Annotated in this window: 56 protein-coding genes (2 of these 56 cut by a window edge); 27 read left to right on the top strand and 29 right to left on the bottom strand. The window is 63.1% G+C overall.

Translation table 11 applies throughout. The features are described from left to right. Positions 1-551 carry the 5' portion of an alpha/beta fold hydrolase gene (locus AWB70_RS14480; protein ID WP_053571436.1) on the bottom strand. 334 nt of this gene lie to the left of the window's left edge, so only the first 551 of its 885 coding nucleotides appear in the window; its start codon is at positions 549-551; its stop codon lies off the left edge, out of view. A gap of 121 nt (positions 552-672) precedes the next feature. Here AWB70_RS14480 and AWB70_RS14475 point away from each other — a divergent pair, with 121 nt between their 5' ends. Further along, positions 673-1,035, top strand: coding sequence for an ArsR/SmtB family transcription factor (locus AWB70_RS14475; RefSeq protein WP_014252450.1), 363 nt, complete (start codon positions 673-675; stop codon positions 1,033-1,035). Beyond that, a complete protein-coding gene (locus AWB70_RS14470; RefSeq protein WP_053571437.1) occupies positions 1,022-1,534 on the top strand; it encodes an SRPBCC family protein in 513 nt (170 codons plus the stop codon). Before AWB70_RS14475 ends, AWB70_RS14470 begins: the two co-directional genes overlap by 14 nt. 33 nt (positions 1,535-1,567) lie before the next feature. Here the strand turns inward: AWB70_RS14470 and poxB are convergent, their stop codons facing one another. From poxB to AWB70_RS14440, 6 genes are all read right to left on the bottom strand, one after another. Then, on the bottom strand, positions 1,568-3,289 hold the full coding sequence (gene poxB, locus AWB70_RS14465) for a ubiquinone-dependent pyruvate dehydrogenase (RefSeq protein ID WP_053571438.1): 1,722 nt from the start codon (positions 3,287-3,289) through the stop codon (positions 1,568-1,570). A gap of 285 nt (positions 3,290-3,574) precedes the next feature. Beyond that, a complete protein-coding gene (locus AWB70_RS14460; RefSeq protein ID WP_014252453.1) occupies positions 3,575-4,372 on the bottom strand; it encodes a transporter substrate-binding domain-containing protein in 798 nt (265 codons plus the stop codon). Positions 4,373-4,410: 38 nt separating this feature from the next. Further along, positions 4,411-5,139, bottom strand: a complete 729-nt coding sequence (locus AWB70_RS14455) for an amino acid ABC transporter ATP-binding protein (protein ID WP_053571439.1) — start codon at positions 5,137-5,139, stop codon at positions 4,411-4,413. Then, positions 5,123-5,776: an amino acid ABC transporter permease gene (locus AWB70_RS14450; RefSeq protein WP_014252455.1), complete on the bottom strand. Its 654-nt coding sequence runs from the start codon at positions 5,774-5,776 to the stop codon at positions 5,123-5,125. The genes AWB70_RS14455 and AWB70_RS14450 overlap by 17 nt, the downstream gene beginning before the upstream one ends. Continuing rightward, a complete protein-coding gene (locus AWB70_RS14445; RefSeq protein WP_053571440.1) occupies positions 5,773-6,519 on the bottom strand; it encodes an amino acid ABC transporter permease in 747 nt (248 codons plus the stop codon). The genes AWB70_RS14450 and AWB70_RS14445 overlap by 4 nt, the downstream gene beginning before the upstream one ends. Before the next feature lie 91 nt (positions 6,520-6,610). After that, positions 6,611-7,453: an NAD-dependent epimerase/dehydratase family protein gene (locus AWB70_RS14440; protein WP_053571441.1), complete on the bottom strand. Its 843-nt coding sequence runs from the start codon at positions 7,451-7,453 to the stop codon at positions 6,611-6,613. Positions 7,454-7,598: 145 nt separating this feature from the next. On the opposite strand from AWB70_RS14440, the gene AWB70_RS14435 reads away from it, so the two are divergent. Beyond that, on the top strand, positions 7,599-8,387 hold the full coding sequence (locus AWB70_RS14435; RefSeq protein WP_082378197.1) for a FadR/GntR family transcriptional regulator: 789 nt from the start codon (positions 7,599-7,601) through the stop codon (positions 8,385-8,387). 54 nt (positions 8,388-8,441) lie between these two features. Here the strand turns inward: AWB70_RS14435 and AWB70_RS14430 are convergent, their stop codons facing one another. The 3 genes from AWB70_RS14430 to AWB70_RS14420 form a co-directional block, all read right to left on the bottom strand. Next, the gene (locus AWB70_RS14430; RefSeq protein WP_053571442.1) at positions 8,442-9,791 is read right to left on the bottom strand and encodes an MFS transporter; all 1,350 of its coding nucleotides are present in this window, start codon (positions 9,789-9,791) and stop codon (positions 8,442-8,444) included. Between the two features lie 232 nt (positions 9,792-10,023). Beyond that, positions 10,024-10,932 (bottom strand): SMP-30/gluconolactonase/LRE family protein, encoded by a 909-nt coding sequence (locus AWB70_RS14425; protein ID WP_053571443.1) that lies wholly within the window; start codon positions 10,930-10,932, stop codon positions 10,024-10,026. Further along, a complete protein-coding gene (locus AWB70_RS14420; RefSeq protein WP_045460967.1) occupies positions 10,929-11,759 on the bottom strand; it encodes an NAD-dependent epimerase/dehydratase family protein in 831 nt (276 codons plus the stop codon). Before AWB70_RS14420 ends, AWB70_RS14425 begins: the two co-directional genes overlap by 4 nt. A 209-nt stretch (positions 11,760-11,968) precedes the next feature. Between AWB70_RS14420 and AWB70_RS14415 the strand changes: the two genes are divergently transcribed. Continuing rightward, a complete protein-coding gene (locus tag AWB70_RS14415; protein ID WP_014252462.1) occupies positions 11,969-12,958 on the top strand; it encodes a LacI family DNA-binding transcriptional regulator in 990 nt (329 codons plus the stop codon). Positions 12,959-13,027: 69 nt separating this feature from the next. Here AWB70_RS14415 and AWB70_RS14410 read toward each other — a convergent pair whose 3' ends face one another. Next, the gene (locus AWB70_RS14410) at positions 13,028-14,317 is read right to left on the bottom strand and encodes an MFS transporter (protein ID WP_053571444.1); all 1,290 of its coding nucleotides are present in this window, start codon (positions 14,315-14,317) and stop codon (positions 13,028-13,030) included. A 357-nt stretch (positions 14,318-14,674) separates the two neighbouring features. On the opposite strand from AWB70_RS14410, the gene AWB70_RS14405 reads away from it, so the two are divergent. Both AWB70_RS14405 and AWB70_RS14400 read left to right on the top strand, forming a co-directional pair. Beyond that, entirely contained in the window at positions 14,675-15,547 is an 873-nt protein-coding gene (locus AWB70_RS14405) for a DMT family transporter (RefSeq protein ID WP_053571445.1), read from the top strand. 85 nt (positions 15,548-15,632) lie between these two features. Then, positions 15,633-17,588 carry a methyl-accepting chemotaxis protein gene (locus AWB70_RS14400; protein WP_053571446.1) on the top strand — a complete coding sequence of 652 codons (1,956 nt, stop codon included), beginning with the start codon at positions 15,633-15,635 and terminating at the stop codon, positions 17,586-17,588. Between the two features lie 16 nt (positions 17,589-17,604). Here the strand turns inward: AWB70_RS14400 and AWB70_RS14395 are convergent, their stop codons facing one another. Together AWB70_RS14395 and AWB70_RS14390 are read right to left on the bottom strand one after the other, a co-directional pair. Further along, positions 17,605-17,913, bottom strand: coding sequence for a non-heme iron oxygenase ferredoxin subunit (locus tag AWB70_RS14395; RefSeq protein ID WP_014252466.1), 309 nt, complete (start codon positions 17,911-17,913; stop codon positions 17,605-17,607). A gap of 10 nt (positions 17,914-17,923) precedes the next feature. After that, positions 17,924-19,003 carry a fatty acid desaturase family protein gene (locus AWB70_RS14390; RefSeq protein WP_053571447.1) on the bottom strand — a complete coding sequence of 360 codons (1,080 nt, stop codon included), beginning with the start codon at positions 19,001-19,003 and terminating at the stop codon, positions 17,924-17,926. Positions 19,004-19,148: 145 nt separating this feature from the next. On the opposite strand from AWB70_RS14390, the gene AWB70_RS14385 reads away from it, so the two are divergent. The 3 genes from AWB70_RS14385 (at position 19,149) to AWB70_RS14375 (ending at position 21,868) form a co-directional block, all read left to right on the top strand. Then, complete coding sequence (locus AWB70_RS14385) at positions 19,149-20,201, top strand: LacI family DNA-binding transcriptional regulator (protein WP_053571448.1); 1,053 nt, start codon at positions 19,149-19,151, stop codon at positions 20,199-20,201. 83 nt (positions 20,202-20,284) lie between these two features. Next, on the top strand, positions 20,285-20,509 hold the full coding sequence (locus tag AWB70_RS14380; RefSeq protein ID WP_053571449.1) for a hypothetical protein: 225 nt from the start codon (positions 20,285-20,287) through the stop codon (positions 20,507-20,509). 276 nt (positions 20,510-20,785) lie between these two features. Beyond that, positions 20,786-21,868, top strand: coding sequence for a glycosyltransferase family 2 protein (locus AWB70_RS14375; RefSeq protein ID WP_053571450.1), 1,083 nt, complete (start codon positions 20,786-20,788; stop codon positions 21,866-21,868). 13 nt (positions 21,869-21,881) lie between these two features. Here the strand turns inward: AWB70_RS14375 and AWB70_RS14370 are convergent, their stop codons facing one another. Next, on the bottom strand, positions 21,882-22,517 hold the full coding sequence (locus AWB70_RS14370; protein WP_041733414.1) for a TetR/AcrR family transcriptional regulator: 636 nt from the start codon (positions 22,515-22,517) through the stop codon (positions 21,882-21,884). Between the two features lie 112 nt (positions 22,518-22,629). Between AWB70_RS14370 and AWB70_RS14365 the strand changes: the two genes are divergently transcribed. Then, positions 22,630-23,469: an NAD(P)H-binding protein gene (locus AWB70_RS14365; RefSeq protein ID WP_053571451.1), complete on the top strand. Its 840-nt coding sequence runs from the start codon at positions 22,630-22,632 to the stop codon at positions 23,467-23,469. 41 nt (positions 23,470-23,510) lie between these two features. Then, entirely contained in the window at positions 23,511-23,768 is a 258-nt protein-coding gene (locus AWB70_RS14360; protein WP_014252472.1) for a hypothetical protein, read from the top strand. Between the two features lie 15 nt (positions 23,769-23,783). Here AWB70_RS14360 and AWB70_RS14355 read toward each other — a convergent pair whose 3' ends face one another. Further along, positions 23,784-25,157 (bottom strand): HdeD family acid-resistance protein, encoded by a 1,374-nt coding sequence (locus AWB70_RS14355; protein ID WP_053571452.1) that lies wholly within the window; start codon positions 25,155-25,157, stop codon positions 23,784-23,786. A 123-nt stretch (positions 25,158-25,280) separates the two neighbouring features. On the opposite strand from AWB70_RS14355, the gene AWB70_RS14350 reads away from it, so the two are divergent. Beyond that, positions 25,281-25,865, top strand: a complete 585-nt coding sequence (locus AWB70_RS14350) for a DUF1349 domain-containing protein (protein ID WP_053571453.1) — start codon at positions 25,281-25,283, stop codon at positions 25,863-25,865. Between the two features lie 114 nt (positions 25,866-25,979). On the opposite strand, the gene AWB70_RS14345 is transcribed toward AWB70_RS14350, so the two are convergent. Further along, complete coding sequence (locus AWB70_RS14345; RefSeq protein ID WP_053571454.1) at positions 25,980-26,768, bottom strand: aldolase; 789 nt, start codon at positions 26,766-26,768, stop codon at positions 25,980-25,982. 248 nt (positions 26,769-27,016) lie between these two features. Here AWB70_RS14345 and AWB70_RS14340 point away from each other — a divergent pair, with 248 nt between their 5' ends. Beyond that, the gene (locus tag AWB70_RS14340) at positions 27,017-27,220 is read left to right on the top strand and encodes a cold-shock protein (protein ID WP_008347993.1); all 204 of its coding nucleotides are present in this window, start codon (positions 27,017-27,019) and stop codon (positions 27,218-27,220) included. Positions 27,221-27,565: 345 nt separating this feature from the next. Further along, complete coding sequence (locus tag AWB70_RS14335) at positions 27,566-27,916, top strand: hypothetical protein (protein WP_233390058.1); 351 nt, start codon at positions 27,566-27,568, stop codon at positions 27,914-27,916. Positions 27,917-28,123: 207 nt separating this feature from the next. On the opposite strand, the gene AWB70_RS14330 is transcribed toward AWB70_RS14335, so the two are convergent. Further along, positions 28,124-28,891, bottom strand: a complete 768-nt coding sequence (locus AWB70_RS14330; RefSeq protein ID WP_053571456.1) for a sulfite exporter TauE/SafE family protein — start codon at positions 28,889-28,891, stop codon at positions 28,124-28,126. Positions 28,892-28,973: 82 nt separating this feature from the next. On the opposite strand from AWB70_RS14330, the gene AWB70_RS14325 reads away from it, so the two are divergent. Next, positions 28,974-29,864 carry a LysR substrate-binding domain-containing protein gene (locus AWB70_RS14325; protein ID WP_045461008.1) on the top strand — a complete coding sequence of 297 codons (891 nt, stop codon included), beginning with the start codon at positions 28,974-28,976 and terminating at the stop codon, positions 29,862-29,864. Here AWB70_RS14325 and ppk2 read toward each other — a convergent pair. Both ppk2 and AWB70_RS14315 read right to left on the bottom strand, forming a co-directional pair. Further along, positions 29,861-30,952: a polyphosphate kinase 2 gene (gene ppk2 / locus AWB70_RS14320; RefSeq protein ID WP_053571457.1), complete on the bottom strand. Its 1,092-nt coding sequence runs from the start codon at positions 30,950-30,952 to the stop codon at positions 29,861-29,863. The genes AWB70_RS14325 and ppk2 overlap by 4 nt on opposite strands. Before the next feature lie 49 nt (positions 30,953-31,001). Then, complete coding sequence (locus AWB70_RS14315; RefSeq protein ID WP_045461011.1) at positions 31,002-31,223, bottom strand: HP1242/YdcH family protein; 222 nt, start codon at positions 31,221-31,223, stop codon at positions 31,002-31,004. A gap of 222 nt (positions 31,224-31,445) precedes the next feature. Here AWB70_RS14315 and AWB70_RS14310 point away from each other — a divergent pair, with 222 nt between their 5' ends. Further along, the gene (locus AWB70_RS14310; protein ID WP_053571458.1) at positions 31,446-31,808 is read left to right on the top strand and encodes a hypothetical protein; all 363 of its coding nucleotides are present in this window, start codon (positions 31,446-31,448) and stop codon (positions 31,806-31,808) included. Positions 31,809-31,975: 167 nt separating this feature from the next. Further along, complete coding sequence (locus AWB70_RS14305) at positions 31,976-32,623, top strand: VC0807 family protein (protein ID WP_041733419.1); 648 nt, start codon at positions 31,976-31,978, stop codon at positions 32,621-32,623. Here AWB70_RS14305 and AWB70_RS14300 read toward each other — a convergent pair. Then, complete coding sequence (locus tag AWB70_RS14300; RefSeq protein ID WP_053571459.1) at positions 32,612-33,445, bottom strand: alpha/beta fold hydrolase; 834 nt, start codon at positions 33,443-33,445, stop codon at positions 32,612-32,614. The genes AWB70_RS14305 and AWB70_RS14300 overlap by 12 nt on opposite strands. Before the next feature lie 23 nt (positions 33,446-33,468). Then, the gene (locus tag AWB70_RS14295) at positions 33,469-33,642 is read right to left on the bottom strand and encodes a DUF3563 family protein (protein ID WP_075644308.1); all 174 of its coding nucleotides are present in this window, start codon (positions 33,640-33,642) and stop codon (positions 33,469-33,471) included. Positions 33,643-34,085: 443 nt separating this feature from the next. On the opposite strand from AWB70_RS14295, the gene AWB70_RS14290 reads away from it, so the two are divergent. Further along, complete coding sequence (locus tag AWB70_RS14290) at positions 34,086-38,051, top strand: response regulator (protein ID WP_235024246.1); 3,966 nt, start codon at positions 34,086-34,088, stop codon at positions 38,049-38,051. 14 nt (positions 38,052-38,065) lie between these two features. Here the strand turns inward: AWB70_RS14290 and AWB70_RS14285 are convergent, their stop codons facing one another. Further along, a complete protein-coding gene (locus AWB70_RS14285; protein WP_053571460.1) occupies positions 38,066-38,977 on the bottom strand; it encodes a response regulator in 912 nt (303 codons plus the stop codon). A gap of 404 nt (positions 38,978-39,381) precedes the next feature. On the opposite strand from AWB70_RS14285, the gene AWB70_RS14280 reads away from it, so the two are divergent. Together AWB70_RS14280 and AWB70_RS14275 are read left to right on the top strand one after the other, a co-directional pair. After that, the gene (locus tag AWB70_RS14280; protein WP_014252486.1) at positions 39,382-40,755 is read left to right on the top strand and encodes a sigma-54 dependent transcriptional regulator; all 1,374 of its coding nucleotides are present in this window, start codon (positions 39,382-39,384) and stop codon (positions 40,753-40,755) included. Positions 40,756-41,165: 410 nt separating this feature from the next. Then, positions 41,166-42,467, top strand: coding sequence for an MATE family efflux transporter (locus AWB70_RS14275; RefSeq protein ID WP_235024245.1), 1,302 nt, complete (start codon positions 41,166-41,168; stop codon positions 42,465-42,467). Positions 42,468-42,469: 2 nt separating this feature from the next. On the opposite strand, the gene AWB70_RS14270 is transcribed toward AWB70_RS14275, so the two are convergent. The 3 genes from AWB70_RS14270 to AWB70_RS14260 all read right to left on the bottom strand — a co-directional run bounded on the left by AWB70_RS14270 (position 42,470) and on the right by AWB70_RS14260 (position 45,901). After that, positions 42,470-43,663 carry an acyltransferase family protein gene (locus AWB70_RS14270; protein WP_053571462.1) on the bottom strand — a complete coding sequence of 398 codons (1,194 nt, stop codon included), beginning with the start codon at positions 43,661-43,663 and terminating at the stop codon, positions 42,470-42,472. Positions 43,664-43,808: 145 nt separating this feature from the next. Next, the gene (locus AWB70_RS14265) at positions 43,809-44,978 is read right to left on the bottom strand and encodes an alpha/beta hydrolase (protein ID WP_053571463.1); all 1,170 of its coding nucleotides are present in this window, start codon (positions 44,976-44,978) and stop codon (positions 43,809-43,811) included. Positions 44,979-45,019: 41 nt separating this feature from the next. Then, on the bottom strand, positions 45,020-45,901 hold the full coding sequence (locus AWB70_RS14260) for a LysR family transcriptional regulator (protein ID WP_014252490.1): 882 nt from the start codon (positions 45,899-45,901) through the stop codon (positions 45,020-45,022). Between the two features lie 127 nt (positions 45,902-46,028). Between AWB70_RS14260 and AWB70_RS14255 the strand changes: the two genes are divergently transcribed. From AWB70_RS14255 to AWB70_RS14245, 3 genes are all read left to right on the top strand, one after another. Then, a complete protein-coding gene (locus AWB70_RS14255) occupies positions 46,029-47,318 on the top strand; it encodes an MFS transporter (RefSeq protein ID WP_053571464.1) in 1,290 nt (429 codons plus the stop codon). A gap of 3 nt (positions 47,319-47,321) precedes the next feature. After that, a complete protein-coding gene (locus tag AWB70_RS14250; protein ID WP_053571465.1) occupies positions 47,322-48,218 on the top strand; it encodes an amidohydrolase family protein in 897 nt (298 codons plus the stop codon). Between the two features lie 106 nt (positions 48,219-48,324). Then, positions 48,325-49,206 carry an isocitrate lyase/PEP mutase family protein gene (locus AWB70_RS14245; RefSeq protein WP_045462304.1) on the top strand — a complete coding sequence of 294 codons (882 nt, stop codon included), beginning with the start codon at positions 48,325-48,327 and terminating at the stop codon, positions 49,204-49,206. A gap of 7 nt (positions 49,207-49,213) precedes the next feature. Here the strand turns inward: AWB70_RS14245 and AWB70_RS14240 are convergent, their stop codons facing one another. After that, complete coding sequence (locus AWB70_RS14240) at positions 49,214-49,513, bottom strand: DUF4148 domain-containing protein (RefSeq protein ID WP_053571466.1); 300 nt, start codon at positions 49,511-49,513, stop codon at positions 49,214-49,216. A gap of 224 nt (positions 49,514-49,737) precedes the next feature. On the opposite strand from AWB70_RS14240, the gene AWB70_RS14235 reads away from it, so the two are divergent. Continuing rightward, a complete protein-coding gene (locus AWB70_RS14235) occupies positions 49,738-50,031 on the top strand; it encodes a DUF1330 domain-containing protein (RefSeq protein ID WP_014252495.1) in 294 nt (97 codons plus the stop codon). A gap of 28 nt (positions 50,032-50,059) precedes the next feature. On the opposite strand, the gene AWB70_RS14230 is transcribed toward AWB70_RS14235, so the two are convergent. After that, positions 50,060-50,782: a haloacid dehalogenase type II gene (locus AWB70_RS14230; RefSeq protein ID WP_053571467.1), complete on the bottom strand. Its 723-nt coding sequence runs from the start codon at positions 50,780-50,782 to the stop codon at positions 50,060-50,062. 193 nt (positions 50,783-50,975) lie between these two features. On the opposite strand from AWB70_RS14230, the gene AWB70_RS14225 reads away from it, so the two are divergent. Then, positions 50,976-51,686, top strand: coding sequence for an SDR family NAD(P)-dependent oxidoreductase (locus AWB70_RS14225; protein ID WP_053571468.1), 711 nt, complete (start codon positions 50,976-50,978; stop codon positions 51,684-51,686). 71 nt (positions 51,687-51,757) lie between these two features. Continuing rightward, positions 51,758-51,994 carry a tautomerase family protein gene (locus tag AWB70_RS14220; RefSeq protein ID WP_014252498.1) on the top strand — a complete coding sequence of 79 codons (237 nt, stop codon included), beginning with the start codon at positions 51,758-51,760 and terminating at the stop codon, positions 51,992-51,994. 54 nt (positions 51,995-52,048) lie between these two features. Here AWB70_RS14220 and treA read toward each other — a convergent pair whose 3' ends face one another. Both treA and AWB70_RS14210 read right to left on the bottom strand, forming a co-directional pair. Beyond that, positions 52,049-53,698: an alpha,alpha-trehalase TreA gene (treA, locus tag AWB70_RS14215; RefSeq protein ID WP_053571469.1), complete on the bottom strand. Its 1,650-nt coding sequence runs from the start codon at positions 53,696-53,698 to the stop codon at positions 52,049-52,051. A 132-nt stretch (positions 53,699-53,830) separates the two neighbouring features. Then, positions 53,831-54,724 (bottom strand): helix-turn-helix domain-containing protein, encoded by an 894-nt coding sequence (locus tag AWB70_RS14210; protein ID WP_053571470.1) that lies wholly within the window; start codon positions 54,722-54,724, stop codon positions 53,831-53,833. Between the two features lie 136 nt (positions 54,725-54,860). Here AWB70_RS14210 and AWB70_RS14205 point away from each other — a divergent pair, with 136 nt between their 5' ends. Then, positions 54,861-55,178 carry the start of an SDR family NAD(P)-dependent oxidoreductase gene (locus AWB70_RS14205; protein ID WP_053571471.1) on the top strand. The gene runs 522 nt beyond the window's last position, so the window shows 318 of its 840 coding nt (coding positions 1-318); the start codon lies at positions 54,861-54,863; its stop codon lies beyond the right edge, outside the window.

The following is a 55,178-nucleotide window of genomic DNA, read 5'->3' as shown; positions in this document are numbered from 1 at the left end:
TCCGGCAGACTGCGATGCGCCGCGCCTTGCAGATAAACGTCGAGCATCGCGCGATGCATGGCCGGCGGCACGCCCGCGAACGCCGCTTCATGTTGCCGTACGTGGCGCACGAAAGGCGATCCCCACGGCGCGACGGCGACCGGATCGACGAGCATCAACGAACGGTACGCGCAGCCGTTCAAAAGCGCCGCTCGAAGCGATGTCGCGCCGCCGAAATCGTGCGCGAGCACATCGGGCAACGCGCCGTGCCAGCCGCTGCGCCAGTGTTCCAGCAGCGCGGCCAGCACGCGATTCTGCACGCCGAGCGACACGTCCTGTCCGTCGCGCATCTCGGACGCGCCATAGCCGAGCAAATCGAAATAGTGAACGCGGCGCGAACGTGCCGCGATCGGTGCGATGCGCCGCCATACCTGCGATGAAAACGGCGTGCCATGCACCATGACGAGCGGCGCGCCCTCGCCGATCGCGCCGTAGCGCACGGCTTGTCCTTCGAAGTCGAAAACGTGATCGAGCGGCAATGCGTCGCCCGATGGCCGATTCGTTTCGCTCATGATGCCTCCTCGGAACTCGAACCATGAGCATAGAGCACACTTCGGGATGGCGTACTTGACGGCGGCGGTATCCGTTTATATATTCCTCATTAGCTATATAACCGGACGGCCATAGAAACGCATGCGCGAAGCGGACTTGAATCAGGTTTTCGCGGCCCTCGCCGATCCCACGCGCCGCGCGATCGTCGCGCGTCTGGCGAACGGTGAGGCCACGGTGAATGAACTCGCCGAGCCGTTCGAGATGACGCAGCCTTCCATTTCCAAGCATCTCAAGGTGCTGGAGCGCGCGGGGCTGATCTCGCGCTCGCGCGCCGCGCAGACGCGCCCTTGCCGTCTCGAACCTGCCGCGCTCGGTGAAGCCGCGAGCTGGATCGACGCGTACCGGTCGCTTTGGGAAGACAGCTTCGACAAGCTCGACGCGTTCCTCAAAACGAAGCCGAAAAAATCATCGACATCGAAAGGAAAGAAACATGCCGCAAAGTAACGACACCGCCGTCCAAAGCACGGCCTTCGAAATGAACCGCGTATTCGACGCGCCGCGCGAACGTGTCTGGCAGGCATGGAGCAGCGCGGAGCAGATCGCGCGCTGGTGGGGGCCGAAGGGATGCACGCTGGACTTGCGCCGCTTCGAGTTCCGTCCGGGCGGCTTCTTCCATTACGCGATGAACTTCGCGAATGCGCCCGCGATGTGGGGCCGCTTCAACTATCGCGAGATCGTGGAGCGCGAGCGTATCGTCTGGCTCAACTCGTTCGCGAATGAAAACTGCGGCATTGCGCGCGCGCCGTTCAGCGACGATTGCCCGCTTGAAATAGAAAACGTCGTGACCTTCAGCGATGTCGACGGCAAGACGCGGGTGGCGCTGCGCGCGAAGCCGTTCGGCGCGATCGAGCAGGAACAGCGCTATTTCGACGCCTTGCGGCCTTCGCTCGAACAAGGTTATGGCGGCACGCTGGATCAACTGGCCGACTTCCTGCGCGGGTAAAAAAAGCGCGGCCCTGAAGGCCGCGCTTCACACTCAACGCAGGTTCGTGCGCGCGAGTTCGACGATCTCGTCGCCGCGCCCGCTCAGGATGGCTCGCAGCATATAGAGGCTGAAGCCCTTCGCCTGCGCCAGCTCGATGGTCGGCGGCATGGCGAGTTCATGCTTGGACGTGACCACATCCACGACCGCCGGGCCCTTGTGCGCGAACGCTTCACGCAACGCGCTCTCGAGTTGCTCGGACTCTTCCACGCGCACCGACCAGATGCCCGCGCCCTTCGCGATCTGGGCGAAGTCCGTCTTGCTCAGATCGACGTTCGTGTCGACCAGGCCCGCGGCCTTCAGTTCCATCGAAACGAAGCCGAGCAGACTGTTGTTGAACACGACGACCTTGATCGGCAGATCGAGCTGCACGGCCGAAAGCAGATCGCCGAGCAGCATCGACAAGCCGCCATCGCCCGATAACGACACCACCTGACGCTGCGGATGCGCGGCCTGCGCGCCGAGCGCTTGCGGCATCGCGTTGGCCATCGAGCCGTGATTGAACGAGCCGTGCAACTGGCGCTTGCCGTTCATCGTCAGATAGCGCGCGGCCCAGAGTGTCGGCGTGCCGACGTCCGCGGTGAAGATCGCGTCCTCGGCGGCGATGTCATCGACGAGCTTCGCCAGATATTGCGGATGAATCGGACGTCCCGGCGCGGACGGCGTCGCGAGGTCGTCGAGCCCCTTGCGCGCGCTCGCATAGTGCTTGAGGGCATTGTCCAGGAAACGGCGGTCGTCCTTGCGCTGCAGCTTCGGCAAGAGCGCGGCGACGGTCTCCTTGACCGTGCCGACGAGGCCCATTTCCAGGGGCGCGCGTCGCCCGAGTTGCGAGCCGCGCCAGTCGACCTGCACGATCTTCGCTTTCGGCGGATAGAACGGTCGATACGGAAAATCGCAGCCGAGCAACAGCAGCGTGTCGCACGACATCATCGCGTGATAGCCCGAACTGAAGCCGATGAGTCCGGTCATGCCGACATCGAACGGATTGTCGTACTCGATGTGCGGCTTGCCGCGCAGCGCATGCACGATGGGCGCGCCGAGCGTGTCGGCGAGCGCGACCACTTCGTCGTGCGCGCCCGCGACGCCGCTGCCGCACATGATCGTCACCGCTTCGCAACCGTTCAAGAGGCCCGCGAGTTTGTCGAGTTCGGTTTGCGCCGGCAGGATCGCGCTCGGCACGCTCTCGGTCCAGCGCGCCACGAGGTCCGGGCCTTCGCTCAGGGCGACATCGCCCGGCAGCACGATCACCGCCACGCCGCGCTGCTCGATCGCCGCGCGCATCGCGCGTTCGAGCACGCGCGGAAACTGCGACGCATTCATGACGAGCTCGACGAAGTGGCTGCATTCCTTGAACAATTCGGTGGGATGCGTTTCCTGAAAATAGCCGAGGCCGATTTCCGTCGACGGGATATGCGCGGCGATCGCAAGCACCGGCTGATGATTGCGATGGCAATCGAAGAGGCCATTGATCAGATGCAGGTTGCCCGGCCCGCAACTGCCCGCGCATACGGCGAGCTGGCCTGTCGCCGCGGCATCCGCGCCGGCCGCGAACGCGGCAGCTTCTTCGTGACGCGTGTGCATCCAGCGAATCGAGCCTACACGGTCGAGGCTGTATGCGAGTCCGTTCAGGCTGTCGCCCGTCACGCCCCAGATACGTTCCACGCCCGCTGCGGCAAGTGTCTGCGCCAGATAGTCGGCAACCGTGTGTTTGGCCATGATGGTTCCTGTAAAGGGATTCCTGTGAATGGCGGATGCTCGCGCGGCGTGCGGCGCGCGAGGCATGCTTGATGGTTCAATGCATGCAGAATTCAAAACGCAGGGGCAGTGTACGACGGAGAAGCGTGAATTGTCCCGAACGGTGCCCGAAGCCGCGCGGCCGGGCGATTTGGCGCGTACGGACGACGCACCAGGAAGAATGTTGTATGCGAAATGCATGGCGCACTCGGAACAGCGTGTTCCGAGTGCGCACGAAGGTGAAGCCGATTCCTGCGATGCTAGCGCTTACGCGCCCTTGCGCACGCTGTCCGGCAGATCGCGTCCGTGATACTTCTTGTAGATCGTGTTCAGATTACCGTTCTTCTGATTCGTATTGACCCAGTTGTTCACCCATTCCTTCAGGCGCGGCTGATCCTTGTTCATCGCGATGCCGAGGTCGAAGTTCTTCTGCTCGAACTTCATCTCGATGTTGCGTTGCGGCGCGCGATGCTGCATTTCCTGAAGGTTCGACGGCGTGCTCGAGAAGACATCGATCTGGCCCGTGACCATCGAGGTGATGAGCGTCGCATCGTCCTCATAGCGCTGAATCTGCGCGCCCTTTGCCTGCTGCGTCGTGAGCGTGTCGTTCACCGTTGCGCGCGTGAGGCCGATGGTCTTGCCGTCGAGGTCCGCATAGTCCTTCACCTTGATCGTCTTCAGACCGCCGACGATGATCGTGATCACCGCATACGGCATGGAGAAATCGACCACTTTCGCGCGCTCGGGCGTGATCGACAGATCGGCGATCACGAGGTCCGCGCGCTTGGCCTGCAGCGTCGGAATGCGCGCGGCGTTCGTGATCTGCACGAGTTCGAGCTTCACGCCGAGGTCTTTCGCGAGCGCGGCGGCCGTATCCACGTCGGAGCCGGCGGGCTTGAGGTTTTCATCGGCATAGCTGAAAAGCGGCGTGCCCATTGCGATCGCGACGCGCACGACGCCCGCTTTCTTGATGTCGTCGAGTTGATCGGCCATCGCGCTGTGCATCGCGCCTGCCATCATCAGGGTTGCGAGAGCTGCGCGTGCAATGATTGTCTTTGCTTTCAAGTCGAGTCTCCGTTGTTATCGATGTTGCGTTAATTAAATCAAAGTCCGTTATCCAGAAATGCCCGTAGCTCGGGCGTGCGCGGCGCATCGAGCATGCTGCCGTCGCCCACTTCCCACACCTTGCCCTGATGCATGTAGATGATGCGATCCGCCACGCGCTTCGCGAAGGCCATTTCGTGCGTGACGAGCAGCATGGTCATGCCGTCCGCCGCGAGGTCTTCCATCACACGCAGCACTTCGCCCGTGAGTTGCGGGTCGAGCGCGGACGTCACTTCGTCGAACAGCATCACTTTCGGCGACATGGCGAGCGAGCGCGCGATCGCCACGCGCTGCTGCTGTCCGCCCGACAATTGTTCGGGATAGGCATCGGCCTTCTGGCCGAGACCGACCTGCTCCAGCACGTTCATCGCAATGCGTTTCGCTTCGTCGCGCGGCATCTTTTTCACATACCGCAGCGCGAGCATGATGTTCTCTTCCACCGTCAGATGCGGAAAGAGGTTATAGCTCTGAAACACGATGCCCACTTCGCGGCGCAACAGATGCAGATCGACTTTGGGATCGTCGACGCGAATGCCGCACACTTCGATTTCGCCCTTGTCGATGGTTTCGAGCCGGTCGATACAGCGCAGCGCCGTGCTCTTGCCCGAACCGCTCGCGCCGATCACGGCGATCATCTCGCCCTTGTTGACTTCGAAGGACACGCCCTTCAGAACGTGATTGGAGCCGAAGCTCTTGTGAATCTCGCCGACCTTAACGATTGCTGACATTGAGCTTGTTCTCCATCGATTGGCTCCAGCGCGAAAGCGGATAGCACAGGACGAAATAGAAAGCGCCGACCAGTCCGAAGATGAGGAACGGCTGGAAGATCGAGTTGTTGATGATCTGGCCCGCGCGCGTCAGTTCGATGAAGCCGATCACCGAAGCGAGCGACGTCATCTTGATGAGCTGCACGAGAAAGCCGACCGTCGGCGGCAGCGCGAGCCGCATCGCCTGCGGGATGATCACGAGGCGCAAGGTCTGCCAGCGCGTGAGCGAGAGGCATTCCGACGCTTCCCACTGCGGCTTGGGCATCGCTTCGATACACCCGCGCCAGATATCGCCGAGATAGGCGCTCGAATAGACCATCAGCGCAAGGCCCGCCGCAACGAGCGCGGGCACCTGATAGCCGTACACCGACAAGCCGAAGTACACGATGAACAGCAGGATCAGCAGCGGAATGCCCTGAATCGCCTCGATATACACGAGCGCGGCGCGCGCAAGCCATGCGCGCGGCGAGATGCGCGCGAGCATCACACCGAAGCCGCCGATGCCGCCGAGCACGAACGCGAGCACGGAGAGGACCAGCGTCCAGCCGATCGATTGCACCAGATAGACGAAGTGCGAAGCCGTGAATCCGCCGCTCATGCCGCACCTCCGGGAATGACCGTATCGATGCGCTGCGAGTCGGGCGGCGTCTTGCCCGCACGCTTCGCGGCAAGGCGGATCGCGCGGCGGCGCTTGAACAGATGCTCGCCGACCTGCCACGCAACAAGCTTGATGATCAGCGACAAGACGAGATACAGCGCCGCCACGACGATGTACGTTTCGAGCGAGCGGAACGTATCGGACTGCACGGTGTTGGCGACCGCGGTGAGTTCTTCCGCGGAGATCTGCGAGGCGATCGCGGAAGCCTGCATCATCAGCAGGAACTGGCTCGTCAATGCGGGATAGACCTTCTCGATCGACGGCTGCAGCATCACATGCCAGCCGATGCGCCACTTCGACAGCCCCAGGCATTCGGCGGCTTCGATCTGACCGCGTGGCACCGATTCCAGCCCGGCGCGAATGATCTCGGCCGCATAGGCGCCGATGTTGATCGTCATCGCGAGCGCGGCGGCCGCGAAGGTCGGCATGCGCAAGCCGATGCTGGCGAGACCGAAGTACAGCAGAAAGATCTGCACGAGGAACGGCGTGTTTCGCACCGTCTCGATGTAGATGATGCACATGCGCGTGAGCACCGGCACCTTTGCACGCTTGGCGAACGCGACCAGCATGCCGAGGATCAGGCCGAAGAACACGGCCACGCACGTCATCTTGAGCGTGAGCCATGCGCCTAGCAGGAACGTCGGCCAGTACGGCAGGAGCGGTGAGAAATCTAGAGAAAACATGGCGGCGAATGTCCCTGTGATGTTTCAATGCGGCCGGCGCTGGATGTATGACGACATACTACGAATGCCGTGATTCTGCATGTTGCATGCATTAAACCGGATCGAACGGGCCGGTCACGGTGAACGCGCCGCCTTGCAGCACGGCCACCGGATCGGTCGGCGCGGGCGGCGGCGTCGCTTCGACCTTGTCGCGGAATGGCTCGGACGAGTCGCGCGGCACGAAACCCAGATGCGCGGCGCAGCGGTTGTCCCACCACGTATGCGCGTTCGCGGACATGCCGAAAACGATCGTGTGCCCCACGTCCGGCGTGAAGAGGCTGCGGCGCAACAGATCGTGGAAGTCGTCGTAGCTCATCCAGCTCGCCATCATGCGGCGGTCCTTCGGCTCCGGAAACACCGAGCCGATGCGGATGCTCACTGTCTCGATGCCATAGCGGTCGAAATAAAGCTGCGCCGTGTCCTCGCCGAAGGACTTGGACAAGCCGTAATAGCCATCGGGACGCTTGCGCGCGGTGGCGTCGATTCGTTCGTCCTGCCGATAGAAACCCGTGACGTGATTCGAGCTCGCGAACACGATGCGCTTCACGCCCTGACGGCGCGCCGCTTCGTAGAGGTTGAACACGCCCTTGATATTGGCTTCGAGAATCTCTTCGAAGGGGCGCTCCACCGACACGCCGCCGAGATGAACGATCGCATCGCAATGGCTGGCGAGCGCATCGACGGCCTGGCGGTCGGCCAGATCGCACGGCACGATTTCTTCGTGAGGCGCCGCATCGCCCGGCAGCACGCCGGGCAGATCGGAGATACGCACCTGCCGCGCGAATTCCGCGACACGGTGCCGGATCGCCCGCCCGATGCCGCCCGCGGCGCCCGTCAGCAGCAAACGGTCGAATTGCGCGGCGTTCGCGGAGGGCGTGCCTTGTTGTTGTTCCATCGCGTTGTGTCTCCGTCGAAGTGGTCGTGCTAGGGATTAACCCTGCACGCAACTTCTTGTACGTTGTCATATCACTGCATGACGCATATCATCATTTGCCGAACGATTTGTCAATGTGTGTAAAACCCATTCCAACGAGAACGCCGTGACGCTATCGCCCGACTTTCATGCCGACACGCTGTCCACCTCTTCCGCCGCTGCTTCAGCCGACGCATCCGCCGCATCGCCCGGCACGCGGCGCAGCCTCACCGCGCAACTGGTGGATGCGCTGCGTGCGCAGATCGATTCGAAGGAAATGAAGCCCGGCAGCCGCCTCGCGACCGAAGCGGAAATGGTGCAGCGCTTCGGCGTGAGCCGCACGGTGGTGCGCGAGGCGCTCTCGCGCCTGCAGGCGGCCGGATTCGTGGAGACGCGCCATGGCATCGGCACGTTCGTCAGCGAAGCGGGCGCGTCGCCGCTCTTGAAGCTCGATCCCGCCGATGTCGCCGGCTCGATCGATGCGCTCGCGATTCTCGAACTGCGCATCAGCCTGGAGACCGAATGCGCGGGACTGGCCGCCATGCGTTGCGATGCGGCGCGCCTTGCGACGATGCGATCGGCCCTCGCCGATTTCGCGCAAAGCGTGGGCAAGGCGAAGGATACGATCGCGCCGGATCTGCGCTTTCACATGGAGATCGCGCATGCGACGAACAATCGCTATTTCGTCGAGATCATGGAGCATCTCGGCACGCGCATGATTCCGCGCACGCGCCTCACCGCGACGCCCATTCCGCACGATCAGTACGCGGACTATCTGATGCGCGTGAACCGCGAGCACGAGCAGATAGCGGACGCCATCGAACGAGGCGACGCCGATTCGGCGCGCACCGCGATGCGTCTGCATCTGATCAATAGCCGGGAGAGATTGCGCAGGGCGCAGGCTTCGGCGGAGTGAAGGTGAATGGCAGCAGCGCCAAGGACCGTGCAACCTTGGCGCCGTTGCAACGCGTCAGCGGGCCGCCATGTTCGGCTCGCCATCCTCGATGTCATGCGGATGCGCTATCGTCTCCAGCGCCGAATCATGATGCAGCAGCAACACCGCCGCGACGCCGACCATGCCCGCGCCCGCGAGACACAACAGACCCGCGCCGAAGCCGCCCGTGCTGTCCTTGATCCAGCCCATCGCATACGGACCGAAGAAGCCCGCGAGATTGCCGAGCGAGTTGATCGCGGCGATGCCCCCCGCCGCCGCCGCGCCCGAGAGGAACGACGCCGGCAGCGTCCAGATCACCGGCAGACAGCCGAAGATGCCGAAGCCCGCAATCGACAGCGCCACCATCTTCAGGACCGGATTGTCGAGTCCCGCCGAAGCGGCGATGCCGCCCGCCGCCACCATCAGCGCAATCGCGACGTGCCAGCGGCGCTCCAGCTTGCGATCCGAATGACGTCCCCACAGCACCATGCTGATCACGCCGACCACATAGGGCAGCGACGTGACGAAGCCGGTCTGCAGATTCGTCAGGCCGAACGCCTTCACGATCTGCGGCAGGAAGAAGCTCAGGCCATAGTTGGTCGCGTTCGCGCCGAAGTAGATCAACGCGATGGCGAGCACGCGCGGATTGAAGATCGCTTCCTTCACGCTGAACGAATGCACGGCCTCGCGATGCGCCCGCTCGTGCGCCTGCCGGTCGACGAGCCAGTCGCGCTCTTCCTTGGCGAGCCAGTGCGCATCGGAGGGCTTGTCGGTCAGATAGAAGTACACGACGAAGGCAAGCAAGAGCGCGGGAATGGCTTCGATCAGATAGAGCCATTGCCAGCCCGCCATGCCGTTGATGCCGTCCATCTGCAGCAGCGCGCCGGAGATCGGCCCGCCGATCACGGTGGACAGCGGAATGGCCGCCATGAAGTAGCCGACGACGCGCCCGCGATACTTCGCGGGAAACCACAAGGTCAGCAGAAAGATGATGCCGGGAAAGAAGCCCGCTTCAGCGATGCCGAGCAGAATGCGCAGGCCATAGAAGACATACGCGTTCGACAGACCCGTCGCCTGCGCGATATGCGGAATGTAGGCCATCGCCGCCGCGAGAATGCCCCACGTGAACATGATGCGCGCGATCCAGCGGCGCGCGCCGAATCGTTCGAGCAGCAGATTCGACGGCACTTCGAAAAAGAAATACGCGATAAAGAAAATGCCGGCGCCGAAGCCGAACATGCTCGCGGTGAAACCGAGCGCCTTGTTCATCTGCAACGCCGCAAAGCCGACGTTGACACGGTCCAGATAGGCAATGAAATAACACAAGATCAGGAACGGCACGAGGCGAACCATCACGCGCTTCATGGTGCGGGCTTCAAGGTCCATCTATGTCTCCTCCGGATAGAAGAATCAGTCGATCGCTGGTGCTCGATGCACCTGCGGGAGACTACTCTTTAAGGAGGAACTACAGCATTGGTGTTTGACCTTGGTATCGGTTCCGAAGCGGGACGTAGGCCACATTTCGCTGCGCGCCAATGCGGTGCGCCAACTGCCTCGCATCCCAAAGTATGCGAAAAAATTGCGGAACGGGACGGCCTCGCGCCCCGCCATTCGCAAATTATGCGACCGGTAACACACCCGCGTAATCCGGCTCCGGTAAGCCTTGCACGCCGGGGTTCAATGCGAACACATAGCCGTCGTCTTCAGTGGCATTCGTTGCCGGACGAATCGTCGTCACGAAGAGCGTCTTCAGGTCGCTGCCGCCGAATGCGCACATCGACGGCTTGCTCGCCGGCAAGGCGATTTCGCGATCCAGTTCGCCTCGCGGCGTGAAGCGCAGCAGGCGGCCCGCATCGTTGGCGCAGGTCCAGTAGCAGCCATCCGCATCGACGGCCGCGCCATCGGGACGTCCCGCGTAATCGTGAAGATCCGCGAACACGCGTTGCGCGCCCGGCGTACCGGTGTCGGGGTCGAAGTCGAAAGCCCAGACGAGGCGGCGTTGCGGGTGCGAATCGGACAGATACATCGTCCGGCCATCGGGCGACCAGGCGAGACCGTTCTGCGTAATCAATCCCTCGACGACGGGTGCGGACAACGCGCCCTTCTCGTCGAACCGGAAGAGCGCGCCCGCGGTGCTTGCGAGCGACATGTCCTGCACCATCGTGCCGGCCCAGAAGCGCCCTTGCCGGTCGCAGCGGCCATCGTTGAAGCGCATGCCGGACGCGGGGAACACCGGCGCGGCGAGCTTGCGGGCGCGACCTTCGTGCGCATCGGCAAGCGTCACGCTGAAGATGCCGCTTTCCATGCCCGCGACGACATGCCCGGCCGCATCGAATGCGAAGCACGCGACCTGCTCGTCGAACGCCCATTCCGTGCGGCGCCCGCTGCCGACGTCGAGCCGGACGATACGCCGCGCCGGAATATCGACCCAGTACAGCGCGTTGTCTTCCCCGCGCCATACCGGACATTCGCCGACCGTCGCGCGGCCGCCCGCGTCGAGCCGCTCCACGCGCGCCGTCGCGCTCATCGCTTGCGCTCCATCGGTTCGCCGAGCACGAACGGGCCGCCCTGGAAACGCTGCGCGGGATCGTCGCGCTCGGCGCTCGGCGCGGCTGCGGGAAAGAGCCCGTTGAACTGCGCCGAACTGTCTTGCGGATTGAAGCCGATGAAGCCCGCCTTCGCGTTGTCCCACCACTTCACCGGATTGTCCGACGCGCCATAGACGACCGCGTGACCGACGCGGTTGGTGAACAGCGAGCAGCGCACGAGCTCGATGAAATCGCGGTAGCTCAGATACGTGACCAGCATGCGCGGATTCTTCGGTTCCTCGAAGGACGAGCCGATGCGCAGGCACACCGTCTCGATGCCGAAGCGGTCGAAGTAATAGCGCGACAGCGATTCGCCGAAGCACTTGGTCACGCCATAGAGGCTGTCCGGGCGCAGCGGCGAATCCGCGTCGAGCACCTCGGTGACGGGATGAAAGCCGATTGCATGGTTCGAGCTCGCAAACACGACGCGCTTCACGCCATGACGGCGCGCCGCTTCATAGAGGTTGTACGTGCCGCGAATGTTCGCTTCGATCAGATCGTCGAACGGTGCGTCGATCGAGATGCCGCCGAGATGCACGATCGCATCGACGCCTTCGACCAGTTGCATCACCTTGTCGCGATCCGCGAGATCGACGGCGCTCACTTCTTCGTGAGCCGCCGCGTCGTCGAGCGGTGCGATATCGGAGAGCCGCACGACGTCGGCCCATTGCGCGAGCGCGCCGCGCAACTGGCGGCCCAGATTGCCGGCCGCGCCGGTCAGAAGCAGGCGCTTGAACGGCTTGCCGGCTGCGTTTGGCTGATTCATCGAGACTCCTGTCGAATATGTGGTGTTGCGTTGAAAGCAAAAAGGAAGAAAACGTTTTCGGGACTATAGCGATCCGCCGGGCGCACCGTCAATCGGCATCTGGCATGCAAAAAACCAGTACGGTTCGCATGCATAATGCAAGATGCGATGTCATCGTTTCCAGAATTTCTGCGACAATCCGTAAACACTGCGAAAACGTTACCCTCGGAATGAAAAAAATTTCCCCGACCATTCGCGACGTCGCCGCCGCAGCGGGCGTGTCGGTCGCGACCGTGTCCAAGTACATCAATGGCGCGCAGCGCTTCTCCGCGCCCGTCGAGGCCAAGCTCAAGGAAGCGATCGAATCGCTCGGCTATCGCTCGAACCCGCTCGCGCGCTCGATGATCACGGGCAAGACGCGCACCATCGGCATCACGATCCTCGACATCAGCAATCCGCACTTCACGCATGTCGTGAAGGGCGCGAACCGCATCGCGCTCAGGCACGACTACACGCTGCTGCTCGTCGATATCGACGAGAACCAGGCGCGCGAGCGTCCGCTCATCGAAGCGCTCGCGCAGCGCGTGGACGGCCTGCTCGTCAGCTCGCGCCTCGCCGACGAAAACGCGCAATGGATGCTCGATCTCGACAAGCCCGTCGTGCTGTTGCGCAACGCCGAACTGCCGATTCCGAGCGTCGGCATCAACAGCCGTCTCGCGACTTACATGCTCGCGCGGCATCTGCTCGATCTCGGGCATCGTCGCATTGCGTACCTCGGTTTCGAGCATGCGCGCATCAACGATGAACGGATTCGCGGGGCGCGCGACTGTCTCGCCGAAGCCGGGCTCGAACTCGATATCTACGAAGCGCATGCGCCCACTTCGCTTGCCGGCGAACAGGCCTGCTCGCGCGTGATGCTCGGCCCGAAGCGCCCGCAGGCGGTCATCTGCTACAACGACCTGATCGCGCTCGGCTTCATGAAGGAAGCCGCGTCGCTCGGCATTCGCGTGCCGCAGGACGTCTCGGTGACGGGCATCGACAACGTGCCTTACGGCGCGTACGCCGCGCCCGGCCTGACGACCGTCGACATCCAGAGCGAGAAGATGGGCGAACTGGCGATGCAGAAACTCATCGACGCCCTCGCCGGTCATCCCGATCCCGGCAACTCCATGTTCGAGCCGCGGCTCATCGTGCGCGAATCGACTGCCGCGGCCGCATGACGCGCGTCGCGCCGCCTGCGTAGTGCGGATGCGGGCGGCGCGGCGCACGTCTCGACGCATGATGGGCGATTACGCCGAGAGCTTCGCCGGCTTCATCTTCGGCGTGAGCAGGTGCATGATCCCGAAGGCGATGAGATACGCCGACGCGCCGATCGCGAACAGCACCCAGTAATGCCCCGTGCGTTGCAGCACCTGGCCGATCACTTCCGAGAACAGCACGCCGCCGATCGAGCCGGCCATGCCGCCGATACCGACCACCGCGCCCACCGCACGGCGCGGGAACAGGTCCGATGCCGTCGTGAAGAGGTTCGCCGACCAGCCCTGATGCGCGGCCGCCGCGAGACCGACGATCGCCACCGCGACCCACAGATTCTCGGCTTGCGAGACAAAGGCGATCGGCAGCACGGCGCAGGCGCAGATCAGCATCGCGGTCTTGCGCGCCGCATTCACGGTCCAGCCCGCACGCAGCAGCGCCGACGAAATCCAGCCGCCGCCGATGCTGCCGATAGTGGTGATCGCGTAGATCACGACGAGCGGCAGACCGATGTGCTGCATGTCCATGCCGCGCGATTCGTTGAGCCACTTCGGCAGCCAGAAGAGATAGAACCACCACACCGGGTCCGTCAGGAACTTGCCGACGATGAACGCCCACGTCTCGCGCTTCTTGATGAGTTCCTTGAAGCCCGGCGCGCGCGCCTTTACGTTGGCGGCATCGGCGGCATTGGTTTCGTCGCCTTCGTCGGCGATTTCGTCGTCATGCGCGCGGCCGTCCGGCTGGCGATACATCACGAACCACACCACGAGCCACACGAGCCCGATCGCGCCGACCATCACGAACGCCGCGCGCCAGCCAAAGGCCACCGCGAGCGCCGGAATGAGCGCGGGCGCAAACACCGCGCCGATGTTCGCGCCGGAGTTGAAGATGCCGGTCGCGAGCGCGCGTTCGCGGCGCGGGAACCATTCGGCGGTGGTCTTGATGGCCGCCGGGAAGTTGCCGCCCTCGCCGATGCCGAGCAGCGCGCGAACCATCGCGAAGCCCATCACGGAGCCGACGGCCGCATGCAGCATCGCGGCGATGCTCCAGATGAACATCGCGAGCGCGTAGGAAATCCGCGTGCCGAGCCAGTCGACGATGCGCCCGAAGCACAACAGGCCGATCGCATAGAACGCCGAAAACGCGATCACGATGCGGCCGTACTGAACCTGCGTCCAGCCGATGTCGTGCTGCAGCATCGGCGCGAGCAGACCGAGGATCTGCCGGTCCATGTAGTTGATGACTGTGGCGAAAAAGAGCAGCGCGCACACGGTCCAGCGATAACGGCTGGCGGTTCGCGCGACGCCGGCAACGACAGTGTTCATTAAAGTCTCCGGACGCGGCGGCGCTCGTCGTGCCGCGTTCTTTGTTGCGTGGAACGGCGACGAGCGCCGTGGACGGTGGGCTTCGCGCGGACGATGACGCCGCGCTGGCCGGTCTGTCTTGGAAAACGTTTTTTCGAAGAATAGTGCGTTTGCCGCCGACTGGCTATCCTAGTGTTTGCCCTAATTCTGCCGCCAAGGCCGCCAGATAGTGCCTGTAGCGGCGAACCCGAACGTGCGTTTTTGAGATGTTTTGAGTTAATCGTTTTTCTCTCGGCCCGGGCGGCTTCGAACCGAACGGGCGCGCCTGTATGATCACAACCCGCCGGACGACAACAACGAACAACAAGCCCGCCTCCCATGCCTGATCGCTTCAAAGGCTTCATCTATCTGCTCGTCACCGCCACCGGCTGGGCGCTGAACTGGCCCGCCATGAAAGTGCTGCTGCGCGAGTGGCCGCCCCTTTTCTCGCGAGGCGTTGCGGGCATCGCGGCCGCCGTGCTGCTCGGGCTGATAGCGAAACTGGCCGGCGAAAACCCGCGCGTGCCCGCCGCGCTCGTGCCGCGGCTCGTGCTGGCATCGGCGATCAACGTCTTCGCGTGGATGGGCTTCTCCACGCTCTCGATGAAATGGCTGTCGGTCGGCGAAGGCGCGCTGCTCGTCTATACGATGCCCATCTGGGCGATGCTGCTCGCGTGGCCGATCGCGAAGCGCAAGCCTTCGATTGCGGGCTTTTGCGCGCTCGCGCTCGGTCTCGCGGGCGTCGTCGTGCTGCTTTCCGCGCACGGGCTCTCCTTCGATGGCGGCAAGCTCGCAGGCGTCGCGTTCGCGCTCTCGGCGGCCGTGTTGTTCGCGCTCGGCACGGTGATCTCGCGCGCGCCGCTGCCTATCGCGCCGATCTCCCTGGTCGCGTGGCAGGTCGGCATCGGCTGCGTGCCGATGACCGTGCTCGGCCTTCTGATCGAGCATCCCGTGATGTCGGCGCTCCGGCTCGACGGCTGGGCCGTGCTCGTCTACATGAGCCTCGTGCCGATGGCCGTGTGCTACCTCGCGTGGTTCGCGACGCTGCGTCACCTGAGCGCCGATGTCGCCTCCATCGGCATGCTGCTCGTGCCGATCATGGGGATCGTCGCGGCGGCGCTCGCGCTCGGCGAGCCGCTCGGCACGCGCGAAGCGATCGCGATGGCGCTGACGCTTTCGGGCGTCGCGCTGGCGATGAGGCAACGCCGATAGCATCGAGAAGAGAAAAAATTAAAGGGCGACACAATTTCTGCCGATAAGAGCCGAGACAACTACTCTTATCGTTCAGTCATTCCCCATGCCTCGTAATACTCTGGCCCGCATGAACGTCGGGACCAAATTCGCCGTGCTCGCGTGCGCGCTCACGGCCGTCGTCGTCGCCTTTTTCACCGTCGCCGTCACGCAGAGCGCGGGCGAGCAAGTCGACGCGCATGCACTCGCGCGCGTCGAAAGCGAGAATCGCTCGATCGCGACGATGATCGGTTTATTCGACAAGGCGGTCAGCGCCGAAGTCACGCGCTTCACGACGATCTTCGCGCATCGCCTGCCCTCGACCTTCACGCTCGACGAGACGCGCACCGTCGACGTCGGCGGCGTGGCGGCGCCGATCTTCGTCGCCGGCGACAAGCCGCTGAACAACGACTTCGCGATTCCGGATGCGTTTCTCGAAGAGAGCGGCGCGATCGCGACGATCTTCGCCCGCACCGGCGACGACTTCGTGCGCGTAACGACCTCGCTCAAGAAGCAAGACGGCACGCGCGCCATCGGCACGCTGCTCGATCGCAAGGGCCCCGCCTATGCACCGATGATGGCCGGCAAGTCGTATATCGGCATCGCGGCGCTCTTCGGCAAGCAGTACATCACCGAGTACCGCCCCGTCACGGATGCATCGGGCCGCGTGATCGGTGCGCTTTTCGTGGGCGTGGACGTGGGTTCCGAACTCGCCGCGCTGCAAGACGGCATCGCGAAGCTCGTGATCGGCGCGAGCGGCTATCACTTCGTCGTCGATGCATCGAACGGCGCGAATCGCGGCAAGCTGCTGGTGCATCCGGGCTCGAAAGGCGAGCTCGCCGACGAACGCGTCGCGCCCTTCAAACAGATGCTCGACTCGCGTGAAGGCAAGCTCGCGTTCGACGGCGCGGATATCGCGGGCGCCGATGCGCGCGTGCACGGCGGCATGAAGGAAATCGTCTATATGTCGGTGCCGCAGTGGCAATGGATGATCGGCGGCATCGCGTATCGCGACGAACTGCTCGCCGACGTCCACGCGAGCCGCAACCGCTTTCTGATGCTCGGGCTCGCGGTCGTGGCGCTGCTCGTCGGCGTGCTGCTGTATGCGGTGACGAAGCTCGTCGGCCGTCCGATCGATGACATCACGCGCGCTTCCGAACGCATCGCCGCGGGCGATCTCACCGTGCGCATCGACAGCGCGCGCGAAGACGATATCGGCCGCCTGATGCGTGCGATCGACGGCATCGCGCGCGGGCTCGCGCAGATCGTCGCGCAAGTGCGCAGCGCCTCGGCCGACATGAACGAAGGCACCGCGCGCATCGCATCGGGCAGCAGCGATATCGCGACGCGCATCGCCACGCAGGCGGCGAGCGTCGAGGAAACCGCCGCGAGCATGGAGGAAATCACGTCCACCGTGCAGCAAAACGCGGCGAATACGGCGCAGGCGGGCACGCTCGTCGCGTCGGCATCGACTGCGGCGCGCGCGGGTGGCGAGGCCGTGGAACGCGTGGTCGAAACGATGGGCGAGATCGATAAATCGGCGCGGCGTATTGCCGACATCACCGCGACCATCGAAGGCATCGCGTTCCAGACCAACATTCTCGCGTTGAACGCGGCGGTGGAAGCGGCGCGCGCCGGCGAGCACGGCAAGGGCTTCGCCGTGGTCGCATCGGAAGTGCGCGCGCTCGCGCAACGCAGCGCGGCGGCCGTCAAGGAAATCGAGGCATTGATCGCGGAATCGGCGTCGAAAGTCTCGCACGGCGACAAGATCGCCGAGCAAGCGAGCGGCACGATGAACGGCATCGTCGAGCGCGTCTCGCGCGTGAATGCGATCGTCGATGAAATCGGCGTCGCGTCGCGCGAACAGGCGAGCGGCATCGAGCAGGTGAACAGCGCGGTCATGCTGATCGGTGAGGCGACGCAACAGAACGCGGCGCTCGTCGGTGAAGCGGAACATGCCACGGCCGAGTTGCGCGATCAGGCCGAGCGTCTCGCGCGCGCCGTCAGCATCTTCCGCGTATGACGCATCGATCGCGCTTTCAGACCTCGATGAAGATGCGCCCGCCCTCCACTTTCGCCGGATAAGTCCGCAACTTTTCGCAGACGGGCGCGCATAGCGGGCGGCCGTCGCGAATATCGAAGCGTCCGTTGTGCTTCGGGCATTCGATCACGTAGTCCATCACGAAGCCTTCGCTCAAGTGAACGTGCTCGTGCGTGCACAGGCCGTCGCTCGCATACACGGCATCGTTCATCCGGTAGATCGCGAACGTGCGGCCATCGTGATCGAAGCGCATCACGTCCTCGTCTTCGATATCGTTCAATGCGGCTGCGTCGATCCATTGCGTCATGGCATTCCCTTCAGGCTTGCGTCGCGGCGGGCATGGGCCGCTCGACGTGATACGACGGATCGCGCGTCTGCCGCACGAGCGCCGGAACGATCTCCGCATACGCCGCGATCGTGCTCGCATAGGGCGGCGGCATGTCGTCCTTCACCGCTTCATGCAGACGGGGCAGCGCGTGATAAGGCACCATCGGAAACATGTGATGCTCGACGTGATAGTTCATGTTCAGATAGAGAAACCTGAACACGGGATTCATCATCACGGTGCGGCAGTTCTTGCGGTGATCGAGCACGTTTTCGGGCATGCCCGCATGCTGCGTGAGGCCGAAGAATAGATAGAGCCACGCGCCGTACAAGCTCGGCAAGCCGACATAGAGCAGTGGCAAAATCGAACGGAATACGATGCAGGCGGCGATCACGACTGCATAGATCGCAAGCCAGACGCGCGCTTCCAGAATAACTTTCGGCCATTCCGACTCGGGCACATACGTCTTTTCCTCTTCACCGATATGGCCGAACGCCGATGAAACGATCTTCGGCGCTTCACCCGCCGCATGCTTGAGCGCAAAGACGTTCAGCGCGATGCTCAGCCAGTCCGTGGGCAGCGGCACGGCGATTTCCCTGTCACGCCCGACCACGAGCGTGTCCGTATGATGGCGCGCGTGACTCCAGCGCCAGATGGTCGGGCGGCGAAACACCTGAAACGACGCGACCTGATACAGCGACTTGTTCATCCACGATGTTTTGAACGCCGTGCCGTGCCCGCTCTCGTGCCAGCGTGAATCGGCGGGGCCGCAGTACAGCGTGCCGTAAAGCAGAAATGCGGGCACCGCCCAGAGCGATTGCGCCCGCCATGCGAACCACGCCAGCACGCCCGCCGCGACGATTGCCGCGTACCAGAGCAGCGTGTCGCGCATGGCGCGTGCGTCGCTTCGTTGCATCAGGCTCTTCATGACGGGACGCGGCACCGCGCACTTGTACCACTGCGCGTTCACGAGACCAGCCGCTTTCGCGCGTTCTCCCGCGCCGCCGATCAGCCCGTAATCGCGATGCCGATCTCTCGCGCCGACGCCTTCGCCTTGCCCGGATTCCATCATTGCACCTCATTCGATGATGGGAATACATCATTGCCTGTCGATGGAACGATGATAGGAGCAAGCGCTTCGATGAGGCAACGATCGCCTGCATTTGCTATCTTTAAGCATCATCGCGCGCTTTGAAAAACCATCATTTACATCAAACATGAGCAAGCGTCCCACACTTCAGTCCGTGGCCGAGGCCGCGGGCGTCAGCCCCGCAACGGTGGACCGCGTGTTCAACGGGCGCATCAGCGTGCGTGAAGGCACCGCGCTGCGGGTGATCGAAGCGGCGGAACGCATCGGCTATCACGGCGCGGCATTGATGCGGGAACGCCTGCGCGCACAACGCGGCGAGCGCCACGAGCGATATAACCTGGGCTTTTGCTTGCAAAAGCGCGCCGATCCGTTCTATCAGACCTTCGCGCGCATTCTCACGGACGCGGCCGCGCGTCACGAACCCGAGCATTGCACCGCCGTCATCGAGTACATGGACGAACTCGATCCGGCGTCCATCGCGCGCACGCTGCTCACGCTCGGCGAAGAAGCCGACGCGCTCGGCGTGGTCGCGGTCGATCATCCGCATGTGACGGCCGCGATCGAAACGCTTCATGTCCAGGGAAAACCGACGGTCACGCTGCTGTCGGACCTCAGCGCGCCGTTGCGAGCGGGCTATATCGGCGTGGACCCGCGCAAGAGCGGACGCACGGCGGCGTGGGCCGTGAGCCGTCTCACGCATCGCAACGAGGGCACGGTGGGCGTGTTTGTCGGCACCCCCCGCTATCTCGGTCAGGAAAGCTGCGAGATCAGCTTTCGTTCGTATCTGCGCGAGCATGCGCCCGGACTTCGTGTGCTCGACACGCAAATCAACCTCGAGGACAAACAGCTCGCCTATGAAGCGACCCTCGCGATGCTCGCGCGGCATGCGGATCTGGCCGGGCTCTATATTCCCGGCGGCGGCGTGGGCGGCGTCATTCGCGCGTTGCGCGAGGAAGCCGCGGGACGGCGCATCGTCACCGTATGCAGCGATCTCATGCCCGACCGGTACGAGGCGCTCGTCGAAGGCGTCATCGATCTGGTGATCGACACACCGCTTCAGCGCATCGCCGAAACGGCGATTCAGGCGATGCTGCGCGCCCTGCAGGCGCTGCCGGGCGAAAGCGCGCAGGCGAGCCAGTATCCGCTGCCGGCGCAACTCTATACGCCGGAGAACGTGTGAGCGCCGCAAAAGGCTAACGATCGTCTAATTCTTCGGGCCTAGTCTCCTTATCAAGTTCCACGCTCGTTCAAAGGAGAACCATCATGAAGAAGCTCATTGCCAGCCTGCTTGCCGCAGCCGTCATGTTGCCGATGCTGTCCTACGCGCAGCCTGACCCGAACAATGCTTCACAACCCTCCGGAAGCCGCGCGTACGACCGCGTGTACGATCGCGACTACGGCGCAAGCGGCGAAGGTTCGGTGCAAAGCGGCTGGACGACACAACCTTCTCCCCAGGCGCTGGGGCAATCGCTGTACAAGCACCATTGAACAAGCGTTCATCGGGTGTGGCACCCTGTGTCATCGGCGCGTTTTTTTGAGGCGCTAAGATAGAGGCGCTGGGAACCCCCGCCGCGAAATCGGCTCTTAGCGTTGATCCACCATCGACATGCAGGTCAGGCCGGACGACCGGGACCGGCCCTATGACTGGCATGCTCCAACAATAAGCGGGCGATCGAGCCTGCACATCCATCAGACCAATTGCATGACGACTCTTCGCCGTCAGTGTGCGAAGAGAGACCCAATCATCCGACCGGAGCGTCATCCATGCCGTTTGAGAGTGACTCCTTGAGAGACACGAGCCCGCTACTCAGCATCGTCGTGGCGGCGTACAACATCGAGGGATACATCGAGGAAGCGCTCGAATCCCTGCTTTCGCAGCCTCATATCGACGCGATCAAGATCATCGTGGTCGATGACGGCTCGCGCGACCAGACCTATGCCGCCGCGCGCGCGATCGTCGAACGCGACCGGGGCGTGCATATCGAGTTGCTGCACCAGGAAAACGCGGGCCTGAGCGCCGCGCGCAATACGGGTCTTGCCGCCGTGCGCACGCCTTATGTCGGGTTTCTCGACGGCGACGACATCTATCTGAACGGTTTCACCGAAGCGGTCGTGCCCGTGCTCGCCGAGGGCAAGTGGGATCTGGTCGAATACAACGTCAGGATCATCGACGACGACGGGCGCGAGCTCGAAGAAATCGCGCTCGTCGAACAGGGCGAACGCGGCGGGCATGCCATGAATCGCGCAACGCTGCAGCAATTCGCCGACAAGTTCCATACCTTCGCGTGGGCGCGCGTGTATCGCACCAGCCTCTTCGATGCCGCTTCGTTTCCCGTGGGACGGCATTACGAAGACGCCGCCGTGGTGCCCTCGATCTACCTTCGCGCGAGCAGTATCCATCGCATTCCAACGCCATTGATCGGTTATCGCAGGCGCTTTGGCAGCATCACGCAGACGGCGTCGCTGCGCGACGTTCGCGATCTGCGCGCAAACGGCCAGGAAGCGCTCGCGCGCTGCGAAGGCAACGAGATGGACGAGTTCTGGCTCACCGTCTTCGACAAGACATTCCGGCGGGCATGTCATGTCTGCGCGCGCGTGGATCGGGCGTCCTTCAAACAGGCATCCGAGACGCTCGAAGGAATGGCCCTCGATCATCGGCAGACGCGCGAGAAGCTCGCCGGGCGCGGCGGGCGCGAAGTCGTCGCACTCGCGCCGTTCGATCTGAACGTGCGCGCGGACCGCTCGATCCACTTCCTCAAAGGCCTCGTCAAAAAGATGTTGCGGCGCAGTCTGGATCATCATCAGCGCGAGCGGCGCACGAGCGCGTCGAATCAGTTGAGCGGCTGAGCACGCGCGCTTTTCAGGCCTCTTCGATAGCCCGCAAGCTCATTCGCTTGTAGGCGTCGACGAGAAGCGCGCCCTCGCCTCGCTTGTGCGCGACGGCGAGGCGCATCGTTTCCTCCCCCATCTGCCAGATCAGGAACGCGAGCGCATTGACGCGCTTGCTGTCCGCGCCCGGCGTCACGCGCCGGATCGCCGCCGCGAGCAGCGCGCCGCATGCCTTGCTCTCGGCAATCTCGATACTCGTCAGTTCCTTGTCCGACCGCAGGGCCGAAGAAATATCGCGCATCACGGGCTTGTCCAGCACGATCTCGTAGTACTGGTCGACGAGCGACGCGAAGGCGTCGAGCAATTGCGCCCTGTTCTGCACGGCTTCGAGCGCTTCGCGCACGCAACGGCGGCTCTCGGCCGCGTATAACCCGGCGAGCGTCCGCACGATCGCGCGCTTGTCGGGGAAATACTGATAGAGCGAGCCGATCGATATCTCCGCGAGTTCAGCGATCTCGCTCATCCTGACGTGCTCGCTGCCCTTCTCCGCAATCAATTGCTGCGCAACCTCCAGGATGCGATCGAGACGTTCGCGGCTGCGCTGCTGCGCAGGCTGCCTGCGCACCACGCTCTTTTCTCCCTTCCCGGACGGCGGCTTTTCTTGCATATCGATTCCTTTGTGCCCTGAAAGCACGCTCAAAAAACTTGACAGTCAAATGTGAGTATCTATCATGTTTAAAACGTGAGCAACTCTCACGTTTTAAACTTTGGAGACGGACATGACTCGATCGGATTTCGACAAGGCGCCCATTCTCGTTCTCGGCGCAAACGGCAAGACGGGGCGGCGCGTGGCCCAGCGGCTCGATGCAGCAGGATTTAGCGTGCGTGCGTGTGCGCGCTCGACGCAACCGCGCTTCGACTGGAACGAACGCTCGACATGGGAGGCGGCGCTCGCGGGCGTGCAGCGCGTCTATGTCACCTATCAGCCGGATCTCGCGATTCCCGGCGCGCTCGATACGGTCAGCGCATTTTTCGACACGGCGCTTGCAAACGGCACGGAGCGAATCGTGCTGCTCTCGGGACGCGGTGAAGAAGAGGCACAAGCCGCCGAAAACGCATTGCAGCGCTCGGGCGCGACGTGGACCATCCTGCGTTGCAGCTGGTTCATGCAAAACTTCAGCGAGAGCTTCCTGCTCGCCCCCATTCGCGAAGGCACGCTTGCCTTGCCCGTCGGCGATATCGCGGAGCCGTTCGTCGACGCGGAAGACATCGCCGATGCAGCCGTCGCGGCACTCACGCAACCGGGTCATGAAAACAGGCTGTACGAGCTCACGGGCCCTCGCGCGATCTCGTTCGCCGAAGCGCTCGCGTGCATCGCACACGAATCGCGGCGCGATCTGCGTCTTGCACCCGTGCCCGCCGATGCGTTTCGCGCGGGTCTGATCGAAGCGGGCGTGTCGAAGCCGGAAACCGATCTGATTCTTTACCTGTTCACGACCGTACTCGACGGCCGCAACGAAAAGCCCGCCGATGGCGTGCGTCTCGCCCTGCATCGCGAAGCGCGCTCGTTCGAGGACTATGCGCGGCGAACCGCGCAAAGCGGCGTCTGGAACGCTTGATGCAGGCGAGCGCCGCCATCGTTTCGCGGTAGACTCTGGGAATGGAACAATGTCCCTACTGTGATCGAATCCGTGACGAATGGGATTGTCACGGTCAGGAATGCCGCACCCACATCGCCCGCGCGCTGCGCAGACAGCGCATGGGACTGCCGATGGTGCCGAAGGTCATTCGCAATGAGATTCCGCCGGGCGCATCGACCGGCGAAGTGATCGCCCAGCTATCGCGCCAGCGATTGCGCGCGCGCCGCGCTAACGAAGAACGCCGCGCACGCAAGGCCGAAGACGAGCTCGATCTATAACTTCCGCAGGCCGCTTCAGACGCGCGCGGGCGGATCGGCATTCGACTCCTCGCGCCATGCGCGCCGCGATTCGCGCATCTTCGCGAGCGCCATGCGCGTCACCTTCAACCAGCCATAAGGCCGCGGGTCGGCGACCATGCTGAGCGAGCGCGCATAGTCGAGCGTGAGGCCGGGCGTCCATGCCATCGTCACGGCGCGTTTGCGCACTTGCGCGGCGACCCATAACTCCGGTGTCGCGATCATTCGAAAGAGCGCGCCCCAGCCCGCGCGCGCGCCATACAAGCGGCCCGCCGCGCCTTCGAGCGCCGCATCGAGCGCGCGCGACACGCTGCTCGAACAATTGCGGTGCGTGAGGTTATACGTCGTGTCCTCGCGATAGCTGCGCCAGAAGCTATCCAGACGAACGGGATCGTAATTGCGGATGCGCACGCGCGTCGTCGACGGGCACCACGCCTTCGATTCGATCGCATAGCTCGGTTGAAACATGCCGGGCACGTCGTTCTCGCGCGTGGCGCGCAAGAGGCGCGCGAAGTCGTCCGGTGAGCGGTCGATCTCGACTGCCGGATAAAGGCTCAAGTAAATGCCTTCCGGCGATTCGAGTGCGGCGTGTCCCGTCGAGATCACGCCATTGCGATCGACGGCCGCGATATAGCGATCGACGATCGGATGCCATTGCGTCTCCGCCTTCGACGATCCCACCGGCGTCCATACATGCACGGTCAACGCGGGTTCATCGTCGGCGGGCGGGCCGTCCCATTCGCGCGTGCGCGGTTCCAGATGCGCGCCTGTTTCGCTCGCGGCTTCCGCGCTTCTGTCGCCCCATACGGCCGGATTGCTCGTCAGCTTGCGCACGCGCGTTGCGATCAGCATCAGGTTCCATCCGGCGAAGATGAAGAATGCGCCGATGCAATAAGGCACCGTGCCTTTGTAATGCGTCGGATACGGCTGGATCATGAAGATGCCGATGAGCATTTCGAAGATGGCAAAGCCGAGCGCCACGCGATAGCGCCGGTATCGCACGACGAGCGCCGAGGTTGCCTGCAAGAGACCGTCGAACAGAAACGCGAGGCCGATCAGTATCGAAAGAACGAAGTGGCCGTGATGATTCCCTTCGAAGATCAGCGCCGCCGTGAGCACGAACGCGATGCCTTTCGCGTAGCGCAGCCTGCGCTGCCCGCCGACGCCGGCCCACGCGACGGCAAGCGTGAGCGCGCCCTCGATCAGCAGCAGCCAGCCGACGAAGGCGATCGGAAAGCCGAGCGCGCCGTCGAGCGCATCCGCAAACACGCCGATGCCGACGACCAGAAGCAGGCAGCCCGCCACCATGAGGCTGCGCCAGCGATTGCGCAAGTAGTCCACGCCCAGCAGGATCATCATCAGCTTGACCATCGTGCTTCCTCTTCGCGAAAGGACGATACATGGTAGTGCAGCGGCGCATCGAGATTTTCGTACGATCATACGCATGAACGCGCTATGACATACTTGCCCTGCCCCTCACGCGACGAAGACGCCATGTTCGATCAATGCCAGTGGATCAACGAGCCCGCGCAATGGCGCGTCGAACATGACACGCTCTTCGTCGCCACCGGCGCGAACACGGACTTCTGGCGCAAGACACACTACGGCTTCGTGCGCGACAGCGGACACGTCTTCGCGGCGAGCGTGAATGGCGATTTCACCGCCGAAGTGACGGTCGATGGCGATTTCTCCGCGCTCTACGATCAGGCCGGCCTGATGGTGCGTGAAAGCGAAGCACGCTGGGTCAAGGCCGGCGCCGAATACAACGATGGCGCGCTGACCTTCAGCACCGTCCTGACAAACGAACTCTCCGACTGGTCGCTCGGATCGCGTGCCGGCGCGAACCGCTTTCGCGTGCGCATGACGATCGCGGAGGGCGTGCTGAAAGTGCAATGCAGCGCCGATGAACACACCTGGACGCTCATGCGCCTCGCGCCATTCGCCGCAAGCCGCGCCGACGCGCGCTGGCTCGTCGGCCCGATGTGCTGCACGCCCGAGCGCGGCGGCCTCGACGTGCGCTTCTCGGACTTCAGGATCGGACCGCCCATCGTCAGGGACTTGCACGATATCTCGATGTAAGGCGGCGCGTCCGGGTCGATCTGGCGTATTTTTATTCGGCTTCCTTATCAATACTTGCAGCAGACGGATATGGGAAAGCGAGGGTGGATCAGGCGCATCCTCCCCCGCAAGTAATCACGCTTCAAAATCGATTCCCCGCGCGCGCAACTGGCGCATCCCGCTCTCCAGATGCGCCCGCGCGCTTTCGGCATCGCCCGCGCGCATCTGTTCATAGGTCCGCTGCGCGATTTCGTGCGGCACCGGCTTGAGCGGCCGGTTCGCGCTCATCGCGCGCAATTGCACTTCCGCCGCGCGCTCCAGATAGTAGAGATCGTCCCATGCTTCGGCGATGCTCCCGCCCGCGACCATCACGCCGTGATTCTTGAGGAAGAGAATATCGGCGTCGCCCATCGCGCTGGCGATGCGGTCGCCTTCGGCGTCGTCGAGCGCCAGGCCGTTGTATTGCTCGTCCACCGCCGTTCGGCCATAAAACTTCAATGCGGTCTGCCCGAGCCACAAGAGCGGCGGACCTTCGAAGAGGCATAGCGCGGTCGCGTTCGGCATATGCGTGTGAAAAGCCGCCTTTACGCGAGGCATCAGCTTGTGCAGGCGCGCGTGAATATAGAACGCGGTCGCTTCGGGCTTGCCTTCGCCCTCGATGACATTGCCGTCGAAATCGCAGATCAAAAGACGCGACGCCGTCATCTCGCTGAACGCATAACCATAGGGATTCACGAGAAAGAGATCGTCATGGCCCGGCACCACGGCCGAGAAATGATTGCAGACGCCCTCCTCGTAACCGTAAAGCGACGCGAGCCGAAAACAGGCCGCAAGTTCGCGGCGCGTTTGCGCGATCTCCGGCGTGTCGAGCCGCACGGGTTCGGATGTCATGCGTTGCCGGGCGCTGGAAAGCGTATGTGCCATGTTAGGATGCCTTTTGTCGTTTGGCTGACTGATTTGTCGAGGATAATCGATCGGCCAGGCGAAGTAAGTCCGATCAAAAAACATTCCGCGCGGTCGGGCATTCGAGCTCGCGAGTATGACGTGCTTATGTCTCGTCTCTTAGCAAAAACGCTTATTTGAACTCGGCGTTCTGGCATGGTAAAACTCTATGCCGCTCGACAATTCGAAGCGCAACTTCAACGAAATTCGGCTCAAAGGGTTTGGAAAAAATGGCAACAGGTACGGTCAAGTGGTTCAACGATGCAAAGGGTTTTGGTTTCATCACGCCGGACGACGGCGGTGAAGACCTGTTTGCACATTTCTCCGAAATCCAGTCCAAGGGTTTCAAGTCGCTCCAGGAGAACCAGAAGGTGAGCTTCGAAGTCAAGCAAGGCCCGAAGGGCAAGCAAGCTTCGACGATCCAGCCGCTGTAAGTCAGGCGCACTCGCCTATGGCACGAAACGGCCCGAATGGGCCGTTTTGCATTGCTGCGATAAAAAGGCAAAACGTGAATTCGTTTTTCCGATAGCTTTTTTGCTGCGGATCGGCGTTTTAAGTAATCGATACACTCCAGAGCTTATTCAATGCCGCTCTGTTTGCGCACGCAAATATTTCCTCTTATTCGTGTGAACCCGGCTAGCAATCGGAAAAAATGCCGCGCATTGGTCCGGCAAAAAACAAAAGCATTGCTCGTCTCGCTCTGGTTTCTCGGTTGCGAGGCGCATGCGCAATCGTTTGCGGTCAACACCAAAGCGGCGCGCTTCGTCACCGACGTCGTCATGAACGACTTTCACACGGCGCAGGCGGGTGGAGGTTATGTCTTTTCCTACGACAGCCACGAAACCGAAGCGTCCCTCTCGAACAAGCTCGGCCGCTGGTTTTCGGGCACCGATCCGCAGGCGCTCGTCATGGAAGCCGCCGAGAAACAGGTGCTCTTCGGCTTTTACTGGGCGGCGAGCATGATGCCCGCCAGTTCGCCGTGCTTCCACGACATCGGCGATCCGGCTTGCGGCGAAGATCTGTCGAAGTGGATGGCGCGCGAGATCGACGACGACCCGCGCTTCATCCGTGCTTACGAGTCCGCGCGAAAGCCGCTCGGCCTGCCGCCGCTCGAACGCACCGCGCACTGAACGCCGCGCGCACGCGACGCTCGCGATGCACGCATCGGCGAAAACACGCCACGCGCCCGGGCGCGACAGGCGCCTCCTCCGCGCCAGTCTCGTGCGGCTCGCGCAACAGCATGATCTTCGCCACGACGCTCGCGAGCAGCGACAGCGCGCCAAGGGTTTCGAGCAAGGCCGGAAACATGAGGGTCTCCCTGAACGTCGATACGCGCGTCATCGATGCGACAGCATCGGCCCGTAAGTCTTCACGAAAAAAGCGACCGTAATGCCGGCGCTGACAACCAACGTGCCCGCGCGTATCCACTGCGGCGGCGCGCGCCGGCCGATTTGCGCCCCGCCATATCCACCCGCGATGGCCGCGACGAGCATCGCGATCGTTTCCGGCCAGCGCACCGCCTGCGCCGCCGCGAAGGTCAGCACCGCGACCGAGTTGGCCGCGCTCACGAGCAGCGTGCGTGGCGCGTTCAGGCTTTTCAGGTCGCGCGCGTCGAGCAGGCCCCAGACGGCCATCATCATGATGCCCACCGCGCCGCCGAAGTAGCCGCCGTACACCCCGAGCGCGAACTGGATCGACAGGACGGCTCCCGCGCCGATACGCCAGCGCCGCCGCAGCGCCTCGCCCAGTTTGCGGCCGAATGCAAGGGTGAAACTCGCGCACAGCAGCAGCCACGGCAGCACGAAGGAAAATGTTTTCGACGAGGTAGACAGCAAGAGCGCCGCGCCGACGAACCCGCCGACGAGCGTCGTAACGAGCATCTTGCGGATCGACACGGAGCCGACCGGACCGAGCCCGTCGCGATACGCCCACGCGCTCACCACGCCGCCGGGAAACAGCGCGACGGTGCTCGAAGCGTTCGCCTGAACCGGTGGCAAGCCGGCGGCGATCATCGCGGGCAGGCTCACGAACGAGCCGCCGCCCGCCAGCGCGTTCATCGCGCCCGCGAGAAATCCCGCGCCTGTGACCAGAATAAGGGGTTCCATGCGACAGATGCTAACGACGCGGCCTGCCGCTTACAATCTGGCATTTCCAATGCGAGGCTTCGGGAAAACCGAAAGAAGCGGCATGCGATTCGATCTCACCGACATGCGCCTCTTCCTGACCGTGGTCGAGCGCGGCAGCATCACGGCGGGCGCGCAGGCGATGCATCTCGCGCTGGCCTCCGCGAGCGAACGCATTGCGGGGATGGAAGCCGCGCTCGGCGCGCCCCTCCTGGAGCGCAACCGGCGCGGCGTGCAGGCGACCGCCGCGGGCGACGCCTTCGTGCGCCACGCGCGCGCGATACTCGGCCAGGTCGAGCAGATGCGCGGCGAACTGCGCTCCTTCGCGACCGGCCTCAAAGGCCGCATCCGGCTGATGTCGAACACGGCCGCGCTCGCCGCTTTTCTGCCGCCGAGACTCACGCAATTTCTCGCGGCTTTTCCGGATCTTTCGATCGATCTCGACGAGCGCCCGAGCGTGGAGATCGTGCAGGCGATCGCCGAGGGCCGCGCGGATCTGGGCGTGGTGTCGGACACGGCGGACCTCGGACGGCTTCAGACGCATCTGCTCGCCCAGGATCAGCTCGTGGTCGTGGCGAACCGCGCCCATCGGATCGCGGGGCAAAGCGCGGTAGCGTTCGCGGATATTCTGGGCGAGGCGTTCGTCGGGTTATCGGATGCCGCGCTCGAAATGCATCTGGCCGAGCGCGCGTCGCGGCTTGGCAGGCAGATCGGCTATCGAATCCGAATGCGCAGCATCGACAATCTCGGCATGCTGGTGGAAGCGGGCATCGGGCTCGTGATCTTGTCGGAAGCGTCGGCGCGCATGCTCGAACGGCCGGAACTGGCGATCCTGCCGCTCTCCGAGCCGTGGGCGATGCGCCGTCTGCATCTGTGCGCACGCGATTTCGACGCGCTGACGCCGCACGCGCGCCTGCTCGCTCACGCGTTGACCGAAGGCGTGAGCGCCGCCTAAAACGGCCGTCCGACGATAAACGGATCGACCGCGCCAACCGACTTCAGATCGCGATTCGCGTAGGGCAGCCGGTGCAGCACGTAGCGCATGGCGTTCAGACGCGCGCGCTTCTTGCAATCGGAGCGCACGACGGTCCAGGGTGTGTCGGCGCTGTCGGTATGCGCGAACATCGCTTCCTTGGCTTCGGTGTAGGCGTCCCACTTGTCGAGCGAGGCCAGATCGACCGGGCTCAGCTTCCACTGCTTGAGCGGATGAATCTCGCGCTCCTTGAAGCGGCGCCGCTGTTCGGCGCGGCTAACCGAAAACCATAGCTTGATGACGTGCGTGCCGCTCGTGGACAGATGCCGTTCGAACGCGGGCACCTGCTGCATGAAATGGTCGTACTCGCCCGGGGTGCAGAAGCCCATCACGCGCTCCACGCCGGCGCGGTTGTACCACGAACGATCGAAGAGAACGATCTCGCCCGCGGTCGGCAGGTGTTCGACGTAGCGCTGGAAATACCACTGGCCGCGCTCGCGCTCGCTCGGCTTTTCGAGCGCGACCACGCGCGCACCACGCGGATTCAGGTGCTCCATGAAGCGTTTGATGGCGCCGCCCTTGCCCGCCGCGTCACGTCCTTCGAAAACAATCACCACACGCTGGCCGGTGTCTCGCACCCACGCCTGCAGCTTCAGCAACTCGACCTGAAGACGATATTTCTGTTTCTCGTACGCGCGCCGCGACATCAGATGACGATACGGATAGCCGCCTTCGCGCCAGGACGGCGATAGCTCGTCGTCGGGGTCGAGCGCGCCGCTGGCCGAGCGCAGCACGGTGTCGCCATCGAAAAGATGGGCGCGCAGCACGGCGATTTCGTCAGGCGACATACCGCCGATCAGCGTTTTCACGCTATCGACGATCGATTCCGCGCCTTCCTGCTCCCGCGCGTCGAGCCGGCCGAGTATGTGATCGACGCTGTTCGTCAGCAGGCCGTGCGCCGCCTCGAACGCGCGACGCGTTTCTTCACGTTCGATGTCGGCCGCCGCCGTGCGAGCGGCGAGATTGTCGTTTTTCGCTTCGGCGGCATCGTCCGGTGTTATCAGCTTCATCGGTTCCTCTTGGTTGTTGCGCGTGCGGCTACCTCTGCGCTCATTCTGCTCAGGCGGCTTCGTGCGCTTTCTTCAGAACCGCGTAAAGCTTGTCTTTAAGCAAGAGCTTTTCTTTTTTCAATGCTTCGATGGCGAAGGTGTCGGCGGGCGTCACGCCCGTCTCCATGTTGTGAATCTGATGATCGAGTTCGTTGTGACGCTCGAACAGACGCGAAAAATGGCCGTCTTCGGTCTTGAGGCGCGAGATCAGGTCGCGATATTCGGGAAACATGCGGGTGGTCCTCCAGGCGATTGATATTTGGCAGTTCGAATTACATGTTACCGGCCGATACCGCCTTTTTGTTAGACGAATATCAAAGATTCGTAAGGTGGTAACGCCAGATCGCGCTGAGTGAACCTAGGCTAAACCCTGCTCCACGCGGGCATCGTCGTTGCACACAATGTAAGTGCTGGGCGCGCATCCGCGCGGGCCGGCACGACCAAGGAGGCCGTCATGAAGAAAATCCGCAATCGCACGCAAGGGCGCGTCATGCACATTGCGTTGATCGCCGGCGCGGCCGGCCTGTGCTTCGCCACGGCAGCCAGCGCGGACAGTCAGGCGGCGAAGAAGCTGGGGCAAATGGGCGTCATCAATCAGACGTTGCAGCCGAAGCCGCTGCCGAACCCCGCGGCGCCCGCCCCCAGCTATTCGAACACGCCGAACGCCACCACGCCGAACCCGAGCTATAACGTCAGTCCGAACTACAACGCCGCGCCAACCTACAACACGAACGCGATCAACGCGGCGAATGCTGCCAACGCCGCGAATGCCGCGCGCGTCAACGCGATTCCCGGCGCGCCGCCGCCGAAAAAGTAACGCTCGATCTGTTCGCGCCTTTCACGCCGCTGCTCGACACCACGAGCAGCGGCGTCGCTTTCTTTGCAGACTTTGGGGGATTCGCCGCGCGCATGCGCACATTCGCGCACGTGCGATCTTTTATACTTGGAACCAGGCACAGCGCGCAGGCGCACACTTCTGAGTCCATGAAAAAGATCAAGCCCGGTCTCGTGCTCGAACTCGCCGCGAATCTGCTGCTTCCCTGGCTCGCGTACCGGTTGGCGCTGCCCTATTGGGGCGATGTCGGCGCGCTCTATGCGTCGGCCGCGCCGCCGCTCGTGTGGAGCATCGCCGAGTTCGCGCGCTCGCGGCGCGTGGATGCGCTTTCCGCGCTCGTGCTGTTCGGCATCGCGTTGTCCATCGTGATGCTCGCAATGGGCGGCAGCCCGCGTATTCTGCTCGTGCGCGAATCGCTCGCGGCGGGCGCGACGGGCATCGTTTTTCTCGTTTCGCTCCTGTTCGAGCGTCCGCTCATCTTCTATCTCGCACGTGCGACCGTCACGCGCGAGCAGGAAAACGGCGCCGAGCGCTTCGAGGCGTACTGGCGCGACAGCGCGATGCTGCGCGCGTCGTTGCGCCTCATGACGCTCGTGTGGGGCGTCGGGCTTTCGGTCGAAACGATGCTGCGCTTCTGGTTCGCGTGGACGTGGCCGGTGGAGCGCTACCTCGTCGTGTCGCCGGTCGTGAGCTACGTGATTTACGGCGGCTTGCTCGCATGGACCTTCTGGTTTCGCGCGCGGCTCATCGAGCGTCAGGGCGAAAGCGCCCCGTCGCGCGATGGACTACTCGGCTAGGCATGCCGTGCGCGCGTCGCATTCGGCGATATGGCGCGCAATCGCCGCATTCACCGCCTGCGCGTGCGTGAGCGGACCCATGTGCCCCGCCTCGGGCACGACGATGAGCTTCGCGGCCGGCAGCAGATCAGGCAGCGTTTCCGCGATCAGGCGCGTCGGCGCGGGCGCGTGCTCGCCGCGCATCACGAGCGTGGGAATGCGCAGGTTCGCGTAGGCGCTCATCGGCGTAGGCTCGTGAATCAGCGCGCGAAAATCGAGCGGCGCTTTCGGCACCCAGCGCGTGAGCATCGCCTGCACGGAAGGCCGCAGCGCGGACCACGCGCCGCGCCCGCTCCAGTAATCGACGAACGAACTCGCCGCCCCGCGCAGGTCGCCCGCGACGACGCCCTCCGCCGTGCGCGCCGCAATCGCCTGAATCTCGGCGAATTCGGCGGCGCCACGCGCGCCCATGCGCTTGAGCAGATGAAACGCCGACGGCTCATAGAGCGTGATGCTCGCGACGCCGTGCGGCCGTTCGAGCGCCGCGCGCAATGCGACGCCGCCGCCATACGAATGACCGACGAGGTGCACCTTGCCCTGCTGGCGATCGATGATCTCGACGGTTCGCGCCGCTTCGTCCGCGAGCGTGAATGCGTGCGCACCGCTCCAGGGACCGACACTGTCGCAGCCGTAATGCTCCGGCGCGATCAGCGTGTAGCGCGACGTTGGCGTGTCGAGCGCGGCGAGCATGTCGCCGAGCGTGCGCCACTGATTCGCGCCCGCGCCCGAACAATGCAGCGCGATGACCGGCGCGTCGGCGTGTTCGTCGTTCAGAGTGATCATGTTTGTTTTCCGATTCGTGAGCATCAGGCTTCGGTATCGCACTCGCGCATGCGGCGTTCGAGCTCGCCGATATCGGCGGACGACGCGAGATACGTATCGCGGCGGCCATGCTCGGCGCGATCCAGCAGCGTCTCGGTCCGGTCCATCAGGATCGGCAGCACGAGGTCTCTTGCGATATTGATTAGGTATCCCAACATGATTCGCTCCTTCTTCACCAACGGGTCGTTCGATGACATTGCCGGCTGAGCGATCGTGCAGCGAGATTGAGTCCGGGGTTCGCTGAGGCGGCGGTGCGGGCATCTAATGCAGACACCGTGCCAGCTATTCGAATCCCTTATGCAGCAAGGCAAAGCGCGCATTCACCCCGCGCCGGGCGACACTGAAGTCGGGCGCGCACCAACGCTTTCGGCCCGGAACGGTGGCGCGGCGCAAACACCTGCCTGAGCTTCACCGCGAACGATCTCCGCTTTCCATACGGGCGAAACATCGAAAATATTCCCGTCGCCGGGGCTCAAGTCCATACGCCAGCGTGCCGTTAATGTGTCTGATCGCCCGCGCCTTCCCTTCGGCGGCTGCTTTCGGACGGCGCGATAAGATACGGCAGCGTTGAATCTCGACTTCGCCCATTCGGAGACCCGGCGTGCTCAATCGCCATTCGCTCACTTTCAGGATGACGGTGTTCATCGTCGTCGTCTGCCTGCTTCTGGTCGCAACCGACGTATGGCGCAGCCTCGCCGCGCGCCGCGTGCAGCTCGACGAAATGACGACGGCGACCTACAACCTCGCGCGCGCGATGGCGCAGCACGCGAACGACACGTTCAAGGAGGCCGACACCACGCTCATCGGCATGGTGGAGCGCGTCGAAGAGGACGGCATGTCGCCGGACTCGCTTGCGCGCATTCATCGCGCGATGGTGTCGCGCGTGCAGCACTTGCCGCAGTTGAACGGACTTTTCATCTACGACAAGAACGGCGCCTGGATCGTCAACTCGCAGCCGAAGCTCGACTCGCGCTTCAACAACTCGGACCGCGAGTATTTCGAATATCACCGCACGCATACCGATCAGGGCACGCACATCGGCCCGCCGGTGCAAAGCCGCTCGACGGGCAAATGGATCGTGCCGGTGTCGCGCCGCATCGACGCGCCCGATGGCAGTTTCGCGGGCGTCGCGCTCGCGACCATCGACGTCGATTTCTTCTCGCGTTTCTACGATAGCCTCGACCTCGGGCAATCGGGCGCGGCGGTGCTCGTGCTGAACTCGGGCGTGATGGTCGTGCGCCGCCCTTTCGAAGACCGCTTCGTCGGCAAGAACGTGATCGACACGGCGCTGTACCGCGCGCATCTCGAACAGCACAGTTCGGGCGTGTTCACGACGAGCTCGTCGCAGGACGGCGTGACGCGGCTCAATAGCCTGCGCGAACTGCAGGACTATCCGCTTTTCGTCGCGGCGGCGCTCGCGCGCGATGAAATCCTCGCACCGTGGTGGCGCGACACGCTCTGGCACGCGTGCGTGACCGCCGTGCTCGCGTTCGTGCTGGCGATGTTCGGCTCGACGCTCGTGCGCCAGATCAACGCGCGCAATCGAATCGAACAGGAACTGGAGCGCAGTCTCGCGACGACGCAAACCGTGCTCGACACCGTGATCAGCCCGATCATCACCGTGGACGAACGCGGCGCGATCCGCTCGTTCAATTCGGCGGGCGAGAAAGTGTTCGGCTACAAGGCGAATGAAGTTATCGGCCAGAACATCCGCATGCTGGTGCCGCCGCCCTATCAGCACGCGTATGACGAATACGTCATGCAATTCAAGTGGCCGAATGGCACTGCGACAACCGACTTCGAACTCGCGGGCCAGCGTAAAGACGGCACGTCTTTCCCGGCGCACGTGACCACGGGCGCCATGCGACTGGATGGCCTCTCGCATTTCGTCTCCGTCATCACGGACATCTCGCGGCAAAGAAAGGAGCGCAGCGAGCTGGCCCACGCGCGCGATCAGTTGCTGCTCGCCGCCGATATCGCCGAACTGGGCATCTGGTCGTGGGATCTCGCCACGGGCAAGCTGCACTGGAACGCGCGCATGTTCGAGCTGTATCAGTATCCGCCCGCGTTGCTGGACAACGGCCTGCATATCGAGCACTGGCGCAGGCGCATTCATCCCGACGATCACGACGAGATCATGGCGCGCCTGCGCGCCGCGGCCGCGGGCGAAACCGAGTCGTTGCCGCCGTTTCGCATCGTCCTGCCCGACGGCACGACGCGGCGCATCCAGAGCGGCCAGCGCACGCAACGCAACGCGCAATGCACGCCCGTCGCGATGACCGGCGTGAACTACGACGTCACGGATCAATACGAGCTCGAATACCATCTGCGCAATGCAAAAGAGCAGGCTGACGCGGCGAGCGCGGCGAAATCGACGTTTCTCGCGAACATGAGCCACGAAATCCGCACGCCGATGAACGCCGTGCTCGGCATGCTGCATCTCGTGCAGATGACGTCGCTCGATCATCGGCAGCATGACTACGTGAGCAAGGCGGTGACCGCCGCGAAGTCGCTGCTCAGCCTGCTCAACGACATCCTCGACTATTCGAAGATCGAGGCGGGCAAGCTGCAACTCGACAGCCATCCCTTCGAGCCCGAAAAGCTGATGGAAGAGCTCGGCATCGTGCTGTCGGGCAATCAGGGGGCGAAAGACGTCGAGGTGCTTTTCGATCTCGATCCGTCGTTGCCGGCCGTGCTCGTCGGCGATAGCTTCCGCCTTCAGCAGGTGCTCATCAATCTCGCGGGCAACGCGCTCAAGTTCACCTCCGCGGGGCAGATCGTCGTGAGCGTGCATCGGCTCGACACCGTGAGCGCCGCGCCGGAAGAAACGGTGCGCTTGCGCATCGCGGTGAGCGACAGCGGCATCGGCATCAGCGAGGAACAGCTCGGGCGCATCTTCGAGGGCTTCACGCAAGCCGAGGCGTCGACCTCGCGCCGCTATGGCGGCTCCGGCCTCGGGCTCGTGATCAGCAAACGGCTCGTCGCGATGATGGGCAGCCAGCTCGAAGTCGAAAGCCGGCTGGGTGAAGGAAGCCGCTTCTGGTTCGATATCACGCTCGGCGTGGACACAGCGGACGCGCCCGCGCGGAACCAGCGCGCGTTCCCGGATCATGGCGCGCGCATTCTCATCGCCGACGATAACGCCATCGCGGGCGAAATCCTCTCGCGCACGGTGCGCTCGCTCGGCTGGCACGCGGACGTCGTCACGAGCGGCACCGAGGCGGTCGCGCGCATCGCCGACGCCGCCCACAGCGCAGCGCCCTACGATATCGCCCTGCTCGACTGGCGCATGCCCGGCCTCGACGGCCTCAACGCCGCGAAACAGGTCAGCGCGATGAACGGACGCGTCGCGCCGCCGCTCGTGCTGCTCGTCACCGCATTCGGACGCGAGGTGTTGCGAGAGTCACAGGAACACGGCGCCGCGCCTTTTGCGGGCTTCCTGACAAAACCCGTGACGCCGAAGCAACTCGTCGCGGCGATCCGCGCCGCGCTGCCGTCTCAGGCCGCGCCGGCGCCGCACGAAACGCAGCCGGTTGCAGCCCGTGCGCAGCGCCTCGAAGGGCTCGCCCTGCTCGTGGTGGAAGACAACGCACTCAACCGGCAAGTCGCCGAAGGCGTGCTTCGCGCGGAAGGCGCGAACGTGACGCTCGCCGAGAGCGGGCGCGAAGGCGTCGATCGCATCATGGCCGCGCAGGGTTCATTCGACGCGGTGCTGATGGATGTGCAGATGCCCGATCTCGACGGGCTCGAAGCCACGCGCCTCATTCGCGCGGATAGCCGCTTCGACGCGCTGCCGATCATCGCGATGACGGCCAATGCGTCGGGCGCGGATCGCGATGCGTGTTTGCAGGCGGGCATGAACGATCATGTCGGCAAGCCGATCGACGTCGAGCGTCTCGTTGCCGTGCTGCGCGCGCAAATCGAACGCGCGCCGATGAAAGCGCAACCACCGGACGCGAACGCGATGCCGATGATCGAGCCGCGCGATTCGATCATCGCGCGCTTCGGCGGCAACATCGATCTGATTCGGCGCACGGCCGATGGCTTCGGCGGGCAGGCGCACAAACACCTGAACGGCCTGGTCGAAAGACTCGCGGCGCAGGACACGCAAGGCGCGGCCTCGGTGCTGCATTCGATCAAGGGCAGCGCGGCCACGGTCGGCGCGGCGGCGCTCGCGCAACTCGCGGGCGCACTGGAGAAAGAACTACTCGATCGCGGCCACGATGCGCATGCGCTCGATGAAACGCGCGCGCAACTGCCGCGCATGGAGCAGTTGCTGGCAGCGAGCGTCGAGCGGCTCGTCGATACGTTCGGGCCGCCGGCCTCTTCCGCAAGGCAGGAAACGAACGCACAGCCGCTTCGAAACGAAGACTGGCGCGCGCGTCTCAACGCGATCGTCGAATTGCTCGATGCCTCGAATCTGCAAGCGATCGCGCTATCCGAAAGCCTTTCGCCGCACGCACCGAACGGCTATCGCGAGGACTTCGAGCACTTCCTCGCGCGTGTGCGCGCGCTCGATTTCGCGCGCGCCTCGAAGATGGCGCGCGAGATGCTCGAACAGGCTTGAAACGAAGCGGCCGATCAGCCGGTGCGCACGTCGCGAGCGGACACGGGAAACGGATGAACGCTCGCGCCGCCCGACGCTTCCAGCCATGCGCGCACTTCCTCGCGCGCCTTGCGCGCGGAATCGAGCGCGCCCTGCACGCGCGCCTCCAGCACGACGGACTTGGCCGGTTTCGCGATGACATCCGCGGCGCCCGCATCGAGCGTGCATTGCTCGGTTTCGACATCGCGCCCGTCGGCGAGCACGACGATGGGCACGTGAGCGTACTGCGTCAGCAATGAACGCACGCTCGCGCATGGGTTATCGCAGCACGCGGTATCGAGCACGATGACGTCCGGCTCCTTGCGCTCGGCAACGCCCAGCGCGGCTTCGCAATCGGCGGCGACATCCACCGCGCCGATTGCGGCGAGCGCATGACGGTGCGCCTCGGCGGTATCGCTCGCGAGAATGCCGAGCACGCGCACGCCCGTAGGTTTCGACACGGGCTTCGCGCCTTCGCGATGCAAGCGCGCCTGCGTTTCCATCACGCGGCGCCGCAAGCGAAGCTGTGCACGCACACGCGCTTGCAGGCGCGGCGCGACGAGCGGCTTGATGACGTAATCGGCCGCGCCCATCCGAAACGCATCGACTTCGAGGGCGGGCGCGTCATGACTGGTGACGAAGATCACCGGCACGCGCGCGAGCTTCGCATCTTTCTTGAGAATCTCGCAGACATCGAAACCCGTCATGTTGGGCAAGTTGGCGTCGAGAAGGATGAGATCGGGCGTCGCTTCACGCGCAAGCGCGAGCGCGGCCTCGCCGGTGGTGGCAAAGCGCTGATCGGGGAATTCCGCGAGCATTTCGCCGATGACGCGGATCATGGCCGGATCGTCGTCGACGAGAAGCAGTCGTGGCTGATGCGTTGAAGTGGAGTTCTCTGCTTTATCCATGTTCGAACGGGGTATTCGTCAGACGAGACGCACGCACAAACTCTACCCTTGCTGCGCGCGCGTCGCAATTCAGTTTCGCGAGGTATTTATTATCTGATATTTCAGCGTGCTCCAATTTAGATCACGCAGATAATTCGCGACAAAAACATATTCATAAGCAGATAAGTAAATTGTGCTGGGTTCGTTTTGACGTTCGAGCGCGCCTGCCAAAGCGTCTCCGCGATTAAAGCACGCGCGTGCATCAAATTATGCACGTTCGTTTCGCAAAAAATGCTCTGACGTTTTCAATCGATTCCGCCGATCAATGTAAACATTCAAAATCGGCTTATCGTTTGCGAGGCTTTTAGCACTGACAGTTCCGGGCGCATACTTGTCGCTAACATTAAAAAAGCCGGGAAAGAGCCATGTACGGGGAAGCCAGAACACTCTATTTCGCTGGGCGCGCGGTTTCCGAGGATCTCTCCGAGCGCTTGCATGCGCGCGGATGGACGATCGAGCGCATCGATCCAGCCAAGCCGCCGAAATCCAGCAAGCACGGCAAGCGTGCTGCCGCGGGCATCGTCGATCTGACGAGTCGAGGTTTCGCCAAGGAAGCCGCGACGCTCACGGAAATGCTGGCGAGCTATCAGATCGGCTGGGTTGCGGCGGTGGATGCCGAGCATGTCGATAGCCCCGAGATCTGCCGCCTGATTCGCGATTTCTGCTTCGACTTCGTGACCGTGCCCTCTTCCGCGGACCGTCTCGTCGATGCGGTCGGGCATGCCTACGGCATGGTGTCGCTGCACGATGCGGCCAGCAACGATCCGCGCAAGGACGACTGCAAGGAAGGCGGCATGGTCGGCTCGTGCGATGCGATGCAGGCGCTGTACCGCTCGATCCGCAAAGTCGCGATGACCGATGCGCCCGTGTTCATCTCCGGCGAATCGGGCACGGGCAAAGAGCTTACCGCGGTTGCGATCCACGAGCGCTCGGTGCGGCGCGATCATCCGTTCGTCGCGATCAACTGCGGCGCGATTCCCCCGCACCTGCTGCAATCCGAACTCTTCGGCTATGAGCGCGGCGCGTTCACCGGCGCGAATCAACGCAAGATCGGCCGCGTGGAAGCCGCCGACGGCGGCACGCTCTTTCTCGATGAAATCGGCGATTTGCCGCTCGAAAGCCAGGCGAGCCTGCTGCGCTTCCTGCAGGAACGAAAGATCGAACGCCTTGGCGGACAAGGCCCGACGCCTGTCGATGTGCGCATCATCTCGGCGACCCACGTCGACATGCAAACGGCGATGCTCGAAGGACGCTTTCGCGCGGACTTGTACCATCGCCTGTGCGTCTTGCAGATCGACGAGCCGCCGCTGCGCGTGCGCGGCAAGGATATCGAACTGCTCGCGAATCACATGCTCGAACGCTTCAGGAAGGATGCAAGCCGCCGGTTGCGCGGCTTCGCGCCCTGTGCGATCGCGGCGATTCATAACTATGGCTGGCCCGGCAATGTACGCGAGCTGATCAATCGCGTGCGCCGCGCCATCGTCATGTCGGAAGGACGGCAGATTCTCGCCGCCGATCTCGAACTCGGCGAATATGCCGAAGCCGCGCCGATGACGCTCGCGCAAGCGCGCGAAGCGGCCGAGCGGCAGGCAATCGAAGTCGCGCTGTTGCGGCATCGCGGACGCCTCGGCGAAGCGGCGGAAGAACTGGGCGTATCGCGCGTGACGCTGTATCGCATGCTGACGGCGTATGGATTGCGGGCGAAGGCCGACAGGCCGCTGGAGGCGTCGGGGGCATAGCGGTTGGTCGCACCGCGTGTGAATCATGATTCGCTTAAAAGCCTGGCGAGGAACCTTGTATCGCGTTCGCCACTCCAACCACCGCATCGCAATCGATGCATCGTGAAAGCCTGAAGCGGCATTCGCGCTTCGCGCGCCGTTAGCCCCATCACGCCTTTCCTCTCGTAGCCCGCTGGCGTATTCTCGCGCCGCCAGACCGCGCGCTACGCAGTCTCGTTTCAATCTTATGCGGCTCGCCCGAGTGTCTTCCGGTGCGCCCATACCGCGCTTTTGCGCCATGCCATCGCTTTGCTCGCGCATCGAAAGATGTCGTGTGATGCGCGCTGGCGTGCCTTGCGAGTAACGTCGGGTTGTCCGTCATGATGTCCAATAACAATACTTCTCTCGTTCGTCGATTCTCGAACTACGCCGTGCCCACCGTGCTTGCCGCATGGGTCTACTGCATGCATTCCGTGATCAGCGGCATCTTCATCGGACGCTATATCGGCGCCGATGCGCTCGCCGCCTTGAATCTGCTCGTGCCGCTGCTCTATCTGCCTTATGCGTTCAGCGTGATGATCGGCGTCGGCGGCTCGACGCTCGTGTCGCGCCTGCTCGGCGAGCGCCGCGAACGCGATGCCGCCGAAGCCTTCACGCAGGCGCTATGGCTGCTCGGCGCGTGCGGCGTGGCCTTCGCGCTCGCAATCTATCTTTATGCCGACACCTTCGTGCACTGGACCGGCGCGCGTGGCGAACTGGCGTCGCTCGCCGTAACGTTCCTGCATGCCTATGCGCCGTTCGTCCTGTTCCCGACCGCATGTTATGCACTCGAACTCTTCTTGCGCATCGAGGGCGCGGCGAAGTTCGGACTCGTCTGTCTGATCGCGGGCGGTATCGTCGATGTCGCCTTGACCTGGTGGATGGTGAGCCACATGCAATGGGGCATGCGTGGCGCAGCGCTCGCATCGGGCATCAGTCAGGCGCTTGCGTGCATGCCGATGCTGGCTTATCACTTCGTCAAGGCGCAACGCGTCCGCCCTGTTGCGCGTGCATTCGCGCGGCTCGATCATGCATGGCGCATGGCCTATAACGGCGCGTCGGAGTTTTTAGGCGAGATCGCGCCGAGCGTCACGCTCTTCGCCTTCAATCATGCGGTGCTGCGCTGGCTCGGCGATACCGGGCTCGTCGCGTTCGCGGTCGTCGAATACATGACGATGATCGCCTCCGTCACGATGGTGGCGCTCGTGCAAAGCATGCAGCCGATCGTGAGCTTCGAACGCGGGGCGCGCAACGGGCACGCGGTGACGCGTGCGTTTTCGATCGGCATGACGGTGACGGCCGGTTTCGCGCTGGCCGCCGCCTTCGCGATTCTTACGCTCGCAGCGCCGCTCGGTTCGCTCTTCGTGCCGGACAGCCCGGCGGCGCAAGCGCTCTTGCGCGACGCATTGCCGTGGTGCGCGCTCGCGTTCCTGCCCGCCGCGATCAATGTCGCGATCAGCGGCTATCTCACCGCCATCGAAGCGCCGCTTGCTTCGATGATCGTCGCACTGCTGCGAAGCTGGTTGCTGCTATTGGCGATGCTCTGGTTCCTGACCGAGTGGCTCGGCCCGCGCGGGCTCTGGATGACTGTCGCCGTGACGGAAATGGCGACGCTCGTCGCGAGCATCGTGTTGTATCGCACGCGGGGGCGGCGTCTCGCTCTGCCCGTTGCCGCAACCCCGAATGCGACCTGACACTACGCGTCGCGCGTCAGATGAAAGCGTCGATCAACCGATGCGAGCAGGCGCCTCGACAAGCGCGTCGCGCGTCCCTGAATAAGCCGGTCGGAGACGCGCGAAAGCCCATAAGAAACGACGAGCACGGCGATCAGCGTCGCGCCGAATAGCGCCAGCGACGTTTCGCCATTCTTCTCGCCGAATGAGCGATCGAAGAAATGGAACGTCGCATAGACGCAGATGAAGTGCCAAAGATAAATGCCATAACTTTCGCGGCCGAGCGCGGCGGCGCAGCGCCGGATGAATGTGTTGCGCGGCGTCGCGCGGACATCGTCGCGATGCTTGCGGGCATGCCGCGAACAGACGAACAGCAGAAACGCGACGGCGCTGCACGCGGCGAACACCGGCGCGAGCGCATGCGCCTTGTCGAGCCATACGCCGAGCGCGCCTGTCATCAATGCGAAACCCAATGCAAGCGAGAAATAAAGCAACGAGACGCGCTTCGTCACGGACGCACCAAGCAAATGCGAGCGGAACGCATACCACGCCCACATGCCGACGATGAAGCATGGCCCTTGCACGGGCGGCCAGAAATAGCTGAACGTGTTGTTGGCGACATTGCATTCGAGCGTGCCGTTGCAATCGCTCATCGACATCACGGCGAACGATATGCCGAGCAGAAGCACAGTCGCCAGCAGCAGACGCGCGCGGTTCATCGCGAGAAAGAACAGCAGCGGCGCGATCATGTAGAAAAGCATTTCCACGCCGATCGACCATCCCCCGGGCACGACGTTGTTGATCGCCGTCGGTGAGAGCGCATGCAGGAAGACCATGTTGAGCAGAATGTCCATCGGCCCGTGCGCGCCGAGCACCCATGCGCGCTCGACGCCGGAGCGCATCGCCCCGTAACTGATGAGGCCATAGATCGCAATCGCGGCGTAGTACATCGGCGCGATGCGAAAAAAGCGCTTGATATAGAAGCGCAACGTGACATGACGGGCATCCGCGCAGCGCGCATGATCCATTTCGAGCGTCATGAATATCGTGATTGCGCTGATCACGAAGAATAGCTGCACGCCGTATTGGCCCATGCGCGCCACGAGCGTCACGGCGCCGGGCAAATTGGGAAACTGAAACGACAGGTGTACTGCGACCACCCCGACGATCGCGAGCGCCCGGCCTGCGTCGAGCGCGGCAACACGTCCTCTTTCCATCGATACTCTCCTCGCGGTTGATGCCGACCTTCGAAGGCCGCGAGGCCCGTGGACAAGCGCGCTTCGCGCGAAGTTCCGTCAGATGCGCGATCGCGAGGCAACTCTTACATCAGGAAACGTATGGATACATTTCCTGGCAAGGCGATCAGACCGCGGGCGCGTCCTGCCGCATAAAGCGCAAGATGCGGCTCGCTACCGTGCTCGGCTGCTCCTGTTGCACCCAATGCCCCGCCCCTTCGATCAGATGTGTGGCGCGAAAGTCGGTGCAGGTCAGAACGCGCATGGCTTCGAAATCGCCAGGACGCTGGTAATAGCCCCAATCGCTCGCGCCCGCGATGAAGCACGACGGCACGTCGATCGTGCGCCCCGACCACAGGCGCAATGCCTCCGCATAACACGGGTCGGTGCCGCAGCGATACCAGTTCAATCCGCCCTGAAATCCGGTGCGCGCGTATTCGCTCGCATAGATATCCAGTTCGCGATCCGGGAGCCACGCGCATGCATCGTCCTTCGGCATGTGTTCGGCGACGGTCTGCGGCATGGTCGCATCGGCGTTCATCACGTAGTACGTGGGCAGCATCGCGAGCTGATCCGTCGTGACGGACGCCAGCGGATGCGGATGATTCCCCGCCCAGTCCGCGCTCTTCACGTAGTAATACGCGCGCAGAAACGCGGCGAGCCCTTGCGGCGCGTGCCGCATGTCGTCGTTGGCCTGCGCACCCGAGTAATACCATTGATAGTGCTTGCGCGGCGGATCGAGCGACGCGAGCCCGGCCACTGCCTCCGCCATCACCGACGGCGCCGTTTCGACGCGCGCAAGCTTTGCGTCGTTCTTCGCGGTGTTGAAGGCAAACGCGGGCGGCCCGGCAAACGGTGCGCTCATCATCACGACGGACGCGAATACGTCGGGACGAATCAATGCGCACCACGCGGCCACGGGCGAACCGAAGTCGTGACCGATCACCGATGCGATCCTGCGATAACCCAGCGCCGCAACCAGGCCCAGCACGTCGCGCACGAGATTGGGAAAGGTGAATTCGTTCAGGTCGGCGTCGAACGAAGCGTTGCCGCCGAGGGTGCGCCCATAACCGCGCTGGTCCGGCGCGACGACATGAAAACCCGCATCCGCAAGGGGTTTCATGATCTTGCGCCAGCTATAGGCAAGCTCGGGGAAGCCATGCAGAAGCACGATGCAGGGCCGGCCGGGCGCTTCGAATCCGGCTTCGAGCACATGCATCGAAAGGCCGTTGCCGTTGTCGATCATGCGCGCGCGGATGCCCTCGGGTAAGGGCAGATCGTTCAACGGTGCATTCATGTTCGTCTCCGGTTGAGCCATGACAGCATCATGCGATGCGCTCATGCTTCGAGCAAGGCCGCGAAGCGATCTGCGAGCGTCGGGCGCGAACGCGTCGGCCAGATCGCGCTGAGCTCGAATGGCGGAAGGTTATCGCCGTCGCGCACGTCGCAGAAACGCACGCCGGCGAATTGCAGCGCCGTGACCGATTGCGGCAGCAGCGATGCGCCGCATCCCGCCGCAACGCACGCAAGAACCGTCAGCGAACGATTTGCATCCTGCACGACATTGGCCTCGCATCCCGCTTTGCGAAAAGCACTCAGAATGCCGGCGCGAACCACGGGCAATTGATCGCTCGGAAACCAGACGAGGCCCGCATCCGAAAGATCTTTCAGGCCGACTTTGCCGTCCTCGCCGATAGCAAACGACACAGGCAGCACGGCAAGCAAGCGCTCTCTCACGATCAGCTTTTCGCGCATGCGACCGCCCACGGCAACCGGCGTATGCAGCAAGCCGATATCGATGACGCCTTTCTCCAGCGCGCTCGCCTGCTCCGCATTGCTCATTTCCCTGAGCATGAGTTCGACATTGGGCACTTCTTCGCGCAGCGCAGCAATGGCGCGCGGTAGCAAGCTGAAGAGTGCCGCCGATGCGAAGCCGATGGTCAGCCGCCCGCCGCGCTGCGCGCCGATTTCGCGCGCGCGATGCGAGGCGGCGTCGATGCGCGCCACGCTCAGCCGGATGTCCTCGACGATCGCCTCGCCCGCTGCCGTCAGTTGTGCGCCGCGCCGCGTGCGCTCGAAGAGCTTCACGCCGAGATCGCGTTCCATGCGCGACAGCGCCTGACTCAGGGCGGGCTGCGCGATATCGAGCGCTTCGGCCGCGCGCGTGACGCTGCCTGCATCGACAACCGCGAGAAAGTATTTGAGGTTGCGCGTCTCCATGGCGCGAGCATATCAAAATGCAATGAAAAACGAACGTATCCATAGTATGCGAGGCGCGCTTTCGTTTCTAGAATGCACTCACACATCGAACGACAATCGGTTCGGGGCCCGTACAGGAGACGCAAGAATGAATTGGTACCGTGAGATTTCCACGGCGGAAAAACGCACGCTATGGGGATGTTTTGCAGGTTGGGCGCTCGATGGCGTCGATACCCAGCTATTCAGTCTCGTCATTCCAACGCTCATTGCGACATGGGGCATCGGCAAGGGACAAGCGGGTCTGATCGGCGGCGCGACACTCGTCGCCGGCGCATTGGGCGGCTTATTTGCCGGCGTGCTTTCCGATCGCATCGGCCGCGTCAAGGCTTTGCAAGTGACGGTTCTGTGGTTTTCGCTGTTCACGTTTCTTAGCGCCTTCGCGCAGAATTTCGAGCAATTGCTCGTGCTCAAAGCGCTTCAGGGACTCGGTTTCGGCGGCGAATGGACCGCGGGCGCGGTCTTGCTCAGCGAGACCATTCGCGCCAAACATCGCGGCAAGGCCATGGGGATCGTGCAAAGCGCATGGGGCTTCGGCTGGGCCGGCGCGGTGCTGCTTTATACCGTGGTGTTCTCGTGGGTGTCGCCCGACTGGGCCTGGCGCGTGTTGTTCGCGGTCGGCCTGATTCCCGCGCTGCTGGTCGTTTATATGCGGCGAAATATCGAAGAGCCGCCGCGCGAAACGAAAAGCATCGAAGCCAGCGATCAGACAGAGCGTCCGGGCGCGCTTGCCATTCTCGCGGGCATCTTTCATCCTTCGGTCTTGCGCACGACCATCGTCGGCGGTCTGATCGGACTCGGCGCGCATGGCGGTTATCACGCCATCACCACCTGGCTGCCGACTTACCTCAAAACCGAACGTCACTTGTCGGTGCTCGGCACGGGCGGCTATCTGGCCGTCGTGATTACTGCGTTCATCGTGGGCTGCTTCGTCAGCGCCTGGCTGCAAGACAAGATCGGCCGTCGCAAGAACGTGATTCTGTTCGCGATCTGCTGCGCCGTTACGGTCAACGTCTACGTGTTCCTGCCTGTCGGCGATATCGCGATGCTGATCCTCAGCTTCCCGCTTGGCCTCTTTTCCGCAGGCATTCCCGCGACGCTCGGTGCGCTTTTCAACGAGCTTTATCCGCAAGGGGTGCGCGGCACGGGCGTGGGCTTCTGCTACAACTTCGGGCGCGTCGTCTCCGCTGTGTTCCCGGTGCTGGTCGGGCATATGGGCAATTCGATGCCGCTCGGACAGGCGCTCGGCATCGATGCGGGCATTGCGTACGGCCTCGTCGTCGTGGCCGCGTTGCTGCTGCCCGAAACCAAGGGGCGCCGCATGGCGGCCGCGCCCGCGCAAGCCGCTTCGAGCGAGCACTCGCCCAAGCACATTGGATAACCCATGACGCAATCACTTCAACCCGGCCTTGCCGATGCGGTGGATTCGCTTTCGCCCGCCAACGAGCAATGGCTCGAAGCGACGCCCGCATCGATCGAGGCAATCGACAGTCACGCGCATGTCTTCGTGCGCGGCCTTCCGCTCGCATCGCATCGGCGTCACGCACCGGACTACGATGCGACGCTCGATGCTTATGCCAGCCACTTGCGCGCGAAAGGCCTGTCGCACGCCGTGCTCGTGCAGCCCAGTTTTCTCGGCACCGACAACGCCTTCTTTCTCGATGTATTGCTGCGTTATCCACGGCGCTTTCGCGGCGTGGCCGTCATCGATCCATCCATTAGCGACAGCGAATTGCAGCGGCTCGCGGCGTCCGGCGTCGTGGGCATGCGGTTGAATCTTATCGGTCTCGCGCTGCCCGATCTGCGCGCGGCGCAATGGCGCGATCTCTTCGCCCGCATCAACGCGCTCGGCTGGCATGTCGAGATTCATCGCGATGCGGTAGATCTGCCGATGCTCGTCACGCCGCTCGTCGAGCAGGACTGCACGGTCGTGATCGATCATTTCGGCCGGCCCGATCCTGAATTCGGCGCGAACGATCCGGGCTTTCGCTATCTTTTGACGACGGCAAAGAGCGGCCGCGTCTGGGTGAAGTTATCGGCGGCTTATCGCTGCGTCATTGGCGAAAGCGGCGTTTCGCTCGGCACTACGCTGACTGAATCCTTGCTGGATTCATTCGGCGCGGCGCGGCTCGTATGGGGAAGCGACTGGCCGCATACGCAGCATCGCAGCGTGATCGACTATGACGCCTCGCGCGATGCGCTTGCGCGCTGGATTCCGGATGCATCACTGCGAACCATCGTATTGCGCGATTCGCCGCGTGCGTTGTTCGGCTTTGCGTGAAAAGTGCATGAACGCTGCATGATCGTTGCATGAGCGCCGAAGAACGGCCCGCGCTAACATGGCACACGTCAACGACGAACACGAACCCTTTTCCGGAACCGAAGCCATGACCACTTCTTCCTCCCGCCGCCGGGCCGCCTTTCGCGAACGGGTCAACGCGCGCCGCGCGCTGCTGTTGCCCGGCGCCTTCAACGCCATGAGCGCGCGCATCGTCGCCGATCTGGGTTTCGAAGCGCTTTATATCACCGGCGCGGGCGTGACGAACATGTCGCTCGGCATGCCGGATCTCGGCTTCGTCGGACTTGCGGAAATCGCGGAACATACGTCGCGCATTCGCGATGCCGTGGATCTTCCGCTCATCGTCGATGCGGATACGGGCTTCGGCAATGCGCTCAACGTGCGTCACACGGTGCGCACGCTGGAGCGCGCAGGCGCCGATGCGATTCAACTCGAAGATCAGGTCATGCCGAAGAAATGCGGCCATTTCGCCGGGAAGGCCGTAATCTCGACCAACGAAATGGTGGGCAAGATTCGCGCGGCCGTGGATGCGCGCGAAGACGAGAACTTCCAGATCATCGCGCGCACCGACGCCTGTGCGGTCGAAGGATTCGATGCGGCGATCGAGCGAGCACGTGCATTCGTGGAAGCCGGCGCGGACATTCTCTTCGTCGAAGCGATCGAAACGCCGGAGCAAATCGCAGCGTTGCCGGGGCTGCTCGACGCGCCGCAACTCATCAACATCGTGATCGGCGGCAAGACGCCCGTCACCGATCGCGCCGATCTCGAACGCCTCGGCTTCAGTCTCGTGCTGTACGCGAATGCCGCATTGCAGAGCGCCGTGCGCGGCATGCAGACGGCGCTCGGCGCGTTGAAGTCGCAAGGCCGGCTCGATGAAGATCCCGCTGTCGTCGCGCCGTTCAACGAACGTCAACGGCTCGTCAACAAACCGCTTTTCGACGAGCTCGACCGGAAATACGCCGCCGATTGATCACGCTTTAACGCGTGTACATCGCGTTCCAGTCGGATTGCGAGACGCGCGCTCCGCCCGATTGCGAAGCGCTGTCCGCCGCGCCGCCATAAGCCGTTGCGCCGTTGCGCGCGGCGAGCTTGGCTTCGGCGGCCTGAATCGCTTCGGGATAATGCGCCTGATCGCCGTCGCCGACGTGATAGCCGACGCTCGACAGCTCCGCGAGCTCTGCACGCACTTGGGCGCGCGTGATCTGGCTTTGCGCGAACGAAGCGACGGGAACGACGAGAGCGGTTGCGACGACTGCGGCGCGGATGATCGACTTCATGATGAAACTCCAGTGTTATGAGGTGCCTGGCTACGAACGCGATGACGTTCGAATCAGTGACCGAAGTCTATGACGCCGATTCTTTCGGGTTAACCCCGAGCGCCGGAAAGCACCTTTCACGGAAACGCGAGGAATCGCTGCACCCTCACCGCGCAAAAGAATTTGCTATGCTGGCCGCCGGACACATCACGGCGCACCGCGCCCGTCAAACACTGGAGATACAGATGGCAAAAGGATACTGGGTCAGCGTGTACAAGAAGATCATGAAGCCCGAGCAGGCGGCAGAATACGCGAAGATTGCGACGCAGGTCATTGCGGAAGCCGGCGGCCGCCCGCTCGTTCGCGGCGTCGCTTCGTTGACGCAAGACGAAGGCGTCATCGAGCGCACCGTCGTGATCGAATTCGACTCGCTCGACGCGGCTGTCGCGGCGTATAACAGCGCGACATATCAGCATGCACTGGAAGTACTCGGCGATTCCGTGGTGCGCGATTTCCGCGTCGTCGAAGGCGTCGCATAAAGATTGATCCGGCCGATGTGAACGGCGCTCAGGCGCCTACCGCATCGGCCAGTTCGTTCATGTCGTTCGCGATGACATCCCAGTCGCTTTCGGCTTTCAGATCGACCGTTTGCGCAGGACCGCGCTCATACGGACGCGCGACGAACGCAGTGCGCAGGCCGCACTTTCTCGCGGCGGCGAGATCGTCGTTATGCGCGGCGACGAGGCACACTTCTTCCGGTTTCAGCATCAATACGTCGGCGGTGCGCAGATAAGCCTGCGGATCGGGCTTGTAGATTTGCGCGATCTCCGCGCCGAGAATCGCATCCCAGGGCAAGCCGGCACGCTTGGCCATATCCACCATCAGTCGGACATTGCCATTCGAAAGCGGCGCGATGATATGGCGCGCCTTCAGCCTTTGCAGACCCGATATCGAATCCGGCCACGGATCGAGGCGATGCCACGCGAGATTCAATTCGTCGAGTTCTTCCGCAGCAATCTCGTTCGGGTCGATGCCGAATTCCGGCAGCATAGCCACGAGATTCTCGCGGTGCAGCACGTCGAGCCGCACGAAAGGTCGCTCCCCGCCGATCACCTTGCGCATGGCGGGCACATAGCGGCTGCGCCATGCATCCGCGAAGGCCTCGGGCCGTGCGTCCGCCGCGCCATGCCTTTGCAGGAACGGCGCCGCCTCGCGCGCGACGCCGCCACGCCAGTCCACCACGGTGCCGAATACGTCGAATACGAATGCTTTCACTTGAATCAAGGCCAAGAGTGTTCTCCGTTCATCTGATGAAACCGAATTCGCCCGATCCGCGAGCGCGGCGCGCATTTGTTCCTCGCACGCAAGACTGATAGTCCACCGCGTGTGTACGCAACGCACCTCGAAAGGCCTAGATTACGACCCATCGGAGCCGTCGGTCCGATCCGCAACAGGCCCAAAACATCATTTATCGAGGTTCATCATGAGCAACGCAAACAAAGTCGCTATCGTGACCGGTGCATCGCAAGGCATCGGCGCGGCAATCGTCGCCGCATTTCGCGCACAAGGTTATCGCATCGTCGCGACCGCCCGTTCCATTCAGCAAACCGACGATCCGAATGTGATCGCCGTGGCGGGCGATATCGGCGATCGCGCCACCGCACAGCGCGTCGTGGAAGCGGCGATCGCCAAGTTCGGCCGCATCGATACGCTCGTCAACAACGCCGGCATCTTCGTCGCCAAGCCTTTCACACAATACACGCAGGAGGACTACGCCGCGGTGCTGAACGTGAATGTGAACGGCTTCTTCCATATCACGCAATTGGCCATCGAGCAGATGGAAAAGAACGGCAGCGGTCATATCGTCAGCATCACGACGAGTCTCGTGGATCATGCGGTGAGCGGCGTGCCTTCCGTGCTGGCATCGCTTACGAAGGGCGGCCTGAATGCCGCGACGAAATCGCTCGCGATCGAATATGCGAAGGCCGGCATTCGCGCGAACGCCGTGTCGCCCGGTATCATCAAGTCGCCGATGCACGCGCCTGAAACGCACGAAGCGCTCGGCGCCCTGCATCCGGTCGGACACATGGGCGAAATGAGCGACATCGCCAATGCAGTGCTGTATCTCGACTCCGCGCCGTTCGTCACGGGCGAAATCCTGCACGTCGATGGCGGCCAAAGCGCGGGACATTGATCGATTGTTTGCCGTGTGCGAACGCGCCCTTCGCGGGGCGCTTCGCCGTATCCGAATCCAAGGAGATCGTCATGCCGATCGTTACCATCCAGGTGACACGCGAAGGCAACACGCCTGGCACGAATGCCGTCACCGCCGATGAAAAAGCGCAGCTCATCAAAGGCGTGAGCGAGTTGTTGCGCGATGTGTTGAACAAGCCGCTCGATTCGACCTTCGTCGTCATTCAGGAAGTGGAACTGGAAAACTGGGGCTGGGGCGGCCTGCCCGTGCCGGAGTACCGGCGGCAAAAGCAGGCGAAAGACAGTTAGCGCAATGCAGGTATCAACGACATCGCCGCGTGGCACAGCGGCGATGTCGAATCCTCATTGGCCGGGCGCGTAGAGATCCAGCAGCTTCAGCGTCACGCCGTTCGTCCATCCGAAACCATCCTGCAAGGGATATTCACCGCCTCCGCCGCCGCCCGTTCCCTCGCCTTCCACGATGTACTTCTCCACGAGCTTTTGCTGCGTCTTATAGACGTTGTTCACATCGGCAAGAAAACGCGTGCCGATCTGCTGCGCGAGATCGCCTCGACCGTATCGCCGCAAGCCCTGCACCGCGATCCAGTGCAGCGGCGCCCAGCCATTGGGCGCGTCCCATTGCTGCGTCGTGTTGTAGGTGGTCGTCGTGAGACCGCCCGGTTTCAGCAGCAATGCCTCGACGGTCTCGGCGGTCTTGTGCGCGCGCTCCGGCCACGCAACATTCGCAAAGAGCGGATAAAGCATCGCCGCCGACGGGTTGTTGCGCGGCTGCCCGAGCTTCCAGTCGTAGTCGCCGTAATAGCCGTTCTTGTTCCACAGATACCGGTTGATGCCGATAGCCCGCTTTGCCGCGCGTCCGACATACTCGCCGACACAACGGAAATCGCGCGCCTCGCCGCAGCCGATTGCAATCGTCGTTTCGAGGTGGAACATCAGGCTGTTCAGATCGACGGGAATGATCGATGTCGTGCGTATCGTCGCGAGCGTCATGTTGTCGCCGAACCAGCGCGAGCTGAAATCCCAGCCGCTTTCGGCAGCCGCGCGCAGGTCGCGATAGACCTCGTTCGCCGGGCGGTTCGCGACCTGCTTCGCCGTGTTCACGTCTTCGAGATACGACTCGTCGCGCGGCGTGTCGCGCGCATCCCAATAGCGGTTCAGCACCGTTTTATCCGGCAGCATCACGACGTTGCGCACCGCATCGCCCGGTTGCAGCGTGTTTTCACCCTGCATCCAGTAATCGTGTTCACGCCGCAATTGCGGCAAATACTTCTGATACACGCGGCCGCCTTCCTTATGCGCGGCAAGCTCGACCATATAAGAAAAGAACGGCGGCTGCGAACGGCTCACGTAATAGGTGCGATTGCCGTTTGGAATATGCCCGATGGTGTCGATCAGATACGCGAAGTTATCGAGCATGTCGTCGACGAGATCTTCGCGGCCCGCTTCCTGAAGGCCCAGCATCGTGAAATAGGTGTCCCAGTAGTAACCTTCGCGAAAGCGTCCGCCCGGTACGACGTATTGCTTCGGCATCGGAATCAGCGAACTGTTGGGCGGCACGTTCGCGGTCGTGGTCAGGCGCGTGAGTTCTGGCCACAGCCAGTCGATATGCTCGCGCAAGCTCTGATTCGGTGGCGGCGTGATGCTCTGATCCGTCGGCGGCGTGAAATATTGCGCGACGAAATTCTTGAGCACGAAGCCCGGCGCAAGCTTCTGCTGCTGATAAGCCTGCACGATCTGCGCGGGATCGATCTTGGGCACCGCATCGACGAACGTCTTCTGGTCGGGATACACGCCGCCTGTCTGCACGGCCACGAAAAGATCGCCGTATAACTCGCTGGGCGGCGGCGGCAGCGTATAACCCGTTTGCGTATCGGCATGCGCCAGATGAACGGCCGCGCTCAACACGAGCCACGCGCTCAGCATTCGGTGTGCCTTGAACCGGAAACGCCGCGACGCCTCGTGCGCCGCGCGATGCGATGACAGTGCGATCATGCTCCCTCCTCGGAAGGGTGATTGAACCGGACTGGTCTCGCTCGGGCGCGTTCGATCTTCTTGTTCTGACAGCACGGCGAAGCTTCGCACGCCTGCAGGCGCATGGCAACCCTGGATTGGCGCGCGCGTTGGCTATTGAATGGCCAGCGCCTTATGCGCTTGCGCCTGAAACTGCGTCGGCGTAACGCCGGTCTGCTTGCGGAAATAGCGGCTGAAATACGCGATATCGGCAAAGCCGAGTCCGTGCGCGATCTGCTTGACCGACATCGTCGAATAGACGAGATCGCGTTGCGCTTCACGCACCAGATGTTCGTTGATCATCGCAAGCGGCGAACTCGATAGTTCTTCGCGACACACGCGCCCGAGTTGCGTGACGGTCACGCCGAGCTTGTGCGCATAGAACTCGACAGGACGATGCTCGCGAAAGTGCGCGGCCACCAGTTGCCTGAACCGCTTGATCTGCTGCGCGCGCCTTTCCGTCGAGGCGACGCTCGGCGCCGACGCGCTCTCGCACATGCGCGCCACCTGCACGAAAAGTGCAACGAGCAGCGACATGCCGGCCGCCATGTGGCCGCGGTCCGTCGCGCGAAACTCTTTCTCCAGCAATTCGAGAATCGGCATGAACGCGCTCTCTTTGACAGACTGCGCGCTCACGCGAAACACGCCCGCGCGCTGCAAGACGGCGATGAGTCCGGGCGCGGCGACAGACGCAAGCGCTTCGATGGATCGCTGCGCGACCGTCACGACGAGACCATCGACGCCCGGCGCGAAATTGAAGCCATGCACCGTTTGCGCGGGCAGCATGATGACGCAAGGCGGCGCGATCTCGATCATGCTGTTCTCGATCAGCACCTCTCCGCCACCGCCGCGAATGTACAGAAACTGCAAGAGGGCGTCATGCCGGTGCGCGTCGATATGCCAGTCGTTCGGCGCGCTGCGCTCGACGATCCATTCGAAGTTGAACGCGTCGTACCACGGCGGACGCGCCGATTCTCCATATAAGTTGTAGTTAGGGATTTTCCTCATGCCGTGCATCTCCTGATGCACAAATTGTCCTGTCGTCTGCCGCCTTTGTCCAATCTTTCATGCATGGCCGTGAATATACTTTTTTCACGGCGCAAGGTTATCGCGCCTTCGCATCGAACTGAATCAGGAGACAAGGATGACTAATCAGATCGCGCGGGATCATACCGCGCCGCATTGGCTCGGCCTCGAATCGAGCACGTGCGTCGTGACGGGCGCCGCGGGCGGCATCGGCCGCGCCATTGCCACGACATTCGCCGATGCGGGCGCACGCATCGCCTTGCTGGATCGCGATGAAGCAGGTTGTCATGCAGCCGCCGATGCGCTGCGTGCAAACGGAGCGGACGTGATGGCCGTGGCCTGCGATATCGCCGAGCCTGCGAGCGTGAATCGCGCCCGCGATCAGGTCGAACGCCGATTCGGCCACGCCGACGTGCTCGTGAATAACGCAGGCCTG

It is taken from the genome of Caballeronia cordobensis, from assembly GCF_001544575.2.
GTDB lineage: Bacteria > Pseudomonadota > Gammaproteobacteria > Burkholderiales > Burkholderiaceae > Caballeronia > Caballeronia cordobensis.
Note: the sequence above shows the minus strand (reverse complement) of the source record. Positions and strands in the feature narration are given on the sequence as shown.

Bases quoted from the DNA above. Each gene is read 5' to 3' on its own strand.
- ppk2 (WP_053571457.1), bottom strand. From the start codon at position 30,952: ATGAAGCTGATAACACCGGACGATGCCGCCGAAGCGAAAAACGACAAT.
- AWB70_RS14345 (WP_053571454.1), bottom strand. From the start codon at position 26,768: ATGGCACATACGCTTTCCAGCGCCCGGCAACGCATGACATCCGAACCC.
- AWB70_RS14355 (WP_053571452.1), bottom strand. From the start codon at position 25,157: ATGGTCAAGCTGATGATGATCCTGCTGGGCGTGGACTACTTGCGCAAT.
- AWB70_RS14310 (WP_053571458.1), top strand. From the start codon at position 31,446: ATGAAGAAAATCCGCAATCGCACGCAAGGGCGCGTCATGCACATTGCG.
- AWB70_RS14430 (WP_053571442.1), bottom strand. From the start codon at position 9,791: ATGGACCTTGAAGCCCGCACCATGAAGCGCGTGATGGTTCGCCTCGTG.
- AWB70_RS14360 (WP_014252472.1), top strand. From the start codon at position 23,511: ATGGAACAATGTCCCTACTGTGATCGAATCCGTGACGAATGGGATTGT.
- AWB70_RS14285 (WP_053571460.1), bottom strand. From the start codon at position 38,977: ATGGATAAAGCAGAGAACTCCACTTCAACGCATCAGCCACGACTGCTT.
- AWB70_RS14330 (WP_053571456.1), bottom strand. From the start codon at position 28,891: ATGGAACCCCTTATTCTGGTCACAGGCGCGGGATTTCTCGCGGGCGCG.
- AWB70_RS14405 (WP_053571445.1), top strand. From the start codon at position 14,675: ATGCCTGATCGCTTCAAAGGCTTCATCTATCTGCTCGTCACCGCCACC.
- AWB70_RS14420 (WP_045460967.1), bottom strand. From the start codon at position 11,759: ATGAATCAGCCAAACGCAGCCGGCAAGCCGTTCAAGCGCCTGCTTCTG.
- AWB70_RS14220 (WP_014252498.1), top strand. From the start codon at position 51,758: ATGCCGATCGTTACCATCCAGGTGACACGCGAAGGCAACACGCCTGGC.
- AWB70_RS14265 (WP_053571463.1), bottom strand. From the start codon at position 44,978: ATGAATGCACCGTTGAACGATCTGCCCTTACCCGAGGGCATCCGCGCG.
- AWB70_RS14365 (WP_053571451.1), top strand. From the start codon at position 22,630: ATGACTCGATCGGATTTCGACAAGGCGCCCATTCTCGTTCTCGGCGCA.
- AWB70_RS14340 (WP_008347993.1), top strand. From the start codon at position 27,017: ATGGCAACAGGTACGGTCAAGTGGTTCAACGATGCAAAGGGTTTTGGT.
- AWB70_RS14325 (WP_045461008.1), top strand. From the start codon at position 28,974: ATGCGATTCGATCTCACCGACATGCGCCTCTTCCTGACCGTGGTCGAG.
- AWB70_RS14255 (WP_053571464.1), top strand. From the start codon at position 46,029: ATGAATTGGTACCGTGAGATTTCCACGGCGGAAAAACGCACGCTATGG.
- AWB70_RS14415 (WP_014252462.1), top strand. From the start codon at position 11,969: ATGAAAAAAATTTCCCCGACCATTCGCGACGTCGCCGCCGCAGCGGGC.
- AWB70_RS14450 (WP_014252455.1), bottom strand. From the start codon at position 5,776: ATGAGCGGCGGATTCACGGCTTCGCACTTCGTCTATCTGGTGCAATCG.
- AWB70_RS14270 (WP_053571462.1), bottom strand. From the start codon at position 43,663: ATGGAAAGAGGACGTGTTGCCGCGCTCGACGCAGGCCGGGCGCTCGCG.
- AWB70_RS14390 (WP_053571447.1), bottom strand. From the start codon at position 19,003: ATGATGGAATCCGGGCAAGGCGAAGGCGTCGGCGCGAGAGATCGGCAT.
- AWB70_RS14440 (WP_053571441.1), bottom strand. From the start codon at position 7,453: ATGGAACAACAACAAGGCACGCCCTCCGCGAACGCCGCGCAATTCGAC.
- AWB70_RS14375 (WP_053571450.1), top strand. From the start codon at position 20,786: ATGCCGTTTGAGAGTGACTCCTTGAGAGACACGAGCCCGCTACTCAGC.
- AWB70_RS14315 (WP_045461011.1), bottom strand. From the start codon at position 31,223: ATGTTTCCCGAATATCGCGACCTGATCTCGCGCCTCAAGACCGAAGAC.
- AWB70_RS14305 (WP_041733419.1), top strand. From the start codon at position 31,976: ATGAAAAAGATCAAGCCCGGTCTCGTGCTCGAACTCGCCGCGAATCTG.
- AWB70_RS14250 (WP_053571465.1), top strand. From the start codon at position 47,322: ATGACGCAATCACTTCAACCCGGCCTTGCCGATGCGGTGGATTCGCTT.
- AWB70_RS14410 (WP_053571444.1), bottom strand. From the start codon at position 14,317: ATGAACACTGTCGTTGCCGGCGTCGCGCGAACCGCCAGCCGTTATCGC.
- AWB70_RS14295 (WP_075644308.1), bottom strand. From the start codon at position 33,642: ATGTTGGGATACCTAATCAATATCGCAAGAGACCTCGTGCTGCCGATC.
- AWB70_RS14370 (WP_041733414.1), bottom strand. From the start codon at position 22,517: ATGCAAGAAAAGCCGCCGTCCGGGAAGGGAGAAAAGAGCGTGGTGCGC.
- AWB70_RS14280 (WP_014252486.1), top strand. From the start codon at position 39,382: ATGTACGGGGAAGCCAGAACACTCTATTTCGCTGGGCGCGCGGTTTCC.
- AWB70_RS14225 (WP_053571468.1), top strand. From the start codon at position 50,976: ATGAGCAACGCAAACAAAGTCGCTATCGTGACCGGTGCATCGCAAGGC.
- AWB70_RS14470 (WP_053571437.1), top strand. From the start codon at position 1,022: ATGCCGCAAAGTAACGACACCGCCGTCCAAAGCACGGCCTTCGAAATG.
- AWB70_RS14395 (WP_014252466.1), bottom strand. From the start codon at position 17,913: ATGACGCAATGGATCGACGCAGCCGCATTGAACGATATCGAAGACGAG.
- AWB70_RS14385 (WP_053571448.1), top strand. From the start codon at position 19,149: ATGAGCAAGCGTCCCACACTTCAGTCCGTGGCCGAGGCCGCGGGCGTC.
- AWB70_RS14425 (WP_053571443.1), bottom strand. From the start codon at position 10,932: ATGAGCGCGACGGCGCGCGTGGAGCGGCTCGACGCGGGCGGCCGCGCG.
- AWB70_RS14350 (WP_053571453.1), top strand. From the start codon at position 25,281: ATGTTCGATCAATGCCAGTGGATCAACGAGCCCGCGCAATGGCGCGTC.
- AWB70_RS14400 (WP_053571446.1), top strand. From the start codon at position 15,633: ATGCCTCGTAATACTCTGGCCCGCATGAACGTCGGGACCAAATTCGCC.
- AWB70_RS14240 (WP_053571466.1), bottom strand. From the start codon at position 49,513: ATGAAGTCGATCATCCGCGCCGCAGTCGTCGCAACCGCTCTCGTCGTT.
- AWB70_RS14335 (WP_233390058.1), top strand. From the start codon at position 27,566: ATGAACGACTTTCACACGGCGCAGGCGGGTGGAGGTTATGTCTTTTCC.
- treA (WP_053571469.1), bottom strand. From the start codon at position 53,698: ATGATCGCACTGTCATCGCATCGCGCGGCGCACGAGGCGTCGCGGCGT.
- AWB70_RS14300 (WP_053571459.1), bottom strand. From the start codon at position 33,445: ATGATCACTCTGAACGACGAACACGCCGACGCGCCGGTCATCGCGCTG.
- AWB70_RS14475 (WP_014252450.1), top strand. From the start codon at position 673: ATGCGCGAAGCGGACTTGAATCAGGTTTTCGCGGCCCTCGCCGATCCC.
- poxB (WP_053571438.1), bottom strand. From the start codon at position 3,289: ATGGCCAAACACACGGTTGCCGACTATCTGGCGCAGACACTTGCCGCA.
- AWB70_RS14380 (WP_053571449.1), top strand. From the start codon at position 20,285: ATGAAGAAGCTCATTGCCAGCCTGCTTGCCGCAGCCGTCATGTTGCCG.
- AWB70_RS14235 (WP_014252495.1), top strand. From the start codon at position 49,738: ATGGCAAAAGGATACTGGGTCAGCGTGTACAAGAAGATCATGAAGCCC.
- AWB70_RS14245 (WP_045462304.1), top strand. From the start codon at position 48,325: ATGACCACTTCTTCCTCCCGCCGCCGGGCCGCCTTTCGCGAACGGGTC.
- AWB70_RS14210 (WP_053571470.1), bottom strand. From the start codon at position 54,724: ATGAGGAAAATCCCTAACTACAACTTATATGGAGAATCGGCGCGTCCG.
- AWB70_RS14455 (WP_053571439.1), bottom strand. From the start codon at position 5,139: ATGTCAGCAATCGTTAAGGTCGGCGAGATTCACAAGAGCTTCGGCTCC.
- AWB70_RS14260 (WP_014252490.1), bottom strand. From the start codon at position 45,901: ATGGAGACGCGCAACCTCAAATACTTTCTCGCGGTTGTCGATGCAGGC.
- AWB70_RS14445 (WP_053571440.1), bottom strand. From the start codon at position 6,519: ATGTTTTCTCTAGATTTCTCACCGCTCCTGCCGTACTGGCCGACGTTC.